We start from the raw sequence: 57,671 nt of genomic DNA, 5'->3' as shown, positions 1-57,671 counted from the left end.
GGTGCGGTCTTCTTTTTTGGTTCCGTTCTGCAGAATGTGCTTCAGCAGGTTTAAATATTGTTGTTCATTTTTCGACATGACAACTCTTTTTTGACTTGATACAGCCCGCTAATGTAAATGCTTTTTCATTGAGCGCAAAATTTTGTTGGCAAAGACAAACTCCTGCAGTTCGGGTACTTCCGCATCGATAATGCTTTCTTTGTTGCCTTCCCACAACTTGTGCCCCCGGTACAGAAACATAATGTAATCGCCAATTTCAAGCACGGAGTTCATGTCGTGCGTTACCACAATGGTGGTGGTGTCATACTCTTCGGTCAGCTCTTTAATCAGGGCATCTATTTTGATGGAGGTGAGGGGGTCAAGCCCCGAGTTGGGCTCGTCGCAAAACAGATATTTGGAATTCATGACGATGGCGCGGGCAATGCCCACGCGTTTTTTCATGCCCCCGCTTATTTCCGAAGGCATCTTATGGGCGGCATCTTCAAGCCCTACACGCCGCAGGCACTCAAACACGCGGTCGCGCTTTTCGCTCAAAGGCATGTTGGTGAGCATATTCAGCGGAAACATGACGTTTTGCTCTACGGTCATGGAGTCAAACAAGGCGCCCCCTTGAAAAAGCATACCTATTTCCTGCCGGATGGCAAGCTTCTCTTCTTTGGAGGCTTCCCAAAAGTTTTTTCCGTTGAAAAGCACTTCGCCTTCATCGGGCTGAATCAGCCCCACAATGCATTTGAGCAGCACACTTTTGCCGGTGCCGCTGGCGCCAATGATGAGGTTGCAGCGCCCTTTCTCGAAGCGCCCGCTGATGCCTTTGAGCACTTCTTTTGAGCCAAAGCTCTTTTTTATATTCCGGATTTCTATCATTAGATTGCGCTTTGTGTTGAAAAAATACGAAATAATCCAAGCTTATGGAAAAGCTTACCGGAAAGGATTTCTGGCGTGACTACTGGTTGCAGCATCCGGTGCTCTACAAAGCCATAGAACAAAACTACATTTTTGGCGACGTGTTTCAAAAAATATACCGTTCAGCGCCGTTTCGTTCTGCTTTGGAGTTGGGCGGGTTCCCCGGTTTCTATGCGCTCTATTTAAAAAAACACATGCAGGTGGCAGAGGTGGCTTTGCTCGACTACTTCATAGATCGCCCGTTGATGCAAGACCTGTGGCAGCGCAATGGTTTATCGCTCGATGATGTAGAGATTATCCACGCCGATTTGTTTGAACATACACCTGCCCGCCTTTATGAGTTGGTGTTTTCGGTGGGCTTGGTGGAGCATTTTTCCGATACGGCTCATATCTTGCAGCAGCATGTCAAGTTTCTTGCACCCGGGGGGCACTTGATGGTAGCCGTCCCCAATTTTCGAGGGCTCAACGGGTGGGTACAAAAGACATTTGACCGTGAAAATTACGATAAGCACTATATCCCGTGCATGTCGAAAGCGCATTTGCGTGCCGCTGCCGAAGCCGTGGGCTTAAGTGTGTTGCATTGCGACTACTATAAGGTGTTTAGCGTGTGGCTCGAAAAACAGCCCCCCAAACCATGGTATGTGCGTGCCATGGTCAAAGGGCTTTGGCTGGGCGGAAAGGTACTCGCCAAGCTCATCCCCATAAAAACCCGGTGGTTTTCACCTTATATTGTACTAATTGCCCGCAAATAATTTGGGATAAACAAAGGTGCCTTCTTAATTTTGTACAAAAAAGCAATGAAAAAACCATTTCGCCTTCTTGTCCTTCTTGCGGTCATTATCCTTAGCGAATATAAGGGCGCACAGGCACAGGAAGACAGTCTCCGCCTTTTTAGCCCGTTTGAAACCATACGCACCCATCTCGAGTATCTGCAGCCCGATAATTACGACCCGGACAAAGCGGCGCAGACGCTCGATGCCGCCGGCTTGTCGCCCGAGCAAAAACGCCGCTTGGTAATTCAGCTTATTCAGATTTACGACGGCCGCGGTTTGTATGTCGATTTAGAGGCTATTCCCAATGATCCGAACTACGCCGATTCGCTGACAGGGGAGCACCGCTATGTGCCCTTTCCCGAAGAGCTGCCCGACGTGTATGTGATAAAGAAGGGGAAGAAGTGGTTGTATTCTGCCAAGACCGTAAAGAAAATACCCCAACTGCATCGCGAAACCTATCCTTTTGGCATAGACCGCTTGCTTGTGTTGATGCCCCGGCAGGCAGGCAGCCGCTTTTTAGGATTGAGCTACTGGCAGTGGTTGGGACTGGCTTTATTGCTTGTTTTGGCTTTTGTCCTGCACAAAATCTTTGTTTTCATCATACGAAAGGTGCTTTTGCGCCTGATTATCCGCTGGCGCAAAAAAACACTTGCACAGCAGTTGTTGCTGCCTACGGCACGTCCGGTAAGTCTTTTTTTGATCTTTCATTTGTTGAAACTGCTTATCCCGATTCTGCAGCTGCCTATTGGATTGAGCAAGTTTTTAATCCTGGGCGTGCGCATATCCATTGCCGTCTTTGTTGGCTTTATACTCATCCGGGCGGTCGATTTTCTGAGCATCTACATGCGCCGTTTTGCAGACAAAACCGAATCGAAGCTGGACGACCAACTGGTGCCTTTGGTAGAGCGCACTTTGAAAGTGCTGGTGTGGGTGGCCATTGGGGTGGCTGTCATGAATGTGCTGCGCTTCAATATAGCGGCGGTGCTCACCGGGCTTTCCATCAGTGGTTTGGCTGTGGCATTGGCTGCCCAAGACACCATCAAAAACCTGTTTGGCTCATTTACCATCTTTGTGGATAAACCCTTCCAGATTGGCGACTGGATTGTAGCCGACAAAATAGACGGCACGGTGGAAGAGGTAGGCTTCCGTTCTACCCGTATTCGCACTTTTTACAACTCGTTGATTACCGTGCCCAATGGTAAACTGGCAGACATGGTTATTGATAACATGGGGGCACGTATTTACCGCCGTTTTGTGATTCGTTTGAGTGTTACTTATGATACACCGCCCGAGCTGCTGGAAGCCTATGTGCAAGGCCTGCGCGACCTGGTAACGGCCCATCCCGATACGCGCAAAGATTATTTTCATGTGTATGTCAATGACCTGAGCAGCAGCGCCATTGAAATTCTTTTCTATGTGTTCTTTAAAGTGCCCGATTGGGGCAATGAGCTGCGGGCACGTCACGAGTTGATTTTGGACATGCTGCGCCTGGCAGCGAGATTGGGCGTACGCTTTGCCTTCCCCACACAAACCATTCATATCGAAGAAGCCCCGGGGCAAGGCAGCTTGGCGCCACAATACGAAACCGACCCCAACGAGTTGCATAAACGCCTACAAGCCTTTTTTGCCGAGCGATACAATGGGGCAGGAAATAAAAAAGGATAAAAAGCATAAAGAAAGAGCAGCTACACAAAAGGGGGTACCGTGCACGGTACCCCCTTCTTTCAATCAAGGCGTGCTTAAGCATTACTGCTTGACACCGGCAATGCGGTCATACACAGCCATTACTTCCGATACTTTCTGGCGCGAGATGTCGAGCAGTTTTTTCTCTTCTTCGTTGAGGCTTACTTCGATGATTTTTTCTACGCCGTTTTTACCCAGCATCACAGGTACACCCAAATAGCAGTTGTCGATGCCATACTCGCCTTCCAGCTTCACGCAGCAGGGGAAAATACGGCGTTGGTCGCGGGCAATGGCTTCTACCATCTGAGCAGCCGCAGCACCCGGGGCATACCATGCCGAAGTGCCCATGAGTTTCACCAATTCGCCACCACCATGGATGGTGCGCTGCACGATGGCGTCGATGGTCTCTTTGTCGAGCAATTCGGTAACGGGAATACCGGCTACGGTAGTGTAGCGAGGCAGGGGCACCATGGTATCGCCATGACCACCCATCAGCAACGCTTGGATGTCTTTGGGCGAGCAGTTCAGGGCATCGGCCAGGAAAGCACGGTAGCGGGCGGTGTCAAGAATGCCGGCCATGCCAATTACACGTGTGCGGGGAAATTTAGAGGTTACATGAGCCGCATAGGTCATGACATCCAGCGGGTTCGATACCACAATGATGATGGCGTTGGGCGAATGCTTAATGACATTCTCGGTAACGCTGCTTACAATCTTGGCGTTCACCTCGATGAGGTCATCGCGGCTCATGCCCGGCTTGCGCGGCATGCCCGAAGTGATGACTACCACATCTGAATTGGCAGTACGGCTATAGTCATTGGTTACACCTATGGTGCGGGTGTCGTAGAGGGTAATAGGCGCTTTTTGCCAGATATCCAGGGCTTTGCCTTCGGCTACCCCTTCTTTAATGTCCAGAAGTACTACCTCGTTGGCGATTTCGCGGTAAGCCAATACGTCGGCGCAGGTAGCACCTACGTTTCCGGCACCTATAACTGTTACTTTCATAGGAACGTGAATTTTAATTGTAAGACATGAACCAAAGGTTGATGTGGTAAATTTAGTAAAATCCTGTTATCTGCCCCGTGACCGCCGTCAAAAGATACCTTTTTTATTGCCATGCCGGTTTCGCCTTTTCCTGCTGCCGTCCATTAAAACAAAAGTCTGTTTTTAAATACTTTTCATACTTGTTTGCCGCCTTCCAAACAATAAAATTTGTGTAAGTTTGCCTATATCCTATACTTATTCTGATATTTTTTGGGATAAAATTTAGTATGCAAGCATAATAATTTATTAAATTTGGGCTATGATTGATACAAAGGTGAAATTACCCCGGGAAGAAACCATCGACTACAACATCAAGACGGCATGGCATGCCATAGCACGCATGTATAATGCCGAGGCGGTGAAATACGGCATTACCACTTCTATAGGCTACATATTGCTGAACATAGACGAAGAGGAGGGAACGCCTGCCACCAAAATAGCGCCGCTGTTCGGTTTGGAAGCCCGTAGCATTACGCGCACACTCAAAAAAATGGAAGACGACGGTTTGATTATGCGTAAGCAAGACGAAGTGGATCGCCGTTATGTGCGCATATGTTTGACACCCAAAGGGCGGGAGAAGAAAGAGGTAGCCCGCCGTGTGGTGCGTCAGTTCAATTTTGCGGTACGGGAACGCGTGCCTGCCGAAAAGCTGCAGGTTTTCTTTGAAGTGATTCGTACCGTTATGCAGGTCGTCGATGAATTTTCGATTCAATCATCATAAAAAAATTTCAACTTGTCTTTTCACAAAAACAAAATAAAACTATGGAAACAGCCTTAGAAAAAAGCAAACAAGCCACTTGGCTGCGCCCTTCTGAGCGCCGCCGCATTCGTAAGGTAGCCGTATTGGGCGCCGGAGTGATGGGCAGTGGCATCGCTTGCCATTTCGCGAATATAGGAGTAGAAGTATTGTTGCTGGATATTGTACCCCGTGAATTGACCGAAGCCGAGAAGGCAAAGGGCTTGACCCTGCAAGACAAAGTGGTGCGCAACCGACAGGTAACCGAGCTCTTCCAAAAAGCGGTACAATCGAAACCTGCCCCCTTGTATGCAAAAAAATATGCCGAGCGCATCACCTTGGGCAATATGGAAGACGATATGGCAAAAATTGCCGATTGCGACTGGGTGATAGAAGTAGTGGTAGAGCGCTTGGACATTAAGAAAAAGGTGTTCGAGCAGGTAGAAAAATACCGCAAGCCCGGCACCTTGGTGACTTCAAACACTTCGGGTATTCCTATCCACCTGATGTTGGAAGGGCGCAGCGATGACTTTGCAGCGCACTTCTGCGGCACGCACTTCTTCAACCCGCCGCGCTATTTGCCCCTCTTGGAAATTATTCCTACTGACCGTACCAAGCCGGAAGTAGTGGAGTTCCTGATGGACTACGGTCGCCGCTTCTTGGGCAAAACCACCGTGTTGTGTAAAGATACGCCTGCCTTCATTGCCAACCGTGTGGGTGTGTTCGCCATTATGGATGCCCTGCATATTATTGAAGAAATGGGCTTGAAGGTAGAAGAAGTAGATAAGCTGACAGGTCCGGTGTTGGGACGCCCCAAGTCGGCTACTTTCCGTACGTTGGATGTTGTGGGCTTGGATACCATGATTTTGGTAGCCAGTAACTTGTATGAGGCTGTGCCGCACGACGAGCGCCGCGAGTCCTTCAAGCTGCCCAAAGTGCTGAAGGCTTTGCAAGAAAAAGGATGGCTGGGCGAAAAGAGCGGACAAGGCTTCTATAAGAAAGTAAAAACAGACAAAGGAAAAGAAATCTTAGCGCTCGACTTTGCTACCTTGGACTACCGTCCGCAAGAAAAAGTGAAGTTCGAAACCTTGGATGCCACCAAAGCTATAGACGACCTCGCCAAGCGCTTCAAAGTATTGGTGAATGGTAAAGACAAAGCCGGCGAGTTCTACCGCAAAACTTTCGCCAGCTTGTTTGCCTATGTGTCGCATCGTATTCCCGAAATTGCCGACGAGCTTTACAAAATAGACGATGCCGTTTGTGCCGGCTTCGGGTGGAAGATGGGTCCCTTTGCCACTTGGGATGCCATAGGAGTAGAGGAAGGTGTGAAGCTCATCGAAGCGCAAGGACTGACGGTAGCCCAGTGGGTAAAAGACATGCTGGCAGCAGGCTTCACCTCATTCTATAAAGTAGAAGGTGGTCGCAAGCTTTATTACGACGTCAACAGCAAGTCTTACCAGCCGATTCCGGGTACCGAGAACTTCATTATTCTCGAAAACTACAGCAGCAATATCATTTGGAACAACCCGGGCACCACGCTCTACGATATTGGCGATGGGGTGTATTGCCTGGAGATGCACACAAAGATGAATGCCATCGGTGCCGAAATCATTCAAGGGTTGAATTATGCCGTGGAACGTGCCGAAAAAGAAGCCCGTGGCTTGGTGATTACTGCCCGTGGCGACAACTTCTCGGCAGGTGCCAACCTGGCTATGTTGTTCATGTATGCCGTGGAGCAAGACTGGGACGAAATCAACATGATGATTGCCCAGTTCCAAAATACCATGATGCGTCTGCGCTATTCGGCCATACCGGTAGTAAGCACCCCCTTTGGCTTGACTTTGGGCGGCGGCTGCGAGCTGAACTTGCATGCTGACCACGTGCAAGCACATGCCGAGACCTACATGGGCTTGGTAGAAGTGGGCGTCGGCTTGATTCCTGCCGGCGGGGGCACCAAAGAAATGGCGCTGCGCTTGTCTGATTCTCTGCAAGAAGGCGACGTGGAACTGAACCGCTTGCAAAACACCCTGATGAACATAGCCATGGCGAAGGTATCTACTTCGGCAGTAGAAGCTTACGACCTGGGCTATTTGCGCCCCTCGGATGCCATCACCACCAGCCGTGCGCATCTGATAGGCGATGCCAAAGCCAAGGTGATAGAGCTGGCAGACCGCGGTTATGTACAGCCTATCCGCCGCAAAGATATTAAGGTGCAAGGACGCACCGGCTTGGCTCTGATTAAAGCCGGCTTGCATGGCATGTGGCGTGGGCACTACATCTCTGACCACGACAAAAAAGTGGTAGATAAGCTGGGATATGTGCTTTGCGGTGGCGACCTGTCGAGCCCGCAGTTGGTATCGGAGCAGTACCTGCTCGACCTGGAGCGTGAAGCTTTCTTGTCGTTGTGTGGTGAGAAGAAGACACTGGAGCGTATTCAGGCAGTTTTGACTACCGGCAGACCCATACGCAACTAAACCGATACCCGTAGGGCGGCGGTGTGGAGCCGGTACCACATGGCCGCACCTTTTACAAAGACTTATTTTTAAAAGTTTTCAAAACCAAAAAGCAAACAATTATGAACGCATATATTGTAGCAGGCTATCGTACCGCTGTAGGTAAAGCCAAAAAAGGCGGGTTCCGCTTCATGCGCCCCGATGACCTGGCAGCCAAGGTCATCAAACACTTGGTAGGCTCGGTGCCTGCCCTTGACCCCAAGCGCATCGACGATGTAATTGTAGGGTGTGCTATTCCCGAAGCCGAACAAGGCATGCAAATGGGGCGTATGATTTCGCTCTTGTCCTTGCCTATTGATGTGCCCGGCTTCGTATTGAACCGCTATTGTGGTTCCGGGCTGGAAGCTATTGCACTGGCAGCCCAGCGCATCCATTCCGGACAAGCCGACTGCATCGTGGCCGGCGGGGCAGAGTCTATGTCTTTGGTGCCTATGATGGGCTGGAAAACCGCCTTGAACTATGAAGTGGCTTCGGCGCATGCCGACTACTATTTGAGCATGGGGCTAACCGCCGAGCAAGTAGCCAAAGACTACAACATTTCGCGCGAAGACCAAGACCGCTTCTCTTATGAGTCGCACCAAAAAGCGATAAAAGCCATTGAAAACGGTTTGTTCAAAGATGAAATCGTGCCCGTAGAGGTAGAAGAGACCTTTGTGGACGAGAACGGCAAAAAACAAAAACGCAGCTGGGTGGTAGATACCGACGAAGGACCGCGCAAAGACACCAATCTGGAAGCTTTGGCAAAACTGCGCCCCGTGTTTGCTGCCGATGGTTGTGTAACGGCCGGCAACTCTTCGCAAACATCTGATGGCGCTGCTTTTGTGCTGGTAATGTCTGAAAAGATGGTGAATGAGCTGGGCTTGAAACCCATTGCGCGCATGGTGTCGTATGCCGCCGCAGGCGTAGAGCCCCGCATCATGGGGATTGGTCCGGTGGCTGCCGTACCCAAAGCATTGGAAAAAGCAGGACTGAAGCTAAGCGATATTGAGCAAATAGAGCTGAACGAAGCCTTTGCCGCTCAGTCTTTGGCTGTTATCCGGGCATTGGACCTGAACCCCGACATTGTGAACGTCAATGGTGGTGCCATTGCTTTGGGACACCCCTTGGGTTGCACCGGTGCCAAATTGACCGTGCAGCTCTTGAACGAGATGCGTCGTCGCAAACAAAAATATGGTATGGTTACTGCCTGTGTGGGCGGTGGGCAAGGGGTTGCCGGCATTTATGAGTTGTTGAATTAGTGCCCGTGAACCTTTTGATATTTCCGGAAACGGCAGTCTTCACCGGCTGCCGTTTTTTTGCTTTAGCTGATTTTTTGCCGTTTGCAAGCTTGTAAGAACAGGTAGGCTTTATTATTTTCTTTCATCTTTGAGTACCAACTAAAAACAATTAAAAAAGATGAAGGCACCCGGAAAAATACAAACCCCTTTGTACTTCCTCTCTTTTTTGGGCACGAGCGATTATGTGCCCTGCCATTATGTGTTCAACAAGGGCAGTGAAGCGGAGTTCTGTTCTTCCTTGGTGAAATATACCCAAGAGGCAGTGTTGGAAGCCAAAGCAAATGAAGTCGATAAAATCGTGATTTTCTTGACCGGCATGGCGCGCAGCAGAAACTGGGAAGGAGAAGGCAAGCTGAAAGAACGCCTGCAAAATATGGGATATGACGAATCGAAGATAAAGGAAGTGGATGTGCCCGATGGCTTTAGCCGCGATCAGCTGCTGGATATTTTTGAAGCCTTTATCCAAGCGGTGGAACCCGGAGCCCGCATCATCATGGATGTGACCCATGCCTTCCGTTCCTTGCCTTTGCTTTCCATTACCTCGCTCAACTACCTGAAATCTTTGCAAAACGTAGCAATAGAAGGCATTTACTATGGAGCCTTTGAAGCACTGGGGGCGCCAAACAATGTGAGGCAGATGAAAGAGGAGGAGCGAAAGGCAGAGATGATCGACCTGCTGGTGTTGAATGCCTTGCAAGAGTGGGCAACAGCGGTGCGTGTCTTGATGCAGTATGGTAATCCGGAGCTGTTGGTGGCGCTTACCGAAAACGAAATCAGGCCTGTATTGGCACGAACCAAAGGCAAAGACCCGGATGCTGCCGCTCTGCGTGAGGTGAATAAATTCATAGAAAAAGCCTTTGCTACGGTGCGTTTTGTGCGTTTGCAGGAGGTTTATGCCATGAAAGGGGCAGACAAAGCCAAAAAAGCATTGGATCAAGTCGTTAGCAATCAGGGCGTATTGCCCCCTTTGCGCCCCTTGCTCGAAGAGCTCAAAAAACTGATTGACGGTTTGCAGGAAAACAGCTTAAACAATGCGTGGGTCGTGTTGGATTGGTGCTTGCGGTATGAGTGGTATGCCATTGGAATCAACATCTTGTGCGAACACCTGCTGTCAGTCATATTGGCGGCGCATGAAAAAGACTATAAAAACAAAGAATTGCGGACCATCTTGTCGAGTGCATTCAGCATACAACACAATGACATTCCGGAAGGGGAGTGGAAGGCGAGCCGTCCGGAACTGGTGAAAGAAATGCTTGAGTGGGATGAACTACAAAACGAGGACTTGGTCCGGTTTTTTGTTGAAAAATTAGCGACGCTGCGCAATGACGTACAACACGCCGGTATGCGCGAAAATCCTGCAAAAGATAGCAAAATACGCGACAACTTCAAGACTCTGTTAGAGGGTGCCAAGCAGTTTTTGCTCGTGTATTTACAAAACTAAAAGTAAATTATTGATAAAAAGCGGATATAAATAACAAAAACAAAACTGCATATATTATGAATAGGGACGGAAGAAGAAGATTAAAAAAAGTAGTGGATTTGCTTTCCCATTGTGAAAGCATTATTCAAGAATTGTATGATGAAGAAGAAGAGAAACTGATGAATTTACCGGAAGGGTTGGAAAACTCACGGTTGGCAGATAGCTTACAAGAGAGTATGGACGAATTGGATGAGCTCTTGCCTGAGTTTGACAACTTAAAAGATTTGGTCAAGCGACTTTGCTAAACGGGTGTATCGAGGGCAGAGGCAAGTAGCATGCCCTGCCCTTGTTTTTTTAGTTCTTAATAAGAAAACAAACGTCTGTTTATGAATGAGCAAGTGTCTAAAAAGTATTTAATTAACCTGAGCAACCATCCTTTTGCAGGTTGGGGCGAAGCGCAAAAACAAGCCGCCATCAAGGAATTTGGCGAAGTGGAAGATATGCCTTTCCCGGAAATTCCGCCGCACTGGAGTATAGAGGAAGTGAGCCGCTTGGCGGAAGAAACAGCACGGCAGCTTGTACAGCGGCAGCCATCGGCAGTCCACCTTGCCGGCGAATTTACCTTTTGCTACCAGCTGGCGAAACGCCTCGAGGCCGCCGGCATACGCTGTGTGGTGGCTACCAGCCGCCGTATGGTGCAGCAGCTGACTGACAATCGCAAAGAAATCCGTTTCGAGTTTGTGCGTTTCCGGGATTACTACTGAGACTTCGTTTGCATCCGGAAGCCGGCAGAAGGCGGCCTTCTTACGCCGGCGGACACAGCTTGCCATTCGAGCGCAGCATGGATGTAGCCTGTCATCTCGTATCTCACGCGACTTGGCATTTCGAACGAGCGCAGCGAAGCATGTCATTTCGAACCGAACGCAGTGAGGTGAGAAATCTCGAGCTCATTAAACCAAATTTATTTTTTTGTTGTGTCGAACGAAGTGAGACGCCTCGTCAAGCCAAGCTTTTCTTTCCAAAAAGAGATTTCTCGCTTGTGCTCGAAATGACAAAGAGGGAATCGAGGTGACAAAGGAAAGGGCGAGATGAAAAAAGGTGGTTGAAAGTGAACGGAGCAAGAAAAACAGCAGAAAAAGACTCAGCTCTATAAGCTTACGGCGTCTTACAGAGCTGAGCAGAGTGCCGGCAAGCCAAACGCTTTTGCAAGGCGCTTACAGGTTATAGAACATATACCGCATTTGTTCGTCGTAAACAATTAAATCCGATTGTGCACGTAGCAGACCGTCAGCCAGTTTAAAAGGAATAGGCTGCTGGTGTCCCATGTAGATAAGAGCACTTTCATACCACCGGTATTTTTTCAGCAATGGGCGAAGCAAACGAATCAGCTCGTAGTTCTCTTCCGACAGATTGAGATGATAAAGCAGTACTTCCTTTCCATGGAGCTTTTGAAGTTGCCGGCGCAAAATCATCTCTTTTTGCAGTTTCTTTTCGTCTTCATCTGCAAAAGGCGCGGGTGTGCTCGGCAGAGAAGTAAGCGGTGCCTGTTTACCGGTGCTGCCTTTCTTTTTTTGTTTCGGAGTACTTTGGGAAGTATCCGGTGAGGGAGTATCAAAAAGGCTTGCTTGCTGTTGCCATGGACTTGCCGTGGTCAAATTGATGCAAATCACTTTTTCAGGCTTGACATCTTCTATCCAATGTGCCAGCCATAGCTGCCCAATGTGACTCAGCAGGTAGTTGTCAATGGCAATAAATAATACTTTGGCTTGGGGCAGCAGGCTGCCCAGTGCTTGCAGGCGTTTGGAATGAAACAGCTCTAAGTTTTGCAGTTGTTCTATGCCTGTCTTTGTGCTGTAGATGCTCGCAGTTTGAGGATAAGAGAGCTGCACATCGCCATAAAGGCCGGCATCGTTTGTTTCCTCTTTTGTAAAATGCAGCAAGTTTACGGTTTTTTCGGGGATAGGCCACTTCTTGGGAGGGAGAGTGTAAAACAGCAGGCTGTTTTCCTGCAGGCTTTTCCATGCCACAGCTATATAGCAATGCCGGAAAAACCAGCTTAAAGCATTGTTTCGTATCAGTAGCACCTGCTTTTGCTTACGCAAACTTTGATTGAGCGCAGCAAGCACCTGTTGCCGTTCTTCTGCCGTTAAGTTTTCCCATGCTTTGTCTTTATTGAGGGTATGCCATAGCTCGTTGAGCCAGGTGGCCCCCCGTTTTTTTAGTAAAGGGTTTAGCCCTTCATAATAAGCCAGCAAGTGAGTGGCAAGGTTTTCTTCCTGTTGTGCCCGAAGCAGCTCTTTGATGGCAGTTGAAAGAAGTGCCTTCTGCTTTCTTTTATCTTGTGTGGTAAGCTGTGCCAGCAACAAAGCTTGATATTCCAGATAGGCAAACACGTGCCGCCCACTCGAAGCGATGAAGTAGTTATCGGCTTGGCGCACAAAAAAGCCTTTGAACAACAGGGCGTATAAGTAAATTTGTTCCAGTTCGTTGTAGGGCAGGCGCCTGTAAGCTTGGCGGAGCTCTTGTTCAAAAATACGGCGTTCGTCTTGGGGCGAGGCAGCATCATAGATACGTAAAAACAGCAAATAGCCCAGAATGATTTTGTACAAGGGCGTAAAAAGCGGTGGAATGTCGTCTTTCTCTATACGATAGGGCGTGCTTTTGAATTGCAAATACCACTGACGATGCGCTTCATCCATCTTGCCTTCTTCATTGAAGAGCTGGTCACGCAGAAACTGCGCAAACCAATACCAGCGCTGTACATGCACTGAGCTGGCTTCAAGCGAGTTGCCGCTAAAAGTAGCAGGTGGGTGAGGGGCTTGTGCCAAAAGGGTAGCCAGTGAGTTGAGCAAAGGCATTTGGGTCAAATGTTCGGCATCCAAGCGCCGGAAAAGTTCTTGGAGGTATTGCTCTGAGTCTTGCTTTTTCAGTTCAGCGTGTTTGTAATGCCACACAAAAGCATAAAGCAAGGCACGTCTGAAACGCCGGAACTGCTGCAAGGGGCGGCTGCTTTCTTCCTGAAAAGAAACAGGGGGCATTTCTTCCGGAGCCCCTTTTTTGGAGGCTTTGCCTTTCGAAGCGTCAATCATGCCGGCCGGAATGCCAAAAATATGCTGCAAAGTGTCGGCTATGGCTTCGCCTTTTACCGTAAATAAGACCACGCTGCTGAGTGGTATTAAGAAAATGCTGTTATCCATTTGATAAACAAACTTGCTTTGCAGCTTTATTTTATGAATGGCTTCGGGGGGAGTGCTTTGAAGACGCTCGCCGGATACGATCCAGAGCTTGTTGTTCAAAAAGTTGTAAAGCTCTTGGGTACTTAGGGCGATGCTTGCGTTTATTTTCGTCTTTGTTGCCGTTGTTTTCTTGCTCGTTGTCATGGTCATTGTTTTTTTAGAAGTCGAACTCATCGGGCGAAGCTTCGGTGCTGAGTGTATAACCTTCTATATCGCGCAATTCGGGAATGCAATCAGGTTCCCGTATGAGATACAGGTTTTCATTGGCACGGGTCAAGGCTACAAATACGTTTTGCATGAGGCGTTGTTCCGCGCGCATGCGCTGCACAGCCGTAAGGCTTTGATTGAAACCAAACACAATGAGTGTTTCGAACTCTAAGCCTTTGAGTGAGTGGGTGGTAATGAGCAATGCTCTTCTTTCATCGTCGAAATTATAGGTGCGCAGCGATGTGTTTTTGGTGGAGAAGAAGGTGCGCGTAGGACCTAAATAATAGTGTAGCCCTTCCAACAGCCGGCGTTCAGGGGCAGCAATGGCAATACGCTGGCGTTTCTGCAAGTTGATGTTCAGTATGTCGCGGATACGCTCGAATGTTTCGCGTTGGCTTCCGGTATCGATGATAAATGGCTTTTGGTCAGAGTTGCGATCGACCATGCTCTCCAGGTCATAGCCGCTTACCGAAAAGCGCATGGCTGTTTGGGCAATACTGCGCCCGAAGCGATAAACTTTGTTCAGGCGAAAATAGCGGAAATCTTTGGGTGGTGTTGACATAACGGCATGTTCGTTTACGGTTCATTCAAATGAAAGGCTACGCATCCGGTATTACTTCCCAGTACATGCGCATGAGGTTGTTCATCTTGATGCGCAGGCGGGTGCCCACGGCAAAGGTCGGGTCGCAGTCGATAGCATAATTGCCACTCACAGCCAAGCCCGCTTCCTTTACCACAAAATCGTTGGCTAAATCGCCGTTCAACAACAGCGAGATGGTATGGGGATTGTTGAGCTTTAACCTTTGCCAAACGCCCGAAGACGTAGCATGTGTTTGTGAGGGTGCCATGCGGAACCTTATATGCCCAGCGGACTCGCCGGTGTATGCCTGTTGTTTTTCTTCTGCGTCCGGCACAAACTCACTGTCGGCAGCATTGTTGAGCGTTTCGGGCGAGCGGCTGCCTACAAACGTTTCCCGGCTAATATCGCCGTCATAAATGCGTTGGTCGAAATCGCCCAATACGATGAAGTACTTGCCACATCGTGACAGAATTTCCCATTCACGCTGGCGAAAGTCCTGAATTTCATCCAGCACAATGATGTCGGCAATATAAGGGACGCGGCCGAGGTGTATGCTACGCAAAAGACTGTTGTAAACGGCTTCGTAGTCTTCGTGGTAGCCACGGCTGTAGTGTATACCCTGACTGCGGGCTATGCTCCAGATAAACTTGTCTTTGGTATGGATAATAACATTGTTTTTAAGCCCCATGGCTTCGAACGATTTGAGCAGAAAGCCATAGAGCGAATGGTTGTACATGATGACAGCCGGGCGTAAAGAAGATTTTTTTACCAGCACGTTGACACGGTGCAGCGCTACCAGCGTTTTGCCACTGCCCGGTGGTCCCTCGATGTATATGTTTTGCTCGTAGGGGGTGCAGGTAACGATGCTTTTTTGCGTAGCATTTAAACTATCGAACGGAATCAGCCAATCTATCATGTCTTTTGGAAATTAGGTTGAGTGCTTTCTTGGCAACGAAGGTGCATGCAGCAGGTTGTTCTCTTCAATATTTTTTGCGCCCTGTTCACCGGATTCGGTGGACAGATTCAGATTTTCACCTACAATTTTTGCAATTTTTTGCATTTTCGAAAGGTCGGCCCCTCCTCCCACTTTTATTTTACCACTCTTTACTTCTTCTACAAGTTGTTGCATGAGCGGGCGGGCTGCTTCGTCGCCTTTGAGCCGGTGCAATAGCAAGGCCCGGCGCATACGCAACGAAGGTTTTTGGCGCAGTGTTTCGGGTAAGTTTTCCAGATAATGCAGAGCTGCTTCGGCACCTTGCCGGCGCTCTATCACCAGCGAATAATTGTGGTGCAGATACTCGGCATTGGGAGCATAGCGGATGGCTTCTTTGAGAAAGTGTTCGGCTTTATCGAAGTAGTTTCTGTGCCAATAGGCAATGTAAAGATAATTGAGCACACTGGGGTCGGTGCCGTCGAATAGTTCACAATAATGTTCGGCCACTTCTGCCAAGCGTTGGTAGTTGCCGATATCGAAGTATTGGCGCATGAGCTCTTTGAGAATGCGCCTTTGCTCGGCTGTTTTGCCTTGCTTGATGGCTTGCTGCAGGTCTTCGAGCAAGGGCGCGTCGGCACTGCCTTGATGCCGTTGCCCTTCCACGCTGATTTTTTTGCGAAAGTTGCCGTCGATGTAAAGGCTGACTTCTATGATTTTTTCTTCATTGACGACCGTATGCAGTTCAATATATGACTGGAGTGAGGGAGGGGTGTCGAACCGCAGATGTATGTTGCCAATGGGGTGTGAGGCACCCTGCAGGCACAGGGGGATGTCTATGGTCGATTGCAGATTGGACTGCAGGCGAAAGCCCCCCACGCGTGCTTCTAAAGGCAGCGGGGTGCCTTGTGCAGCAATAGGGTAAAAGCCTTCGCGGGTGAGCACACCGATTGTGTCGGAAAGCACCGGGCGTATGAGCTCACGCCCTATGGCATGACGGAAGAAAGAAAGCACCGCAGCCCCTTTGGCTACCAGCAGGTCGGGCGTGGGTGGCAGTATCACTTGACTTTTGGGAAACAGGCGCCGCACGCCTTCCACGAAATAGGGGTTTTGCACGCTGCCACCGGCAAGCAATACATGCGTAATTTGGGCTTTGGTCATGGATGCCTTGTCTAAAATGTCATTTACCATGAGGGGCACGGTGTGCAATTCTTTTTCAATGGTGGAAAAATGGTAAGGCTCATGTGTAAACAGCAGTTCGGTGGCTTCGCGCAGCTGACGCGCCGAAAGCGTCAGGCTCAAAGTAACTGCTTCGCCGGTGTTTAGTTCAATATCTTGCAGTTGTTCCTGTTGTTCGTCAAGGCAGGGCAGCACCGAAGCCCAGTCGTCAGCCGGTGCCGTGGCGGTCAGGCGTTGCGAAAGGCGTATTTTAAGCTTTTCCATCAGTGCGCAGAGGCCCTCAACGAGCAGGTGCGCACCGGTAGGCGAAGCGGGCAGCGGCATTTGATCGAGCACGTATTTTTCCACCAGCAGGCGGTCGAGGTCCTGCCCCCCTACATCTTGATAGCGCGAAATGGCTACGTTGCGTATGAGTAAGCCATCGTGGGGGCTGTGGCGTACTTCCAATACCGAGAGGTCGCAGGTGCCGCCCCCAAAGTCAATGATAAGCCAGCGACTTTCTTGTGCAATCAGGGCTTGGCGCCGGGCGGGTTCCATCTCGTTCAAGTAGCCTATCAGGGCGGCGTTGGGTTCATCGGCAAGCAGGCGTTTGCCTTCAGTTTCGATTCGTGCATATTGCGCTGCGGCAAGCACGTCGTTGCGTTGGGCATGCTGAAACGAAGCCGGCACGGTTATGACCACCTGTGTCCATGGCACATCGCTCTGCAGGGTTTGTTTCCGGCAGTAGTTCAATATTTTACCGGCAATCTTGGCGGGGTGGTTGTAGTCCGGGTGAGCAGCCCGCTGATAGTAAAAAACGGACGCACTGATGCCCAAGTCCAGCTTGAAATGATAAAATAAGTTGCGATAGCGCTCAAAACCGGGGCTGCCTTTGAGCTGATACACCTTTCGCCCCACATAAGGGCGCAGTTGGTCATCCAAAGCTAAGGCAGAAGTCAGGTAAATGTCTTCGACGGGGGCATCGAGGGGTAGGGGAGAATATTGGCGGAAACGCAGGAAATCGACTGAAAAGGTACCATTGCCGTGCATGGCTTGTTGCCCGTCGATGCGGGCAACCAACGTATGGGTGGTGCCCAAATCGATTCCGTAGTAATAGGGGTGGTGCTTTTCTATTGAGGTGCCCGGTGGTAAAAGCCAATGTGCCATATGTTTGGGTTTGTGTGGGTAGTGTGCGAGTGCGTAGTTTAAGCTAAGAAAGGTAAAAAGAAAAAACAAGCCTTTGCCCGGGAAAACAAGCTTGTCGTTTCTTTGTAGTGGAGCCATTGTTTTTTAAATTGGAAGAAGTTCAAGAAAAACGCCACAAAAAACCGCTTCTATGACACGTTCATATGTTACACCACAAGATGATTTGATAAAAGAGCTGCAAAATCGTTTGGGGTGGAGTGCCACAGTGAAAAGCAGCAGAGGCAAACTATGGGTTATACCAAGCAAACAAAACTCATCGGAGCGATATGGCAAATATGTGGAACTTGCGCCCAACCTGTATAGTGAATATGAACTTTTAGAGCGCCTGCGCACAATCGGCATTGAAGCAAAAGTTTCTTTGCGTTCAAGAGGCTTTGCCTTGGAGGATGTGCATTGTTTGCCTTATACATACAAAGAGGTCGAAGGTTTTGATGGATATGAAAAAGTGCCGGACTATCCCCGAAGTAAGCTACAACTACACAGTGATGTGCAAACCTTCTTAAGCGTTCCGGAGCGATTGGAACAGCAAAAAGTGCCGATAAGAATAAAAAGGCAGAGCCTGTATTCCTACCATATTGAGCTGAAACGGGGCTTTGATGCTACCACTTACGATGTGGTCAAAGACATGGCTTGGCGCTACCTGAATCCGGGTAAAAAAATACGGCACTTGTATGCATTCCTTAAACACTTGGAGGCAAGCGGCATACCGGGAACGGTTAAGCTGCTAAACAGCTCTGGAATTATGGTAAAATTAATGCTGCCGGAAGAGCAGGAACTGTCTGAAAATCCATCGGCTTTAAGCCTGAGCGAAAACATAACCACTGTTTTTGAGGCATTGCAGCGGATGGAGCAAATGCAGATTCCACTGAATATCGATATTGTAAATTCGAGAACTTATCTATTGGATAGGCCTAAGTTGCCTGTGCAGCAACTTACAAAGAATGTCTTGTTGGAGTGGCACATACTTGTGGGGATGGAGCTGTACGAACGCCTGAAAAAAGTAGGAATAGAGGCAAATGTAATAAAACACTCGGAGCAAGAGTTGGAATTGACGCGGCTGTCTTTGAAAGACAAAGATTCGGTGTATGGGCAAATGGACGACTCTGCCTGGCTCCAAAGAAGGCAAACGCTCATTGCTTTGGCAAAGCGACTGGATGCAGCAGGCGTCAAAGGGCTGCTCGCGTATCGTCGTGGCTATGAGGGGCCGTATTTTCAACTCAGAGACATAGACTATGACCATATGCCGGTCAAGCCCTTTACTTTGCACTACGTGAAGACTGAATCCGATACTACAAGCACAGCAATCAAGGTGTGCCAACAGTACTATATGATGCAACAGTTGCTTGAAAGGGCACGTGTGAGCGCGCATATAAGATGCATTTCATCTGATAAGTTCAAGCTGACTAATGTGAAGATATTGGAGGATCCGCAGGAGTCCGTAAGTGTAGAGCTGCCCGAGTCTGAAAAGCATATTAGACACTTCCTTTTACGTATAGAAGCAGCCCGCTTGCATTGCATGCTTCGGAAGTATGGTTCTACGTGGCAGGTAGACGACCTTTCTATTCCGCCGGAAGCAGAAGAGTGGCTGCCTCAAAGTTTGGAGGAAGAAGCCCGTCAATTGTTGTTTTTGGCAGATCGCCTGGAAAATGCTGCTTGTTCAGCCCGGTTGTCGTTGAAAATGAAGCCGGGTAAAAAGGTGATTTTAATAAGCGAAATAGAGCTGCCGCCGGGGCAGGCAAAAGGGCAGGTGAAACTCGAAGGCAATTTTCAACTGCTCAAAGACTTTTTAGCCTTCATGAAGGCGCAGCGTATTCAAGCCCGCTTGTGGGTGCGTGATTATGGCATACTGTTGAGCGAGCTTATCATAGAAGGGTTGGACACAAGCACTCTTGATGACCAACTGGTGGCACAGGCACTCGTAAAACGCCTGAAGGCTGCCGGCTGGCGTGGCAAGCTGGGCATACAAGGGAAAGGGGTGTTTGTGCTTCAAAACTTGCAGCGCTTACAGGAAGAATAACATCGCGCCGGGCTACTCCTAATAGGGGCGTCTTGTGTCCTAAAAAAAGAAGGTGTTGTTGTTGCCCAGCATGAGGTCTATTTGCAACTCCTTGCCTATGACTTTCATGCTGCGTAGCTCGTCACGGCTAAGCGGAAGCACCAATATGCTGTCTTGGTTTTCATACATTTCATTGACCGCCTGCAGATCTTCGCTTATTTGCTTGTAAGTCTGCGGAGGCAGGTTGCCCAAATACACCGATTTCTGAATGCGCACCATTCCGTGTTCTATGAGATAGCGGGCAATGGCAGTGCGTATGCGGTTGTCTTGTATGTCATACATCACCACGAACAACATACTAAATATTTTGGTGGGTTTTTGAAGAAAGTCAAATATCTTTTCAAGGCGTTGGTCGAGACTTTCGGATAAGGGGGCTTCTTCGTCTGCTTCGCTGTCGTAGGGCGAAACCGAAAGCCCGGACTGCCGCAGCTGCTCTATCAGCTCAGACAAAGAAGGGGGGCGCTCGTCCTGTTCTTTGTCTTTGTCATTATTGTTCATCTTCCAGCTGTTTGAGGTAGTTCAAATACTCAATAATGCCTTCAATGATACGACGTGCTTCGGTCATCAGCCCTTCGTTTTGACTGCTTTGTGGTGAGCCCAGCACACTGTAACCATAATTGCTGTAATACACATTTAAAGCTGCGTGGCGCTGCTGCCCGGCACGTACTTTGATTTTCATGCCGTAGCGTATGCCGGCTGTGCTTTCTATTTCAATGCCATGTTGCCGCAGCTCTTCTTCTATGAACGGAAGCACCTTGCGCAGCGGTTCCATGATATGGGTGCGTTTTTTGCGTTGCCCGCGCACCGGCAAGCCCAAGCGCTGCTTGATGTGCCGGACAGTGGTTTTGGAAGGGGGCACTGCCTGTCTTTTGTATTCGTGCCGGCTCAAATGCTGCACGAGCTCTACAACCTGCCGGTCAATGCCTTGCAAATAGTGTTCGGGCAATATGGCAGGGGCTTGTTCATCATAATGGATGGGCATGCCCGGCATCAAGGGCAAGGGCAGGTAGGGCGGAAGCGGCGGCAGACAAATGCTTTCGTCTTGTTCTATGGAGCGGGCTGTTTCGCAAGCAAGCACATAGCCCAAAAGGGCAGCTTGCCCGGCATTGGAAATGGGCGAAGCCAAACGGAACACCAGCGCCAAATAATGGGCAGGTGGATAGGCATAGAGCAGCACCGGTGGTTGCCGGCTTGCCCGAATGGCTTCATATAACCGCAGCCGGTCGGTGTCTTCGGCAGGGCGAAGCATCGCTACCACATAGTGTTGCAGTAGGTAGTGTTCTTTTTTGGGGTGGGCAGGGTGAAAGAGAGCAGGCATCCACCAAGGTAGGGCAGCCTGCATGTTGGTTTTTTGGGCATAACTCAACACCTGCCCTTCCTGAAAGGGGCGCATGGCTTGCAGCCACTCGCTGCGCGGATGCAAAAGCGCATGGCTTAGTTGGGCTAAAGGAATCGCCTGCCATGCTGCTTGTGCACCGGCTTTCCATAATACAGGCTTCGACATACGCTCACAGGTCTGCGTCGAGAAGATACTGCGCCAGCCGCCGGGCATATAAGAGCAAGTGTTGTGAGCGGCTGCGGCTCAGCCCTTCCCACTCAATCACTTCTTCAAGATAGTCATTCATGCTCTGAATCACAATTCTTCTGCCCAAGTCTTCCAGCCAAAAGCTGCCGTCTTCTTTCTTCAAGAAACACTCATCGATGAAGGCCTGTTGGCGGCAAAGATACAGACACACATAGTCGGCCCACACACGAAACAACTCGATGACGTCGAACACCAGGACCGGGCGGTTGTAGTTTTCTCTATGAAATACGCCAACGTAAGGGTCCAAGCCGGCGCGTATGAGTGCAGACTCTATTTTGCCGTATAACATGCCGTAGGCGTAGTTGAGCACGGCATTGAAGCGGTCCTTGGCAGGGTGCTGACTGCGGCTCTCAAAGCGGTACGCTTCGGGCAACAAAAGCGACAGCACTTTGAAATAGGCTTTGGTTGCTGCCCCTTCCCAGCCGCGTAATGCCGGAGCTATATCGCTGACACACAAGGCTTGCAGTTGGGCTATTTTGTTCAGGTAGTCGTTGCTTTTGCGCAAAGCAGCCTGCAGCTCGCGCTGCAAACCGGGGGTGCCGTGGCAAAGCGCTTGCAACAAGCTTTGTTGGTTCTTAATCTTTTGTGTAATAACGTTCTTTATCCATTCTACGGCAAGTGGACTGAAAGCAAAGCTGATTTGCTTTTGCCTGATGGTGGAAATGCTGCCAAACTTCACACTCCAGAGGCGGGCAGTAGGCATGCCGTGTGCATCGCAAAAGACAATATCTATATCGTGGGATACAGCCAGCTGAGCGGCTTCGTTGCTGAGGGTGGCTCCTTTCATAAGTACAATTTGACGGATGCCTTCGGGTGGTATCTGCTGCCTGCCTTCTGTGTTTTCTACAACGAACTGCCCATTTTTGGCAGTGAGCAGGCAACCGAAGCTGTTTAAAATTATTTCCATTTTTTTGCTTTTTAAAAAAAAAGTTTCTAAAATCAATGCAGCACTACATCGTTACCTGAGCTTTATTTTATGAAAAATCTGAGAGTCAGTAAAATATTTTTTGAAGGCGAAGTACCTTTCGGCAAGTTGCGCGAATTTCGCGCGGCGCTCTCTTCGCATGTGCGCGATCGTGTGCTTTTTCACCACCACTTGGATGACAACCGCTTCGTTTACCGCTATCCGCTTATTCAATACAAGCAGGTGAAAGGGCAGGTAACCATGCTGTGCCTTGAACATGGCATCGAAGACTTTGTGCACTTTTTAGACCACCAGCCCGAGGAAGTGAACCTGAACGGATACAAACTGCCGTTGAAGATAGCACGCGTACAGATGCGCTACCATCCCTTGCGTATCGAAGCCGACAAGCGCTATACCTACCGCTTGTCGCGTTGGGTAGGGCTGAACCGCAACAACCACGACGACTACCATGCCGCCACGGACGATGCCGCCCGCTTCCGCCTGCTTGAACGCATGCTTACCGGCAATATACTAAGCTTTGCCAAGGGCGTGCAGTGGGGCGTGGAACAGCCCATTCAGGTGGAAATACACAACATAGAGCGCACCAAAAAACGATACTATAAAAAACAAGCCTATCATACATTTGACCTGATATTCAGTTCGAACGTGTTTTTGCCGCATTACATAGGTCTTGGACGTCATGCCAGCGTGGGTTTCGGCGTGGTGAGTGCTTACAAGCTTGCAGAAAACGGAACGCTTGGCATGGATTCTTTACATTCATGGCAGGAAGAAGAGTAGAACAAGCGTGCTCCGGCACCTTCATTACATAACCTACAACATAAACAACGCCTATGGCTTCTGTTTCAAAAGAATACCTGCATCTTCTTTGGCAGGGCATCTACGATGTCTTGCGCATAGAAAAAAGTCCGGAAGAGGCGCAAGCCCTGCTGAGCGAGTCCGTTAAAGGCTGTGGCTTGCAGCCCCCCGAAACGCTTGAAGTCCGGCGGCACGAATGGAAGACCGCTAAGTGTTTGACGCCCATCTTCGAACATGTGAAGCTCAACAATGACAGCATAGCCAAGCCCATGGGCTATGTGCCCATGCCGCTTCAAGACTGGCAGGAGCTTAAAAAACAGCATGGGCAAAACTGCCCCTTCCCTGACGGCGAAGCGCTCGACGCACTCGAAGCCCCGTACTTTCCCATGGATCTGCAGGAAGCCGGGCAGCAGGCACCGCAGTACTATAAAAAGTTGGTGGGGGCGCTTGCCGGTGAGCTGAAAAGGTTGGGACGCTGGACGGACGCACAGGCTTATGCCACCGTCTTGTTCGAGCTGTGCAAAAAATACATGCTTCGCCTGCCGGCACGGACTCAAGCGTCTTTCATTAGTCTTTACGACGAAGTGCGTATTGCCGCCGCCAAACAGGTCATTGCCACACAACAAGGCACCACACCCGATGAAGCCCGTTACGTATTGCTGAAGGGCGATTTTAAAGGCATTCAAGGATTTATTTACGATGGAGTGTCGCAAGAAGAAGCCGGCGAAGGCAAAGGCACGGCACGCAACCTGCGCGCCCGCTCTTTCTTGGTGAGTTTCCTGACCGACTACTTCGCCGACTACCTGATAGACAAACTGCACTTGCAAACAGCCAACCTGCTGTATGCCGGTGGCGGGCACTTCTTACTTTTGGCTTCACCTTTGTCCGGCGACTTGTCCATAGATGCCATAGAACAGGAAGTAAACCGCTTGTTGAAGCAGTTTGGCAGTGCTACCTTCTTGCTGGCTGCCACCGAACCGGCCACCGGCCAAGACCTCGACCAAAACTTCAGCGTCTTGATGCAGCAACTGGGCTTTGCCCTGCAGCGCAAAAAGGCACAGGCGCATTTGTCTTACCTGAGCGACATGCTGCAGCCCCTGAATACACACTTGGGAAGCTACAACAGTTTTTTAAAAAGGTTGGGCAGCGAGCTGCCTTATCTGGATGCGCTCATAGAGCTGCGCTTCAACAAAGAGGTACTCAGCGAAGAGGAAACAAAAGCCTTAAAAAAAGAAGCGCTTTTCCGTTTGGATACCGGCAGCGACATACGCTATTTTATGCCCTATTCCGTCGAGCGCAAAGACGTAAACAAACCGCCCGCATGGGAGAAAAAGCAGTTTTACAAGGTCATTTACCTGAATTATCTTAAGCCTACGGCTTATATTCCCTATGATACCGACTACCGGGGCGCTTATGTGTGCAAGCTCTTTGGTACCTATGCGCCCGCTACGGAAGAATCCATTGGCAAAAACAAACAAGAGGCACCGGCAGACAAGCCGGGCAAAACCTATGTGCGCACGCTGAGCTTTGAAGAGCTGGCAAAAAGCAGCTATAACGAAGACGAGGGGCTCTCTTATCCTCTTTTGGGCGTGCTGCGTATGGATGTGGACAACCTCGGTGCCCTTTTTGAAATAGGTTTGGGCGAGAAAGCCTCGGTATTGCATACGGCTGCCCTGAGTCGTGAGCTGGCACTCTTTTTCAGCCATTATATCAATTACTTGGCAGAAAAGTTCGATGTGTACGTATTGTATGCCGGGGGCGATGATGCTTTTGTGGTAGGTTCATGGTACAATATCCTGCATTTTACCTGCCGCTTGCGCCGGCGTTTTGCCTCTTTCTGCTGCGAAAACCGTGATTTGACTTTCAGTGCCGGCATTTTCTTTTGCCATGACCGCTTCCCCGTGCCCAAGTTTGCCGAACTGGCAGCCCAAGCCGAAGAAGCAGCCAAAAGCGAGCCGGCACTCGGTGCGTCTGCTTCCGACGCGGCGGTTAAAAATGCGGTGTCGGTCTTTGGTGTGGTGATGAAGTGGGAGCTTTACGCGCAAATGCTGTCGTTTGCCCAAACGCTGCTCGAGCATACCGCCACACAAGAAGAGACCGGTGCCAAGGAAGGCAAGTTAAGTCGCTCGATGGTGCACCGCATCCTGCAAATCATCAAATCTTCTTTTACAAACACCTACGAGGTCAATGTGATGGCATTGCAACGCAACATGACCGGCTTGCACTATTGGTTTGCCCGCAAAGGCTACACCCACGACGTCATAGAAAAAGCCGAAGCCGATGTGGTAAAAGAAGTGATAAAGGTAATACTGTCGGCTTTCCGGGAGCGTGAGCTGTTGCGTGCCTATGTGTTGCCCACTTCCTATGTGGTGCTTAAAACCCGCAAGATAAAGAACTAACCCCTCAGCATGAATCACCCCAAACAAGCAAGACTATGAGTGCAATTCACGAAAATCAAGAATCACTGTCTGTGAAGCTGCCCCAAGCTCCCATTGACCAATGGCAAGAAGAAGACATCATCGGCTGCGCCGAAGCCTTGGCCAAGAGCATTAGCAAAGATGTAAAAACCAACCAAGTGCGCAATTTTTTCAGTGGCGTGCTGCGCATTAAAGCAGACTTTGCGCGCAGCAAAAGCTACGAAAGCGTGCGTCTGGCAGTGCTCATGCTCAAGCCCAAGCTCGCCTATGCTGCCGGCAGGCAAAACAAAGTGAAGTTTTTTGCCGAAAAGATGACAGAAGTAGTAGAGGCAACCCTGCAAGCCGGCAATACCCAAGCCTTGGAGCGCTTCTTCTTGTTTGTGGAGTCGGTAGTGGCTTACCACAAATACTATGGTGGAAAAGACAACTAAATTGTTTTGAAAAACAAAAGTATTAAACCCGTAACCGCCTAAAATACAACTGAACCATGAGCAATAACCAATATCCGCAGTTTGTTGCCAACGTGATTTTGCGTGGCAAAATAGAAGCCGTGACCGGTTTGCACATCGGTGGCTCGAAAGATAAACTCGAAATTGGTGGCGTGGACTCGCCCGTCATTCGCGACCCCCGCACACGCTACCCTTACCTACCCGGCAGTTCCATCAAAGGCAAGATGCGCAGCCTGCTGGAGTACTTCCTGGGCGTAGTGCACGAAGAGGGCAAAGTATCTGCCGCAACCGAAATTGTGCGCATCTTTGGTAAAAGTGCCGACGACGACAGCGAAACAGGACCTACCCGCCTGGTGGTGCGCGACGCCATGCCCGATACCGAAACCGTGCAAATGTGGGAAACCCTCGACAGCGAATTGCTCTATACCGAATACAAGTCGGAAAATACGCTCAACCGCTTGACTTCGGCAGCCAACCCCCGTTTCATTGAGCGTGTGGTAGCCGGTTCCATGTTCGACTTCGAAATGGTCTTTTCGGTCATTCGAATGAAAGAAAGCGACACGCTCGATGCCATCAAGGACGAAGACCTGAAAAACCTGACCATTGCCATCAAGCTGCTGGAAAGCAACTACCTGGGCAAGTCCGGTAGCCGTGGTTATGGCAAGGTGAAGTTCCATTTTGCCCAACCCATCGTCTTGAAAAGAGAAGACTATGAGCAGGGCGCGGAAGAAAAATTTGCGCGATTGCAGGCGCCGCTGACCAAAGACCAATGCTCACTCTCTACCAAAGACATTTACAACCTCATAAAAGAACAACTATCTTAAAACCACCGCTTCGATGACAACACTAAAAGTGATACGTCTGCGACCGGAAGGCGCCTTCCGTACCGACCTGCGGTCCGATACGCTGTGGGGCTTGATTTGCTGGGGCATACGGGCGGTGTATGGCAACGAGCGTCTCGAAGCTTTCCTGCGTGCCTACACACAAGACAAGCAGCCCCCTTTGCTGCTGAGCTCGGCTTTCCCTTATGTGCAGGACGGCGAACAGCTCGAATACTTTTTGCCCAACCCTTTGTTCTTGCCCCAAGCGGCGGCATCCCGGCAAAGTCGCAGTTTAGAAGAGCGCAAAGCCGAAGCCACCGGCCGCAAAAAACTGAAAAAACTCAAATGGCTGACCAAGTCGCAATTCGAACGCCTGCTGGCAGCCGGCGACAAACGCCGGGCGCTGCTGCAGATAGTGCAGGAAATGGAAAATGCCGAATCCTTGCTTTCGGTGCGTATCTTATCCGAAGAACGCGTGCACATAGGCGTGAACCGCCTGACCGGTGGCACCAAAATGGAGTCAGGTGCCGGCTTGGTGTTTCATGCCGAGGAAAAATATGTGATAGGGCAGAAGCGGCGCAAGCAAGGCAAGAAAAAAAACGAACAGCTGCCGGAAGCCGGCCTGTATTTCCTCTACCATGCCGAGCCCGAAACCGAAGCCATGATGCTGGGCGCCCTGCGTTTCATGTCGCATATAGGCTTGGGGGGCAACCGCAGCATAGGCAAGGGCAAATTTACGGTGCAGCAGCCCGAACCCTTCGAACTACAGCTGCCTGCCCAAACCAACGTGCAAGTGAGTGTGAGCCTGTGTAGCCCCACCGAAGAAGACATACGCCACATGCAAGCCCATGCGGCGCTTACGGCTTATGAGCTGGAAACAAGACAAGGCGAAACCGGCTTTTTGTACAACGCCACCAAGCAGGGCGTCCCTTGCCTGAAAGAAGGCAGTGTGCTGCCCGGCAAGCCGGACAACCCCTATTACGGCAAGCTTACGAAAGTGAGTATCTTGGCAAAGTCCCAAGTGCCCGTTGATATCCCCCATGACCTTTACCACTATGGCTTTGCCCTGAGCATTCCTGCCTACTATCCACAACCCGACTAAAGTCCATTGCCATGAAAGTAGAACTGCGTGTATTGACCCCCGTGCATATCGGTTCCCACAATGACTATCAGCCCTTCGATTATTTTGTGTACAATCAAAAGGTATATTTTCAGCCCGAAGCACTCGTGCAGCGCTTTTTAAGCGAGCAAGAGCCTGCTTTGGTAGAAGAGTACGTAGCCCACGTAGATGCCTACGCCAAAAAACTGGCAGACGCCCATCATAACCGGGAGCAGAACAAACTGCGCAACGACAGCTCTTTTGCTGCTTTTTTACAGAAAAAGGATCCGGCTTTAAAAGAAAAATTTGCCGCGTGTCTTGAACGCTGGGGGCGGCAGCCCGTGCCCCTGCACAGCGAAGGTTATCCCGGGCAGCAAATCAGAGCGCATCAAAAAGTCAACGGTCAGCCCTATATCCCCGCTTCCTCTTTAAAAGGCGCCATCCGCACAGCGCTTTTTTACGATTACCTCACTCGCCGTGCCGATAAAAAGGCTTTGGAAGAAAGCATCAGCCGGGCTTTGCGGCAGGCAAAAGAAAAGGGCACGGAAAAAGAAAAAATAGATGCGGGCATAGAGCACACGGCTTTTTATGCAGGTGTAGAAAAAAATAAAACCATCAAATATACAGACGAAAAGTTCGACGTGCTCAAGTTCTTGCGCCTGAGCGATGCCATGCCCGCCGGGCAAGCACCACGGCTGGTCATCAACAAAGTGCAAATTTGCATCTTGAAAGATGGCAGCATCAATACCCAGGGGCAGGCGCCTTGGGCAGAAGTGATTGCCGAAGACAGCCGCTTTGTTTTCGACTTGGACATAGACCTGCCGGCAATGGCTGCCCTGCGTAAGCTGTGGGATGCCGGCAACGACCAAATCCGAACCAAAGAAGGCATTATCTGGAAAGACATTGCCAAGAAGATGCGCCATGCCTTCGATTTCGACTGGCAAAACTTCGACCCCCATTCGACCGAAAGCCTGCAGGCAGCCCGTAAAAAAATATTGACCCATTTGTGGAATGCCATTCGCCGTTTTTCGGCTGCCCAGCTCGAACACGACTACCGGTGGCTCGAAACCCTCAAGCCTCATGTCCGTTCGAACCCCATGCTGTTCAACGGCTTGAAAAATACCTATCAAAACCTTCTCAAACAGCTGCAAGAGCATTGCCTGTTGCACGTAGGCTATGCCACCGGATTCCATGGCACCACCTTCTTTCTGGCACTGCAAGACATCAAAGACTACATCTACCTGCTCGAAAACTATAAAATAGGCTTGCCACCCAAAGTAACCGCAGAAGGCAGCTACATGAATACGGCGCGCTTCCCGAAAAGCCGCCGCATTTTAAGCACCCCCCAAGCCGATGCCCCCATGGGATGGATTGAGTTGCTGCCCGAAGAAACCATAGACCTGCAGCCGCTGGCATTGCAGGGCGGGCAGGAAGCAGAAGCCCAAAGCAAAGTGGAAGTCTTCACCGGCAAAATAAAACAGAACGCAGTGGTGCCGGCAGTGGTAGAAGAGCCCGGTAGCCCCAACAAGGTGCGCCTGCTCATTCAATACGAGCACTATGACAACGAGCTTATCCCTATGACCGGCTACAGCAGCGCACTCGAAAAGGGCACCTATTGTGAAGTAATCATCAATCAGTTGAAGAAGAAAAAACAAATTCTTCAAGTAGGATTTAAAAAAATCATTAACTAACCCATCACACAAGCATGAGCCGGCTGCAGCAAATACATCCGGATAGCATCTTGGTTACTTTGGTTTCCGAGCAGACCATACCCAACGTGATGCTTATCAAACAACTGAAGGCAAAACTGCAAAACTACCTTTTCATTTACACCGAGCGCACCCGCCTGCACCTGCAATGGATACTCCAAGCCACCGGTCTGCAGGCAGGCAACTACCGCATTTTTAGCATGCAAACCTTCCCGGAAGGCTATAGCGCCATTTTCAACGACTTGCAGACCTTCGTTGACGGAAAGATACAGCTGCCGCCCCACACCCCTTTTCTGGTGAACCTGACCGGCGGCACCAAAATCATGAGCCTTGCCGTTTTCAACTACTTCAAACAACACTTCGACCTCAGCACCTTTTTTTACCTGCCCTTTGGGCGCAATCAGGTCAACGAAGTGTATCCGTCCACGGCAGTGCACCCCTTGACCATCAAGCTGAGCCTCGAAGAGTACTTTACCGCCCACGGCATGCACATAAAAGCCAGCGGGGCAAGCGTGCCAAAAGGATTGAGCACCCCGGAGGGGATGATGCAGGGGCTCAAAAAAGCCAAATGGCAGCTGCCCGACAACAAAGCCATACAGGAAAACCCCCTCATGAACGAAGCCGAAAAAAAATACCTTACCGGCGAGTGGTTCGAGCTCTATTGCATGCAGCTGATTAAGAAAAGCCTCGGGCTGCCCGCGAAGGCAATTGCCTGCGGCATCAAAGTGCAAAATATGGAGTTAAGCCCCGCCGAACGCTATGCCGCCAACAGCGACAACGAAATAGACATTGCCTTTGTGTATGACAACCGCCTTTATCTGGCCGAGTGCAAAGTGCTGCGGGGCAAGAGCGCAGCCGGCAAAGTGCACAACGACGCTTTCTATCGCCTGATTTCGGTGGCGCAGCGCCTGGGCATTGCCTGCCGGAAAATTGTCTTTGCCCTGGTCGATTTGTCGGCACAGCGCGAGTTTGTCGAACGAAAAGCCCGCCTGCTGGGCATCGACTACGTCATAGACCTCAACGACTTTCACAAAGACCTGCAGCTCAAAGCTTGGTTTAAGCAACTCACCCAATAAGCCGGCGGTCTTTTATGTTATGCCTGCCCGAAAATATTCTAAAAAAGCCGCCCCTCATTTGCATCTTTCAAAATTATTGATTAAAATGCCCTCACTTTGCAAGCGGCTTTCCGCATGGGCGGCAGCCAAAGAAACATGACAGCCACGTACTGACATTTTGGACGAACGGCTGTTTTTACACGACGAATGCCTGCGCATTTTTCGACCCGCCCGACGAACGGAAGCCCGGCAAAGCACGATCTTTGACATATTGTTTGGTGAATTCTTGATTTTCTTTAATAAAATTCTGTTTAAAATTCCAATCAAATTGGAAAAATCATCATTTTGCGCAATTTTAAATGTGTAAAATATTGAAAATAAGCGACTTGTGTAACTATCTCACACAGCGCATCTACCATCAAAAGAAGGATTGCGACGACCCGTCAGGCCTACGGATGCCGGCGTAGAGCACACAGCGCATCTACCATCAAAAGAAGGATTGCGACTCGACGAGGCGACTTGCAGGGCTACGCCGCACACAGCGCATCTACCATCAAAAGAAGGATTGCGACTCACTCTTCAGTGAGCTTGAGCAGCCTCCTGAGCACACAGCGCATCTACCATCAAAAGAAGGATTGCGACGCTGAGACCTTGTCTGCTGAGTGTTCAAATCACACAGCGCATCTACCATCAAAAGAAGGATTGCGACCGGATGCCGCATCTTCATTCGCGCCTCCCACACAGCGCATCTACCATCAAAAGAAGGATTGCGACCTCGCTAAGCGTTGCCAGCTCTCGAGCTCACACAGCGCATCTACCATCAAAAGAAGGATTGCGACGCGAAGCGGCCAGTGTCATGCGTAGCCAGGTCGCACACAGCGCATCTACCATCAAAAGAAGGATTGCGACTGTGCCTTATCGACAACTCTTCCGATCTCACACAGCGCATCTACCATCAAAAGAAGGATTGCGACGTGCGATCTGCAAGACCCTGTCTTGACTCGCACACAGCGCATCTACCATCAAAAGAAGGATTGCGACCTGGTGCTACACGTCACTCGAGGTCGTTCCCACACAGCGCATCTACCATCAAAAGAAGGATTGCGACTCAATCCTGAGTGCTAACCCTGTCAGCACACAGCGCATCTACCATCAAAAGAAGGATTGCGACGATGTCAGCCGGGGTTTGCAGCCACTGCCACACAGCGCATCTACCATCAAAAGAAGGATTGCGACGCTCATGCTCAAGCGCTCGTTTCGTGCGCACACAGCGCATCTACCATCAAAAGAAGGATTGCGACCTTCGGTCAGACGTGCCTTCGGGTGCTCACTTTCACACAGCGCATCTACCATCAAAAGAAGGATTGCGACTCTGCATTTCAGTTGTTAACCTCTAGATCTCACACACAGCGCATCTACCATCAAAAGAAGGATTGCGACAGCTGCAGCGTCAGCCGTCTGCCGGCGAGCCTCACACAGCGCATCTACCATCAAAAGAAGGATTGCGACATGCCGGCTGCCTTCGGCAGCCGCTTTAGCGCACACAGCGCATCTACCATCAAAAGAAGGATTGCGACTGCCATGTGCTGCACGTAGGTACCGACGAGGCACACAGCGCATCTACCATCAAAAGAAGGATTGCGACGCTGGCTGCGTTATTGACCGCCGCGAGCGTCACACAGCGCATCTACCATCAAAAGAAGGATTGCGACTGACAATGCCTGTGGCTCGCCAATTTCTCACACAGCGCATCTACCATCAAAAGAAGGATTGCGACGACATTCGCTCGAGTTAAGCCGACTTCAGTCACACAGCGCATCTACCATCAAAAGAAGGATTGCGACTCTTAACGAGGCTATGCTAGACCCTTTTCACACACAGCGCATCTACCATCAAAAGAAGGATTGCGACCATACCGGGCTTCTTAGCCGTTCGCACACAGCGCATCTACCATCAAAAGAAGGATTGCGACTCCGAGGTTATGTAGCAGCTTCTGGCTCACACAGCGCATCTACCATCAAAAGAAGGATTGCGACCGGGGCTCATACTGGCGCTCACCGAATCGGCACACAGCGCATCTACCATCAAAAGAAGGATTGCGACACCTGTCCGAGTGGTCATTCCGTAGGCGTGCACACAGCGCATCTACCATCAAAAGAAGGATTGCGACGACCTTGGTTGCTCAAGCTTTCGCATACTCACACAGCGCATCTACCATCAAAAGAAGGATTGCGACTCCATGCCTCGTTACGAGGGTTCAAGCTCTCCACACAGCGCATCTACCATCAAAAGAAGGATTGCGACGCCGTCAACTGCTCAAGTCATTGTCAGCCACACAGCGCATCTACCATCAAAAGAAGGATTGCGACCGACTTGGGCGCCACTCGGCAAGCCCGTCACACAGCGCATCTACCATCAAAAGAAGGATTGCGACGCGCTCGCAGCTTCGCACGCCAGCTTCGGCCACACAGCGCATCTACCATCAAAAGAAGGATTGCGACTGTGCCTGTCCTTGGTTACCCCACACAGCGCATCTACCATCAAAAGAAGGATTGCGACGCACGTTGACTTCGAGCGTGATCCACACAGCGCATCTACCATCAAAAGAAGGATTGCGACTCTTGAGCAGTTCACACAGCGCATCTACCATCAAAAGAAGGATTGCGACGCAACAGTCAGTGTTGACCACACAGCGCATCTACCATCAAAAGAAGGATTGCGACGGTTTACGGTGGCAGCCAACTTCTCACACAGCGCATCTACCATCAAAAGAAGGATTGCGACCTCAACGCCCTCTGTGGCTTCAAGGTCTCCACACAGCGCATCTACCATCAAAAGAAGGATTGCGACGAGGATCCCGACGGGCTTCAGAGCCTCGTCAGACACACAGCGCATCTACCATCAAAAGAAGGATTGCGACCAATCCTCTCATGCGATCAGGCTGATCCCACACAGCGCATCTACCATCAAAAGAAGGATTGCGACATCTTGGCGTTACGCTAGAGGCTGTGCACACAGCGCATCTACCATCAAAAGAAGGATTGCGACAGCTTGTTGCCCGTATTCGCAGTATCACACAGCGCATCTACCATCAAAAGAAGGATTGCGACAGTTGTCTAGCATTTAGCGTTGTTCACACAGCGCATCTACCATCAAAAGAAGGATTGCGACCTTCTATGCTACTCTCGATCGCACACAGCGCATCTACCATCAAAAGAAGGATTGCGACTCTAAGTCGAACCGTTATCGGTTCCGATGAATTCGGGCACACAGCGCATCTACCATCAAAAGAAGGATTGCGACTGGTGCCCTCTTGGGTGCTCTTGGGGCCTCGGCACACAGCGCATCTACCATCAAAAGAAGGATTGCGACCGTTCGGTGATTCATGACGGCTACTCACACAGCGCATCTACCATCAAAAGAAGGATTGCGACGTGCCGTGTTGCGGGCACACAGCGCATCTACCATCAAAAGAAGGATTGCGACTGTGATACATTGCTGCTATCTCACACAGCGCATCTACCATCAAAAGAAGGATTGCGACTAATGATCCCTATAGACATAACTGTTTTTATTTTCACACAGCGCATCTACCATCAAAAGAAGGATTGCGACGGGGCAAGGCATTGTGCCTTGTCTTTTTCGTTTTGTTGCCCGGTGCTTATCATCTGGCATAAGCACGGCCTGTCATCTCGAACGAAGCGCAGCGAGTGAGAGATTTCAAGCCCACCAAGTAACCAAAGGCAAAGAGATTTCTCGCTACGCTCGAAAAGACAAAGGAGAAATGCTCAAGATGTGAAGAGGGAAAGGCTCAATAACGAAGCACAGAAGGCGACTTACACGAACGCAGCCTGTCCTTGCTCACCTCCTGCGTCTTGTCATCTTGAAACTTGCGAAGCGAGTGAGCCTTTTGCTATGGATACTCTGCCTTAAGCTGTTTGCATGCAAGAGAATTTAGCGGCTTCGTTGCCGGCTATGTACAGAGCACCGGTAAAATTTTTTTGTAATTTCTTGCATGTTTAAAAAATGTTTCTTATTATTGCATATAGAGAATGCAGGAGATGCAGGTCAGGAGTGGGAGGCCTCAACAGCCTCAGGCCACCGGACTGTATCTCCTCGTTCTTTTTTTCAGCGCTCTTCCTGAATAGTCATCCCCTCCCTTCTTTCGTAAAAATCTTGTTTTGTATCGTTGTTTCCCTGCACAAGCCCGGTCTGTCATTTTGAACCTTCTGCGGTTTGTCTTTTCGAGCGGGCAAAGCATGGTCTGTCATTTCGAACCTCACACAGCTTGTCATCTCGAACGAGAGAAACGAGTGAGAGATCTCAAACAAAACAAACGGCAAGAAGCAAAATAGATTTCTCGCTATCGCTCGAAATGACAAAGGAAGATGCTTGAAATGACAAAAGAAGGGCGAAAAGGCAAGGAGAGATGCTCAAGGTTTGAAGGGGGAGAGGCTCGATAAACAAAGTACAGAAGGTGATTACACGAACACAACCTGTCATCTCGAGCGCGCGCAGCAAGTGAGAGGTCTCAAGCCCACCAAGCCACGGGAACTAAAAAGGGATTTCCCGCTATGCGAGAAATAGAACAACGGCTTGCCCGCCTGCGGGTGGTGGGTTTTTCGTCGTCCCTGCTACGCTCAATGCGCCAAAGCATAGAAGGGCATTATCTGTTGTTTGAGATAGAACTTGAAACGAGCTATACCTTTCAACAACCCACCGAAAGAAGCATCATAGACGAAATTTCAATAGACGTATGAGACCTAAAACTCAAGCAAGCAGCAGCCCCACAGCCGGTACCCAAGACGGCGTATGTCTGCTGGTACACAATGCCCCGGCGGCTTACAGCTATTCGGAACAGGTGTTCACTTCGCTAAAGCAGGCACAGGACGCCGGCTTAAGCGAGAGTGCCGACGCCACGTACGGCTATTTGCTCTATGAGCATATACGTGATTTCTATAGCGAAAACCCCAACGGAGAAATCCATTTGCTTCGCTTGCCGGAAGCGGCTACCTACAACTCTTTGTTTACGCCCGGCAGTGCCGGCTACACAACCCTTTCGAACTACTTGTCGTCGCAAAACGGGCACATCAGCATCGTGGGCTTTTGCTTACGCCCGGCGGTGGAAAACCACAGCGGCTCATTGAGTGACGACCTGCTTTCTGCCATACCCATGGCGCATAGCTTTGCCATGCAGGAGTTTGCGAAGCTGCGCCCGGTCGTATTCATTTTTGAGGGGCGTAAATTCAGCGGTACGGCAGCGGCAGCGGCGGACCTGCGTGCTTTGGAGGCGGGCAGCTGTGCGGTAGTGATTGGGCGTGACCGCCTGCGGGCAAGCGCATTGTCAAGCATAGACCCCAACTACGCGGCTATAGGGCTATTTTTGGGCAGTTTGTCAAAAGTGCATGTGGGGCGCAACGTGGGCAGAATCCGTAACGGACGCGTATTTGGCGTGCAGCGCCCGGAGCTGTCGGGCGGGCAGGCGCTTCTGCGCGGTAGCTTCAGCGATGATGATTTCGACATCATCCACGACAAAGGGTATATCTTTCTTGACAAGTACCCCGGGCAGTCCGGTTTTTTCTGGTCTGATGACCCTACCTGTACGTCTTCTTACAGCTCTGATGCGTATATATCGTCGGTGCGTGTGCGCAACAAAGCTGCTAAGATTGCGGCGGCTACGTATGTTTCGCGTCTGAAAGATGGGTTTGAAATAGCCCCTTCGACCGGCCGGCTGAGCCCCATTGTGGTGAAGACCCTGCAAAACGAACTGGAGCGCGCCATTGTGCAGGAGATGGTGACGCCCGCTGATCCCGGCCGTGAACGCGAGATATCGGGGGTGAGTGTGCGCATAGACCCCGAACAAAACATCTTGGCCACCGGCAAAATAGTTGTAAACTTGACGGTTTACCCCTTAGGAGTTGCCCGTACCATAGAAACCAACATTGTTATTGAGAACCCTACAAATAACTGATGACTATGAGAGAATACAGCGGAAAAGATTGTAAAGTGGCGATGCTGGGCAGGGAGGTGGCTGCTATCAGCATTAAGTATAGCGCTAAACAGGAGAAAAAGAGCACGTATGTGTTGGGCAAAGCAGAGCCTTATGCAGAGATAGTGGGGCGCAAGGAGTTTGACCCACAGCGCATCTACCATTAAAAGAAAGATTACGACGGGGCAAGGCATTGTGTCTTGCCTTTTTTGTTTTGTTGTCCGGTGCTTATCACCCGGCACAAGCACAGCCTGTCATCTCGAACGAAGCGCAGCGAGAGCGAGTGAGAGATCTCAAGCCCACCAAGTAACCAAAGGGAAGGAGATTTCTCGCTACGCTCGAAAAGACAAAGGAGGGGGCTCGAGATGGCAAGAGGGGGCGAAAAGGCAAGGAGAGATGCTCAAGGTTTGAAGGGGGAGAGGCTCGATAAACAAAGTACAGAAGGTGATTACACGAACACAACCTGTCATCTCGAGCGCGCGCAGCAAGTGAGAGATCTCAAACAAAACAAACGGCAAGAAGGAAATAGATTTCTCGCTATCGCTCGAAATGACAAAGGGGAGGAGATGCTTGAAATGACAAAGGAGGACAAAAAGACAAGGAGCAAGGACAAAAGAAAGCAAGCAGGCCGGCGGCATTGAGGGAGCATTCCCCCGGAAAAAGGGCGGTGCACACAGGCGTCCATAAAAAAAGGCATGTCTTGCGACATGCCTTTTTTGCTTAGAGAAGGGTAATTACTTCTTACTTGCCCTGCTTGAACTCATCGAACTTCGAACCTTCGGCTTTCTCTTCACGCGGAAAGACGTTGTCCGTGGTGTCGATATCGGCGGTTTCTTCGTTCGGGTCCAGCACGATGGCCACCACCGGTTTGTCGGTGACGAACACCTTCGAAATCTCTTGGTCGTTGTAGCGCCAGATTTCGGCGGGCAGACGTTCGATGCGGGAGGTGCCGTCGGTAAATTTCAATTCCACGATGACGGGCATGATTAAGCCCCCTTCGTTTTTGAATTTCACGCTGTAGAAATGCAGGTTTTCGTCGTTATAGATGCGCTTTTCGGCTGCGGTAAAACGAACGCCCGAAGTGGCTTCTATTCGTTCCATCATCTGTTGGTATTTCTCTTTAGGAAACACCTTTGTTTCGAAGGGGCTCTTGTCGCTGTCTTTTTGGGCGGTATAGTGCACCACCGAGGCAATGGCTATGTCGCAAGGCTCGGTGCTGTAGAACCAGCCGCGCCAGAACCAATCCAAATCCACGCCCGAGGCGTCTTCCATGGTGCGGAAGAAGTCGGCCGGCTGCGGATGCTTGAATTTCCAGCGTTGGGCATAGGTCTTGAAGGCGTAGTCGAAGAGCTCATGCCCCAAGATGGTTTCACGCAAGATATTCAGGGCGGTAGCCGGTTTGCCGTAGGCGTTGTTGCCAAACTGAAGGATTTGTTCCGAGTTGGTCATGATGGGCACCATTTGGTCGGGGGCGCTCTTCATGTAGGGCACTATGTTTTTGGCAGGTCCGCGCCGCGAAGGATAAGGCGATACCACATCTTTTGCCCAAGCCTGCTTGGGTACTTCCTGTTCGGTGAGGTATTGTAAGAAAGAGTTGAAGCCTTCGTCCATCCAGGTCCATTGGCGTTCGTCGGAGTTCACAATCATGGGGAAGAAGTTGTGCCCCACTTCGTGAATGATAACCGAAATCATGGCGTATTTGGTGCGGTCGGGCACGCTGCCGTCCGGGTTGGGGCGCCCGCCGTTGAAGCAAATCATGGGGTATTCCATGCCAAACACGGGACCATGCACCGAGATGGCGACGGGGTAGGGGTAGTCAAAAGTATAGCGCGAATAGGTTTTGAGCGTAAGCGCCACCACGTTGGTCGATTTTTCGCCCCACAGCGGGTTGCCTTCTTTGGGGTAAAAAGACATAGCCCACACTTTGCGCCCGTTCACATCGACCTGCATGGCATCCCAGATAAACTTGCGCGAGCTTGCCCAGGCGAAGTCACGTACGTTTTCAGCTTTGAACACCCATGTTTTGGTGTTTTTGGCACGCGACTTTTCATTTTCGCGGGCTTCTTCTTCCGTCACTATCAAAACGGGCTTATCGGATTTCTTGGCTTCTTCCAGCCGCTTGAGCTGCGTTTTGCTCAATACTTCTTTGGCATTTTGCAGCTCGCCGGTGGCTGCCACAATATGGTCGGCGGGCACGGTGATGGCTACTTCGTAGTTGCCGAACGGAAGGGCAAACTCGCCGCGTCCCAAGAATTGTTTGTTTTGCCAGCCGTTCACGTCGTCATACACGCACATGCGGGGGAACCACTGCGCAATTTCGTAGAGGTAGTTGCCGTCTTCGGGGAAGTACTCATAGCCGCCGCGTCCGCCCATTTTGTTGGCATCGATGATTTTGTGTTCCCAATCGAGCGAGAAGGTAAAGGTGCCGCCTTTGGGGGCAATGGGTTGGGGCAGGTCAATGCGCATCATGGTGCCCACGATGGTGTAGGGCAGGGGCTTGCCGTTGGCATCGCGCACATTGCTGATTTTATAGCCGTGTTCGGAATTGACGCCCGCCCACCACATCATGGTTTGGTAGGAGGGGTTGTCGTCCATTTCAAAGGTCATGCTTTTGTAGGTGTTCGACTCTTTGTGGAAGCGGTTTTGGTCGAGCTGCACCCACAAGTAGCTGATGGCATTGGGCGAATGGTTGTAATAGGTGATGGTTTCGCTGCCTTTGAGCGTTTGGTTTTCGTCGTTCAGGCTCACCTGAATTTTGTAGTCGGCACGCTGTTGCCAGTATTCGTGTCCGGGCGAGCCGTCGGCTGCGCGGTACACATTGGGTGTGGGCAGCAGTTCGTCCAGCTGCTCGAATTTGGTGGCGGGGTACTTGCGGTATTCGGGCTTTTGCTGTTGTGCGTACGCCTGCATGCTCACCCCCCACAGGAGCAGCAAACCAAGCGTATAGCGGATTTTCTTTAACATAAATGAGTTTGTTTTGAATGAAACATAAAATAAACGACTATCAGACAGGTATGCGTTGAATGAGCATCCACAAGGCAGGCACCAGGGCACTGCCGGTAAGCAGGGCGGCCCAGTCGCGCGGGCTGCGCCAGTAAACAAAGATACTGCCAATGATTAAGATACACAAAACGATGAGCAACTGTCCGGCTTCCAGTCCCAAATTAAATGCTAACAATGGTTGAAAAATAGACTGCGACTGCAGCAGCAACGAACGCAAATAATTGGAGAAGCCCATGCCGTGGATGAAACCGAAAAAGAGCGCACCGGCATAGCGCATGGCAGGGGCGCTGTTTCGCTGCGAAAGCCGCGGCAGTGCCCACAGGTTTAGCATACAAGTTAGCGCGATGGTCAGCGGAATGAGAAACTCGACCCATGCCCCCGGCAGACTGAATACGTTGAAGGTAGCCAGCGCCAAAGTGACCGAATGCCCAATGGTGAAGGCAGTAACCAAAATGAGCACTTCGCGCCAGCGGGCTAAGGTGTAGGTGGCACACAAAGCAGCCAGAAAAAGCATGTGGTCGAAACCATTGAAATCGGTAATGTGGCGTAAGCCCAACTTAAAAAACGATTCGAACATTTGTTTTTGTATTTTTACCCTGGAAAGAAAACGCAAGAAATCGCTAAATTCATATACTTGCCATCTTATTTTTTGAAAATGCCATGAGTAGAATTTTTACTTTGTTATTGATAAGCAGTGTCTTTTTTTTCAATATACAGACAGCCGGCGGGCAGTCTGTTTTTAAAAAAGGAGTTCGTGCTTTGGCAAAAGGCGACTATGAGCAGCTGGAGGCGGTTTTGCAGCGCGCTGCCAAGCGGCACGCCCGCCACCCTTTGCGTTTTTGGTTGTGGGCTCGCTACCGGGGCATCGATTCCCTGCCCCATCATAACTATGAAGAAGCCCATTTTTTGCTCGACCGGGCGGTGCAGGCATGGCAGGAAGGCAGTGTGCGTGAGCAAAGCCGTTGGCTGAAGATAGCCCGCTTGGCTTCTTTCGATTCTTTGTATCGCTACCGTGATTATCTCGACCGGCGTTTGCTTGATCAAATCAAAGCCGGCAGCGACCTGCAGGCTGTGGAGCACTACCTGCAGGAGCACGCCCATTCGCCTTACAAGGTGGAAGCCATCACTTGGCGCGACAGCCTTGCTTTTGCGCAAGCCCAAGCCGCCGACACCTACGATGCCTACGAAGAGTTCATTGCGCGCTACCCGGGAGCGCCACAGGTAGAACAAGCCCGCCGCCGCCGCGATATGCTGCTTTTCGAAGAATGGACCACTGAAGGCAAGCTGCAGGATTATCTCGACTTTTTGGCACGCTTTCCCGATTCCTATGCCCGGGACGAAGCCGAACGGCGCATCTTTTATTTGAGTACGGCCACCTTCCGCCCGGAAGATTTCCTGCACTTTCTGGAGAACTACCCGCAAAGTTCCATGCGGCGTCATGCACTGCAATTGGCTGCCTGCCTGGCCATGTTTCACGACCGGTGGGCGCCGCTTGCAGCTTATGCCCACGAGCCGGAAGTGCTCTATTGGAAAGAATACGCCCCCTTGCGCAAGCAGTGGTTGTTCCCTTATTTTCAGGATGGATGGTGGGGCGTGGCCGGGCCCGATGGCAACATATTGATTCCGCCCCATTTGGAACGACTGTGGAAAGAATACGGTTGCGCGCCCATCACCGACGACTTCATTGTCGTGGAAGACCGGCACGGGCGCTTGGGCATTTACGACAGGCGCGGCAAGAAGCTTTTCGGGGCTTTGTTTGAAGACTTGGAGTGGCTCGGCGATGGCTTGGCGTGGGTGGCTACGGCTGCCGGTGAAGGCTTGGTGCATGTTACCGGCATGTGGTTGATTGATGCCGTTTATGAGCGCTTGGAGCCTTTTGTCAATCATACTTTTCTTGCCCGTAGGGGGGGCGTCTGGGGGCTGCTCGATGTGTACGGGCGTGTGTTGCTTCCTTTCGAATACGACAAAATAGAGCTTTGGAGAGAGGAGGCGCTGCTGGTATTGCATAAGGCCGGCAGCGCAGAATTGCTGCCGCTGCAGCAACTGGAAAGCCTGCAGCAAGGCGAGGTGTATTACCCCCTGGCCATTTTCGACGAAGTGGCACCACTGGAAGCCCATCACTTAAAGGTGAGGGCAGGAGATGCCTATGGGGCACTCGATGCCTCGTTACAGGTGGCTTTAGATGTGACTTACAAGGAAGTAGATTTGAAGAAAAACACTTGGATAGTGCACACCGGCCGGGGCGTGTGTTTGTTGCGCATGAGCGGGCGCCCTTTGGTGGCCGACACCTTCCACTATGCCCGGGCAGGTACGCACTATATCGTGGCACGCCGCGACAGCCTGTGGCATATTTACGACTATCTGGGGCAAGCTCTTTTCCGCCAGCCTGCCGATACTGCCTACTTCTTAGGCTCGGCGGTGCTTGTGCAGGCAGGCAAAAAAACAATGCTTTTGCTCGAAAACAGGGCATGGCAAGACAGAAGCGACTACTATGACTTTCAGCTGCTGCGCACTTCCCATGATGCCGGCCGCTATTTTATACAAATGCGCGACCGGCGCGATAAAATAGGTGTAATTGACCGCTACGGACAAGAGCGCCTGCCTTTCCGTTATGAGGCTGCATATATGTTGGACAACTACCTTATAAAAGTGCATGTCAAGCGGCGTGTGGGCTTGGTAGATACCAGCGGTCAGGTGGTTTTGCCCATCGAATACGAAGGCATCGGCGATTTGATTGAAGGCACCATTCCTTTGATGAAACGGGGGCGTTTTGGAGTGTTTGTGCCCGGGCAGGTGCTTATAGAACCACAATTTGAAGCTTTGCTTCACCCCGAGGGGCGCTATTGGCGTGCGCGCCTTCAAGGCAATTGGGGGCTCATAGATGCCGAAGGCAAAAAACTGCTGCCTTTTCGTTATGAACGCATAGAGGCTGTTCATGACAGCTTGTTTCTGGTGAAGGCAGGCTTGCAATGGCAGCTTGTCAATCCGTTGAGCGGGCAGGTATTTTGGGAAGGTAGCAGAGTGGAAAGCTTCGATTGCGAAAACTCGCGACTGCTGTTATTGTATCAAGGCAAACAAATCCGGATATGGAAAGATGGCGCATGGATGGCTTGTGCGGAAGATTACGTACAGCCCTATTGTGTGCAAGGCAAGTGGGTGCTTCGGAGTGAACAGGCAACCGATGCGCAGGAAACACGGTGGCGCATTGCATGGAAAGACCTTGACGGGCAAGTGTTTTTTGAGACCTTGATGCGGGAAGAGGAGCTTTTCGAGTGGGATTGCGATTGATGCCGCGTGTGCACGGTCGAATATTTTTCTTAAATTCATTCAAGGAAACAACTATTTTCTTATATTGCTTGTAATTATTGTACCGGGTTCAAAAAATGAAAAAAATATGAATCGTCAGTGGAAAATACTTTTATTGGGAGTTTCTATGGCCTCTATGTTTGCCTGCCAAAGCAATCAGGAGGAAGGCAAGGTGGAAGAAGCCGATACCGTAGCTGTTGAACAAACAGCCGAAGACAGCGTGACGGTTGAAGATATTCAAAAAGTAACGGCGCACTTTCCTTCGCCCGTAGATTTCGTTTCTTATATCAATCATGCCGACTTGGCATACCAAGCCACTTGGCTCAACCCCATTGACCGGGTGAATCAATACCTGGGCCGTCCTGAAAAGGCTGCTTTGAACTTGGGTGTTTATCTGTCCGATTTAGGGTATCAGTCTATTTACATGAAAAGCGAAGCAGCCCTGCAGTACCTGAAAACAGCCAAGCAGCTTTCGGACCAGCTCAACATACTGAACGAAGAAACCAACACCTACCTCAAACGTTTTGAAGCCAACCTGAGCAACCGTGACTCGCTGCTGACCATCACGCGCGAGGCTTACTATTCCATTGATGAGTACTTGCGCGAAAACGAAAAAACCGACTTGGCCGCTCTTATCGTTACGGGCGCTTGGATTGAAGGGCTTTATGGCGGTGGCAACATCTTGACTTCTTTGCCCGCTTACTTCGAAAACGAAAAATACCGTCCTCTGATTTATCGCATTGGCGCGCAAAAAAGCTCTTTGGAAAACATCATTGCCATGCTCGAGAAAATCGACGACGTGGAGGAGGTAAAAGCCATCACTGCCGAGCTGAAAAAGCTGCTTGAACTCTATGCCCCGGTGGAAGTGGTGGAAGCAAGCAGCGAAGAAGAAGCCATCGTGGACATAGCCGAGGTGCAGAACATAGAACAACTGACCGAAGAGGTGGTGATTAACAGCGTGAAGGAGGTGAAAATAGACAAAGCTACCTTCGAAGCCATCTATAAGCAGATAAGCAAAATACGCGAGATGATTGTAAAGCCCTAAGCGATAAAATATGGAGTATCTGACAACCACCCGCCCAAACAGCAGGGTGGTTGTTTTGTTTATATACCTTACCGGGCTGCTGAAGCTTGGTTTTTCTTTGTGTGGACATTATCTTGAGAAACAAATCTTGTCTTTATGAGTGAAGAAGTACTGAAAGCTTTGATGCAACTATTCGGCATCACTGCCCGCCTGGACGGTGTGACCGAAGTAGAGCGCGAGTTGGTGTATGATTTCTTGAATCAACAGCTGAACCAACAAGACGTGCCCAAGTACTTCGAGATATTTGAACAATATGCCACTCAGCAGACATCCAGTATCTATGAAGAAGGAGTGAAGCTTACGCCGGTGCGCCTTTCGTCGCGCATGTTGCGTTTGGCTACGCAAATTATCAAAGAGCTTACCCAACAGCAGAAGGTCATTGTATTGATTCGCCTGCTTGAACTGGTGAATGTAGATCATCGCATCAGCCCGCAGGAGGAAGACTTCGTGGATACGGTGGCTACGGTGTTCAATATAGAACCCGGTGAATATCAGGCCATCAAGCGCTTTGTGATGGAGGAAAGCCTTTTGCCCTACTTGCAAGAACCACTCTTATTGTGCCTGCAAGCACCACCGCTGCCGCCGCTTGTCTTTGAGCATGCCATGGCAGTGCCACAGCTGCAGGGCACAATCTTGATTTTGCGGGTGCCCAGCGTGGAGTCTTATTTTGTGAAATACATTGGCGACAAGGAGTATTACCTGAACGGCGTGCTCATGCACCCGCTGCATATTTACCCCTTGCCACCGGGCAGCAGCATACGCGGGGGGCGCATTGAGCCCATCTATTATAGCGACGTGGTGCGTTTCTTTTTGAAAGAGCAGCACCGCCAACCCATTGTTTTGCATGCCCGCAATATCAGCTACCGTTTTCCGTCGGGCGTGGATGCCGTCAAACCTTTGTCCATGAAAGAATACGGGGGCAACCTGGTGGGCATCATGGGGGCAAGTGGCAGCGGCAAATCTACTTTGATTGAACTGCTGGCAGGAATCAAAAAGCCTTCGAAAGGAACGGTCACCATCAATGGTGTGGACGTGCATGCCGAAGAGATGGCGGGCATTGTTGGTTTCGTGCCACAACAAGACCTGCTCATTGAAGAGCTGACGGTGTATGAAAACCTTTACTATGCTGCCCGTTTGTGTTTTGGCAACCTGCCGGAAGAAGACATCAAACAAAAAGTGGAAAAGACGCTGCAAGACTTGGGCTTGTACGAAGTGCGCCACCTGGCTGTGGGCAATGAAATAGACCGCATATTGAGTGGGGGGCAGCGCAAGCGCCTGAACATAGCCTTGGAGCTGTTGCGTGAGCCTTCCGTGCTTTTTGTAGATGAACCCACCTCGGGGCTCTCGTCGCGCGATTCGGAAAACGTGATGGACCTGCTCAAAGAATTGGCACTGAAAGGCAAGCTGGTGATTACGGTTCTGCATCAGCCTTCGTCCGATATATTCAAGATGCTCGACAGCCTCTATATCCTTGACTTGGGCGGCTATTTGATTTATTCGGGCAAGCCGGCCGATGCCTTGATTTATTTTAAGAAAGCAGCCAATCAGGTCAACAGCGAGCGCATCGAATGCCATGAATGTGGCAATATCGACGTAGAGCAGATTTTCGACATTATCGAAATGCGGGTGGTTGATGAATATGGGCGTTTTACCAACAGACGAAAGCGCACCCCCCGGCAGTGGCATACGCTTTTTCAGAAGTACCTCGAAGAAAACAACACCACGGCGGAAGACGAGGGTGGCTTAAAGCCTCTTGAGAGCCACCTGGTGCGCCCTTCATTCCTGAAGCAGTGGTTTTTGTTTGCGCTGCGCGATGCACGCATCAAACTAAGCTCGCCTTCCTACATTACCCTTGCGCTGCTTCAGGCGCCTGCTTTGGCTTTTCTGCTGGCTTATATCAACCGCTATTATCCTTTGGAAGAAGGGCATAGCCATTACACACTGTATCACAACAGCAACTTGCCGGCTTATATCTTTGTGGCGGTCATTATTGCGTTGTTCATGGGCATGACCATCGGGGCGGAAGAAATACTCAAAGACAGGCGCATTTTGTTTCGCGAGCGTTTTTTGGCGCTGAACCGCCATAGTTATCTGCTGGCAAAAACAGCCGTGCTGTTCGCTATATCGGCCGTGCAAACCACCCTGCTGGTCTTGGTAGGCAACCTGACCATGCGCATCGAATGGGCTTTGTTCGATGAGTATTGGCTGGTGCTGTTTTCGACGGCTTGCTTTGCCAACCTGTTGGCACTGAACCTGTCTTCTGCCTTCAAGAAGTCGGCGGTGATTTACATAGCCATTCCCGTTTTGCTTATTCCTCAACTGATATTGGGTGGTGTGGTGGTACGTTTCGACCGCATGAACCCCTCTTTGGTGGCACATACTACCACCCATATTCCCGCCATCAGCCATTGGATGGCATCCCGTTGGGCTTTTGAAGCCCTGATGCTTGAGCAGTTTCGTGACAACAGCTTCATGCGTCCGCAATATGAATGGAAGAAACAAATTGCCGAAGGTGAGTACAAAGCCATCTTCTTGTATGAGCGTCTGCGGGCAGCCCATGATTCCATAGCTATGGGGCAGCGCCCGGCTTATTGGGCATCGATGATTGGTAAAACCATCGAAAACGATCATTTCCTGCGGCAGCACCCCCGCTATGTGCCTGTGGTCAACATGTTGAAAGAGAGCGGGGGAGAGCGTTTGTCTGCCATTACCCCCATGCTTGATTCCCTCTTGCACCACTTGCGTGCCTATTACATGGAGCGGGGTGAGCTGGCGCGTTTGAGTCTGCGCCGTTGGACCGGGCAGCAAAGCCGTACCGACTCTGCCAAGCAAGCCTATCAAGCCCTGCACCTGCAAACACACAACGAAGCGGTAGAGCGTTTTGTGAACAATATCGACATGGGCAACTTTGTGCGCCTGACCACCGAAGGTTTCCGCCCCAATGTATATTTGGCTTATTTGGATAGTGAAGGCTTCTTTTCGCACTTTTTTGCCCCCAACAAATGGCAGTGGGGCAGGGCATGGGATACCTTTTATGTCAATCTGCTGGTCATATGGTTGATGAGCCTGCTGCTTTACTGGGCACTTTATGTGCGCTTGCTGGAAAGAAGTATGCTATGGCTGGAACAATGGCAGATGCGTCGCAGGCGTCCTACGGACAATATGTGAAGCCGTGTTTTTTGTTTTTCTCTTGCATTGTCCTTAGATTTGGAGCTTGCGAAAATGCTTGAATGTTAGAATAATTCAAGTTGTTTGTGTTTGCTCCCAAAACAATATTTTATGTTTGCCTATATACGCGGTGTTTTAGTTCAGAAAGAGCCTACCCATGTAGTGCTTGATGTGCAGGGCGTCGGCTATTTTATCAAAATATCATTGCACACTTATGCACAGATAAGTGCCAAAAAGGGCGAAGAACAGCAACTATACGTGCATTTTCACGTACAAGAAAACGCTCATAGCTTGTATGGTTTTGCCTCGGTGGTGGAAAAAGAGCTTTTTTTGATGCTTATGAGTGTGTCGGGTATCGGTGCCAATACCGCTTTGATGATGCTTTCGGCAATGAACCCGCAAGAGCTGACAACAGCCATTGCGCAGGAAGACGTGAAGCGTCTGAAAGCCATCAAAGGGATAGGCGAAAAGACAGCCATGCGGGCAGTGGTAGAGCTGAAAGACAAAGTGCGCAAACAAATGCCGGAAGCTGTTTTGGACGATGCACACGCACAGCCTTACTACCGCTTGCAGGAAGAAGCCGTGCAGGCCTTGGTGGTGCTGGGCTTGCCCAAAGCCACTGCCGAGAAGAATGTGCGTTCGGTGCTCAAAAATCTGAAGGGCGAAGAAGTAGCCTTGGAAGAGCTGATAAAACGGGCACTCAACGTGTAGCTGCGGTGTCGTTTTTGATAAAAAAAACAGGTAGTGAAATAAAGTCAAAAAAGAAACAGCCTTGACGCTCGGAAATATAACTTTATCTCTGATTCTTTGGTTTGGTATCACCGCTTTGGCGTTGCAGCAAAAAACATTTGTGCGGCAGGAGCCCATGCCTGATGCGGCACTAACCCCCGCAGTGGTGCTGCCCAAAGACACCCTCGACACATTGAAGAAGTACAAGCCGGAGCGTTTTCCCGCTTTTCGTCCGCGCTATCGCTGGGCAGACCCTTTTTCTTACCGCCCCAGCCGCTCGTTGTTTGACCTGCAGCCCTCTGCCCTGCAGCGCGAAGTGCGCCTCGATACCAGCTTGCGCTATTTCTACATAGATGAACGCATTGGCAATGTGCCTTACCGTTATCCCACACTCTTGCCTTACGACACCCTCTTCCGCATAGAAGAACGGCGGGCAGCAGAAGACTTTTGGCGGAGCGAAGGCGCCGGCGTAAGCGAAGAGTCCACCACAACGACCACCAAAGGTTTTCGCCCCCGTATTCCGGTTACCAACCGTTTGTTCGGGCGAATCTTTGGCGGTGATTACATAGAATTTCGCCCCACCGGCTATGTGAACTTGGATTTTGCCTACCGCTCGCAGCGTATTGCCAACCCGGCTATTCCGGCGGCACGCCAGCGCACCGGCACCTTTGACTTCGACCCGCAAGCCAACTTGAACCTGACCGGGCAGGTGGGCGACAAATTGCGCATTACGACCAACTTCAACACACAAGCCAGCTTCGATTTCGAAAACAACTTCAAAGTAGAGTACACCGGATACCCCGAAGAAATCATTCGCAAGATAGAGTTTGGTAATGTCAATTTTGCCCTGCCTACCTCATTGATTCAAGGCAGCCAGAGCCTGTTCGGGGTAAAAACCGAATTGCAATTCGGGCGCTTGCGTGTGCAAGGTATCTTTTCGCAAAAGCGCTCTACGGCGGATCAGATATCCATACAGGGCGGGGCGCAGGTGCGCAAGTACGAGATACGCGCCAGCAACTACGACGAAAACCGCCACTTTTTTCTTTCGCACTTTCACCGCAACCGTTATGAGCCGGCTTTGCGCACCTTGCCGCTTATCAATTCGGGCGTACTCATCACCCGCGTGGAAGTGTATGTAACCAACCGGGCAAATACGGCTACGGGGCTGCGCAATATAGTGGCTTTCACCGACCTGGGCGAAGGCAGCCCCTACCGCAGCGGCAACCCCTTCATAGGCAGTGGCAACCCGCAGCAACCGGCAAACAACGATGCCAACCAGCTCTTTGCCAACCTTACGTCCAATGCCGTTTATAGAGATGTGGAGCAGGTCATTGGTGCGCTGCAGGCGCAAGGACTAAGCAATGGCGATGACTTTACCGTTTTGCGTTCGGCACGCAAGCTGGAGCCTACCGAATACAGCTTCCATCCCCAACTGGGCTATATTACGCTCAATACCCCTTTGCGCAACGACGAAGTGTTGGCAGTGGCTTTTGAATATACCTACAACGGGCGCACCTACCGCGTGGGCGAGCTTTCGGATGACTACCTGAACCGCCCCGAAAGTGAAGCTATTTTCCTGAAAATGCTGCGCCCGGCGGCTATTCGCACCGACCTGCCCACTTGGGACCTGATGATGAAGAACATTTATTCGCTCAATGCTTCGCAAATCAAGCAGGAAAACTTCCGCTTGCGCGTCATCTATCGCGATGACCTGACCGGCCTCGACAACCCCGCCTTGCACGAAGGCGCTCAAACCAAGAATGTGCCTTTACTCAAGCTGTTGGGCTTGGACGAGCTGAACCCGCGCGGCGACCGGCAAATAGATGCACAAGGCAATTCCATAGGCGATGGTAATTTCGACTTTGTGGAAGGCATCACCATCAACACCAATCAGGGGCTGATTATTTTCCCCGTGCTGGAGCCTTTTGGGCAGCACCTGAAGCAATACTTCGACCCGGCCACAGAAGCCCAACTCATCGACAAGTATGTCTTTGAAGAGCTGTATGAAACTACCCGCAACGACGCCGAAAACAACTACGCCAATAAAAACAAATTCTTTCTGGTGGGGCAGTATGAAGGCAGCTCGGGCAGCAGTGTGTTCCTGCCCGGCATCAATGTGGCGCAAGGCTCGGTGATTGTGAAAGCCGGCGGCATACAACTTACCGAAGGCACCGACTACATTGTGAATTACAGCACCGGGCAAGTAACCATCATCAACGAAGCCATTTTGGCATCGGGCAAAGAAATTACCATCGATTACGAAAAAGCCGACTTCTTTAACCTGCAGACCCGCACCTACATGGGCGCCCGCTTCGACTATGCCCTCGACCGCGACGTGAACATAGGTGCTACCATTGTAAACCTGCGCGAGCGTCCTATTCTGACCCGTGTGGCGATGGGCTCAGAAGCCATCAACAACACCATGATAGGCGCCGACGTGTCGCTCAAGAAAGAAGCCCGCTTCCTGACCCGCCTTACCGATGCCTTGCCGCTGGTGCAAACCAAAGAGAAATCGAGCATTACTTTTCAGGCCGAAGTGGCACAGCTGCGCCCCGGGGCTGCCCGTCTCAGTGGCGCCGTCTCTTATATCGATGACTTCGAAGGCACCCGTACCCCCTTTGACCTGGGGCGCACCGCCAATTTGCGTTGGAAGCTGGGCGCCACCCCGCCGCAGTTCATAGACCCGGCAAACCCCGACCCCCTGAAAGCCAACTACCGCCGTGCATTGCTGGCTTGGTACAACATAGACAACACCTTCTTCCGTAGTGGTGCCAACGGGCGCCCTTCGAATATCAGCGACCAAGACCTGCAAAACCACTATATGCGCCCGGTGGTGCCGCAGGAGATTTTCCCCAACCGTCAGTTCAACAACATCGTTACCAACGAAACAACCTTTGACCTCGCTTTCTTCCCCGATGAGCGTGGTCCTTACAACTTCAACCCCAACCTGACCCCCGACGGCAAGCTGCCCAACCCCACGCAGAACTTTGGAGCTATCACCCATGCCATCACCAACCAAGTGGACTTCGACAATGCCAATGTAGAGTATATCGAATTCTGGTTGCTCGACCCCTTTATTTCCGGTGAACGGGGGCGCGTGATTGTGGACGGCACCAATGGCACGAACAACACCACCGGCGGCGAGCTGTATTTCAACCTGGGCACCATCAGTGAAGACGTGATTCCCGACAGCCGCCATTTCTTTGAAAACGGCTTGCCCGTAACGACTGACGGAAGCAAAGACCAAACCACTTGGGGCTATGTGCCCAACCAGCCTTTCCTTATCAATGCCTTCAGCAATGAGCCGGGCGCACGTGCCCTGCAAGATGTGGGCTTAGACGGCGTGCGCAACGATGAAGAACCGGATTTTTATCAAGGCTTTTTGAACAGCTTGCCCCCGGCTTTGCGTGCCGTGATAGCCGAAGACCCCTCAGCCGACAACTTCCGTTTTTATTTCGACAGCCGCTGGGATGCCAAAAATGCCAAAATCATTGAGCGTTACAAGTATTACAACAACACGGAAGGCAACTCGCCGGAAAATGCAGGCAGCGGCTTGATTACGCCTGCCGGTACCAACCTGCCCGACAACGAAGACCTGAACCAAGACAATACGCTCAACGACCTCGACGCTTATTATGAGTACCGTATTTCGCTGCGCCCGCAAGATTTGGTAGTGGGCAAAAACTACATTGTGGATAAAGTGGAAGTGTCTGACCCCGACATTACCCAAGGCGACAAGGTCACGTGGTATCAGTTCCGTATTCCCATCCGCGAGCCCGACGGCAAAGTAGGCAATATTGAAGGATTTAAATCCATCCGTTTCATGCGTTTGTATCTGACCGGCTTTGCGCAGCCGGTAGTGCTGCGCATGGCGCAGTTTCAATTGGTAGCCAATCAGTGGCGCCGTTATTTGGGCGACCTGAGTCAGAAGGGCTACCAGTTGCCTTCCGAGCCCTACGACCCCTCTTTCGTGCTTTCTACGGTGAACTTGGAAGAAAACGCAGCCATCGACGGCGAAAGCATGCCCTATGATTTGCCGCCCGGCGCCATTCGCGACCGCGATGTAACCAGTATCAACAACCGCGAGTTGAACGAACAATCGATTCAGCTGTGTGTGGAAGACTTGCAAGACGGCGACGCACGGGCTGCTTTCAAGAATGTGAGCTTCAACTTTTTGTTCTACAAGCGCTTGCAAATGTATATTCACGCCCACGACCTGACGGGCGTGACACAAGACGGCGAGGTGTCAGCCATCATACGTGTAGGCACCGACTTCACACAGAACTATTATGAAATAGAAGTGCCGCTGGAACTGACCACCCTGCAGGAAGTGTTGAGTGCCCCTTCGCGCCAAGCACGCCAAGAACTCATTTGGAAGAGTGCCAACGAACTCGACATAGCCTTGGATGAACTGGTGGCAACCAAAGTGGCAAGAAACAACGAACGTGGCTTCCGCAAAGACGTTTTCATTCCCTACACCCGTCAAGTGGGCAAATACCGCATCACGGTAGTAGGGAACCCCGACTTGAGCGCAGTAACCACCTTGATGCTGGGCATCAAAAACCCCAAGTTGGCAAGCGGCGACGACGGACAGGCCAAGTCCGTGTGTGTGTGGTTCGATGAGTTCAGAGCCACGGGCTATGACCAAACCAAGGGCGTGGCGGCTACTTCGCGCCTCAATGTGCAGATGGCTGATTTTGCCAATATTACCGCCAATGCCAAGCTGGAAACCTTCGGCTTTGGTGGCTTGAACCAGCGTATTTATCAGCGCACCTTGAACAACACCAAGAGCTTCGATGTGCAGGCAACCATTGCCTTGGATAAGTTTTTCCCTGCCAAAGCCGGCTTGCGCATCCCGCTGTTTGTGAGCTATCAACGTACCAATATTTCACCCGAATATGACCCCCTGGACCCCGATGTGAAGCTTGATGCTTCGGTTCAGAAGTTCGACAGCGACGCCGAGCGGCGCCGGTACCGTCAGTTGGTAGAAACCAACGAAACGCGCCGCAGTATCAATTTCACCAATGTGCGCAAGCTGAAAACCAATCCCGATGCGAAACCTCATTTGTGGGATATTTCCAATTTCGCCTATAGCTGGGCTTACAGCGAAATAGAGCGCAGCGACATGACTACCGCTTCGTATAAACAACAGCGCTGGCGCAATGCCCTGAGCTATAACTTCAGCTTTCAACCCAAGCCGTGGGAGCCGTTCAAGAATGTGGCATGGTTGCAATCGCCTTGGCTGCGTCTGGTGCGCGATTTCAACCTCATCATGCAGCCTACGTCCATCAATTTGCGCGGTGAGCTGGACCGCACTTTCACACGCACGCAGTTCCGCGATGCCGACTTTTCGACTTTTCAGTTTGCCCCCTTTTATGAAAAATACTACACTTTCAATCGCTTCTACAGCCTGCAGTTTGCCATTACCAAAAGCTTGAACCTGAACTATAATGCCGATGCTTTTGCCATCATCGACGAGCCCGCAGGCGAAATAGACACCCAAGCCAACCGCGACTCGGTGTGGGCAAACATCAAGCGTTTGGGGCGTATGAAAAACTTCAAACAGACAGTATCGGCAAACTATAAGCTGCCACTCGACAAGCTGCCTCTGACCGATTGGCTGAGTGCCGATGCCGCCTATACGGTCAACTACCAATGGCAGGCAGCTTCTTTGGGCTTGGAAGACAGCGTGGGCAACGTGGTGATGAATGCGCGCGAGCAGAGTGTGCGCACACGTGCCGACCTGTTGAAGCTGTACAACAAAGTGAAGATTCTCAATGAAATCAATCAGCCCCGGCGCCCCGGCACACAAGTGAAAAAAGACACCACCGTGGGCAAAGGGCGCGAAATACTGAAAGCCATTTTGCGGCCGCTCATGATGGTGCGCAATGTGAACGTGAATTACTCGAAACAGGAAGGGACGACCCTGCCCGGTTTCTTGCCGCGTCCCAAATACCTGGGCATGGATGAAGCATGGCAAGCCCCCGGTTGGGAGTTCGTTTTGGGCAGCCAAAACCCGGATATTCGCCGCATCGCTGCCGAAAATGGCTGGCTGGTAAAAAAAGAAGACACCACAGGGCTATTGATTAACCAGCCTTTTCAACAAACCGTAACCGAAAACCTGACGGCACAGGCAAACCTGGAACCTTTCCGGGATTTTAAAATACAACTCGACGCCAAGCGTTCGCGTACGGTGGGCTACAATGAAATTTACCGCTATGACCCTGCCACCAACAGCTTCCGTTCGTTGTCGCCGGTGCGCACGGGCAGCTACACGGTGTCCACCATTCTTATCAATACCGCCTTTGAAAGAAGCGACAAAGGTTTGGTTTCCAATACCTTTGAGCGGTTTGTAGCCAACCGGCAGGTGGTCCGGCAGCGCTTGGAGAGCCTGAACCCCAACGCCGGCAGCTATGACCTGAACGGGCAGGATGTATTGGTGCCGGCTTTCATGGCCGCTTACAGCGGGCAGTCGCCCCAGTCGGTGGACCTGTCAGCCTTCCCTGCCTTGCCTTTGCCCAACTGGCGCATTACCTATAACGGATTGAGCCGCTTGTCGTTCTTGAAGCAGTGGTTTAGCAACATCTCTTTGTCGCACAACTATACGGCAGAATACCAAATCAACAACTATACTTCTTCTTTGCGCTACCAAGACGAAGAGCTGATTGGCGCACAGGTGTTTGAATACAACTACCTGCTGCCTTCGGCACTCAACGACCAAGGCTTTTATGTGCCGGTATATGTGCTCAATGGCGTGCGCTTGTCGGAGCGTTTCAATCCTTTGATTGGTGTGAACCTGCGCACCAACAGCAACCTAAGCCTGCGCGTAGATTACAACAAAGGGCGCGAAATGATTCTTAACCTTTCAAACACGCAGGTGACCGAATCACGCAACGAGGACTTCATCATAGGGCTGGGCTACACAGCCCGCAACATGAAACTGCCCTTCCGCAATAGCGACCGGGAACGCATCGTGCTGAAAAACGACGTGGTTTTCAGAGTGGACTTTGCTATTCGCGACACGCGCACCATACAGCGGCGCATAGGTGAAGAAAACGTATTTACGGCAGGTAACCGCAATTTCCAGCTGCGCCCCAACATTACCTACAATGTGGATCAGCGCTTGACTTGCCAGGTTTATTTCGAGCGCCTTATCAATACGCCGCGCGTGTCGAATGCTTTCGTACGTAAAGACACTGCCTTTGGCTTTCAATTGCGCTACAACTTCACGCAATGATGCCCGGATACTCAGGCAGTAGTGCCCGAAGGGCTGGTTTTCAGGTTTTGCCCGTCGCGCTCGTGTAATTGACTGAATACCCAAGCCGACAACATGGTAAGGCAACCAATAATCAAGAAAGTATAGCGGAAAGCCGCATGCGTGTCGTTGCCGGTAAGCCATGTTTGTTGTTCCATGCTTTTGAGCACCACCAAGCCGAAAGCCACCCCAAAGCCTATAGCCAGCTGCTGATTGACAGACACCAAAGAGTTGCCACTGCTTGTGTGGTAGGGGCGCAGGTCGGCTACCGAAATGGTGTTCATGGAAGTGAACTGAATAGAGTTGAAAAAGCCCAACAAGGCAATCAAAGGCAGATGCCAGTAAATGGAGGCTTGTGCGCCGGGCAGGGCAAAGCTGCAAATAAGCAAACCTATGATGAGCGTATTGACCACCAGCACACGACGATAGCCCCAGCGGTTGAGAATACGCACGACCATCGACTTGCTAAGCATGGCAGTGAGTGCCATGGGGGCTACCATCCAGCCCGACACGACCGCCGACTGCTTGTAAGCCAGTTGAATCATCAGTGGCAGGAGCAAAGGCACCGAGCTGATACCCAAGCGCGTAGCCAAGCCACCAAGGATACCGATGCGGAAAGTGCGCACCTGAAATAAATTGAGCGGAAAAAGGGCATACGCTTGGCGGCGGGCATGCCGGTAATAGGCATAAAGCAATGCCAAACCCACCAGCAGCGTCAGCAAGATGGGCGTGAGCCGCAAGCTGTTGCTGAGCAGTTCCAGCGAAGCAGAGAGCAAAAAAGAGGCAGTCCCAAACAATAGGAAGCCTTTGAAGTCGAACTTGGCAAAGGTGGCGCGGTAGTCGGGCAGGTAATACAGGCTCAGTACGATGCCCCCCAATGCAATGGGCAGGTTGATGAGGAATATCCAGTGCCATGAAAGATAATCGACCATGTAGCCGCCTACCAGCGGACCTAAAATAGGACCTATCAAAGCCGGTATGATGGCATAGTTGATGGCTTTTAAAAATTCATGTTTGGGGAACGCTTTGATGAGCGCCAGTTTTCCGACCGGTATCATCAAGCTGCCGCCCATGCCTTGCAACACGCGTGCCAGCACCAGCTGTGTGAGGTTCTGCGCCATGGAGCATGCCAGCGAACCCAGTGCAAACAAAGCCAATGCTGCTATGAACACACGCCGTGTGCCATAGCGGTCGGCCAGAAAACCGCTGACCGGCATCAGCAGAGCCACCGTCAACACATAGCTGACAATGGCCATGTGCATATCCACAACGGCTTCGTTCAGGTCGCGCGCAATGGCAGGAAGCGAAGTGTTGAGTATGGTGGAGTCCAGCATCTGCATAAAGATGGCAGTGGCCAAAATAAAGGGAAGAACGCGCTTGACTTTTCCGGAGTCTTGATAACTTTTCATGAAGGCAAAAGGCAGTTAGTGAAGATAAAAACGATGGGGCTGCTTTTTACTAATCAATCAACAAACGGAGGCGCTGAATAGTGCCATGCCGGCAGAAGGGGCAGGCGGTACATAAAAGGGCATGGCGCTCTTCAGCTCAATCCTTTGCCACGCCTTTTGGCTTGTGCTGTGTGGCAGCGCTTGTCTGCTTGGCTATTGAGGGCTTTTTTCCTAAATTGAGGGCAAAATATAGCATGCATGTTAGACTCTTTGCGTAAGCACATTGAAACATCACTCGAAGCAATACCTTACCCCGAAGCCCCCGCCAACCTTTATGAACCCATACGCTATATTCTTTCATTGGGCGGTAAGCGCATTCGTCCGGTGCTTGCTTTGATAGGCTGTGGTCTGTTCGATGAGCAGTGGCAAAAAGCCACCCCCGCCGCTTTGGCTATAGAGCTGTTTCACAACTTCACCCTGATGCACGATGACATCATGGATAAAGCCCCCATACGCAGGGGTAAGCCTACCGTGCATCACCGCTGGAATGAGAGTGTCGCCATCTTGTCGGGCGATGCCATGCTGGTCAAAGCATATGAGCAGTTGATTCAAACCCCTACTGCCGAACTGGTGCGTTTGTTGTCTTTGTTCAATACCTGCGCACTGCAAGTGTGTGAGGGGCAGCAGTATGACATGGATTTCGAGCAAAGGGCAACGGTCAGCCGCCAAGAATACCTTAAGATGATACGCCTTAAGACGGCCGTCCTGTTGGGATTCAGTCTGCAAGCCGGAGCTTTGGTGGGCGGAGCCGGCTTGGCCGAGCAGCAGGGGCTGTATGAGCTGGGCGTCAATATGGGCTTGGCTTTTCAGTTGCAAGACGACCTGTTGGACGTATATGCCGAGAAGGACTTCGGCAAACGCATCGGAGGCGATATTGTCGCCAACAAAAAAACCTTGCTGTTGATTGAGGCTTTGGAGCGCGCCGATGAGCATCAACAAAAACAGTTGTTCTTTTGGCTGAATACAGAAAATTTCGACCCCAACGAAAAGGTGAAGGCAGTCAAAGAAATATACGACGCCATTGGCGTGCGTGCTTTGGTGGAAGAGCAGATGCAGCTGTATCACCGGAAAGCCGAAAAGGCACTCAATACCTTGCGTTCGCACTGCCGCC

Annotated in this window: 38 protein-coding genes and 1 CRISPR repeat array (2 of these 39 cut by a window edge); of the genes, 25 read left to right on the top strand and 13 right to left on the bottom strand. The window is 50.8% G+C overall.

Annotated elements, in window-relative coordinates:
* Together QVE43_RS05975 and QVE43_RS05970 are read right to left on the bottom strand one after the other, a co-directional pair.
* Positions 1 to 78, bottom strand: the start of a protein-coding gene (locus QVE43_RS05975) for a thymidylate synthase (RefSeq protein WP_288005140.1). The gene continues 729 nt to the left of window position 1, outside the view; only the first 78 of its 807 coding nucleotides appear in the window; it begins with the start codon at positions 76 to 78; its stop codon lies off the left edge, out of view.
* 30 nt (positions 79 to 108) lie between these two features.
* Complete coding sequence (locus QVE43_RS05970) at positions 109 to 864, bottom strand: ABC transporter ATP-binding protein (protein WP_288005138.1); 756 nt, start codon at positions 862 to 864, stop codon at positions 109 to 111.
* Between the two features lie 44 nt (positions 865 to 908).
* On the opposite strand from QVE43_RS05970, the gene QVE43_RS05965 reads away from it, so the two are divergent.
* Together QVE43_RS05965 and QVE43_RS05960 are read left to right on the top strand one after the other, a co-directional pair.
* Positions 909 to 1,655 carry a trans-aconitate 2-methyltransferase gene (locus tag QVE43_RS05965; protein ID WP_038028856.1) on the top strand — a complete coding sequence of 249 codons (747 nt, stop codon included), beginning with the start codon at positions 909 to 911 and terminating at the stop codon, positions 1,653 to 1,655.
* A gap of 45 nt (positions 1,656 to 1,700) precedes the next feature.
* Positions 1,701 to 3,341 carry a mechanosensitive ion channel family protein gene (locus tag QVE43_RS05960; protein ID WP_288005135.1) on the top strand — a complete coding sequence of 547 codons (1,641 nt, stop codon included), beginning with the start codon at positions 1,701 to 1,703 and terminating at the stop codon, positions 3,339 to 3,341.
* Positions 3,342 to 3,422: 81 nt separating this feature from the next.
* Here QVE43_RS05960 and mdh read toward each other — a convergent pair whose 3' ends face one another.
* Positions 3,423 to 4,364, bottom strand: a complete 942-nt coding sequence (gene mdh, locus QVE43_RS05955; RefSeq protein ID WP_038028859.1) for a malate dehydrogenase — start codon at positions 4,362 to 4,364, stop codon at positions 3,423 to 3,425.
* A 298-nt stretch (positions 4,365 to 4,662) separates the two neighbouring features.
* Between mdh and QVE43_RS05950 the strand changes: the two genes are divergently transcribed.
* The 6 genes from QVE43_RS05950 (at position 4,663) to QVE43_RS05925 (ending at position 11,113) form a co-directional block, all read left to right on the top strand.
* Positions 4,663 to 5,124: a MarR family winged helix-turn-helix transcriptional regulator gene (locus tag QVE43_RS05950; RefSeq protein ID WP_288005132.1), complete on the top strand. Its 462-nt coding sequence runs from the start codon at positions 4,663 to 4,665 to the stop codon at positions 5,122 to 5,124.
* A gap of 41 nt (positions 5,125 to 5,165) precedes the next feature.
* On the top strand, positions 5,166 to 7,613 hold the full coding sequence (locus QVE43_RS05945) for a 3-hydroxyacyl-CoA dehydrogenase/enoyl-CoA hydratase family protein (RefSeq protein WP_051633028.1): 2,448 nt from the start codon (positions 5,166 to 5,168) through the stop codon (positions 7,611 to 7,613).
* Between the two features lie 101 nt (positions 7,614 to 7,714).
* Positions 7,715 to 8,890, top strand: a complete 1,176-nt coding sequence (locus tag QVE43_RS05940) for an acetyl-CoA C-acyltransferase (RefSeq protein ID WP_211245209.1) — start codon at positions 7,715 to 7,717, stop codon at positions 8,888 to 8,890.
* 157 nt (positions 8,891 to 9,047) lie between these two features.
* Positions 9,048 to 10,370, top strand: coding sequence for a TM1812 family CRISPR-associated protein (locus tag QVE43_RS05935; RefSeq protein WP_288005128.1), 1,323 nt, complete (start codon positions 9,048 to 9,050; stop codon positions 10,368 to 10,370).
* 56 nt (positions 10,371 to 10,426) lie between these two features.
* The gene (locus QVE43_RS05930) at positions 10,427 to 10,654 is read left to right on the top strand and encodes a hypothetical protein (protein WP_288005126.1); all 228 of its coding nucleotides are present in this window, start codon (positions 10,427 to 10,429) and stop codon (positions 10,652 to 10,654) included.
* A gap of 81 nt (positions 10,655 to 10,735) precedes the next feature.
* Complete coding sequence (locus tag QVE43_RS05925) at positions 10,736 to 11,113, top strand: hypothetical protein (protein ID WP_288005124.1); 378 nt, start codon at positions 10,736 to 10,738, stop codon at positions 11,111 to 11,113.
* 450 nt (positions 11,114 to 11,563) lie between these two features.
* Here QVE43_RS05925 and QVE43_RS05920 read toward each other — a convergent pair whose 3' ends face one another.
* The 4 genes from QVE43_RS05920 to QVE43_RS05905 are packed head-to-tail and all read right to left on the bottom strand — an operon-like array spanning position 11,564 to position 17,628.
* A complete protein-coding gene (locus QVE43_RS05920; protein WP_288005122.1) occupies positions 11,564 to 13,729 on the bottom strand; it encodes a hypothetical protein in 2,166 nt (721 codons plus the stop codon).
* Between the two features lie 13 nt (positions 13,730 to 13,742).
* Positions 13,743 to 14,354: a 3'-5' exonuclease gene (locus tag QVE43_RS05915; protein ID WP_288005120.1), complete on the bottom strand. Its 612-nt coding sequence runs from the start codon at positions 14,352 to 14,354 to the stop codon at positions 13,743 to 13,745.
* 37 nt (positions 14,355 to 14,391) lie between these two features.
* Positions 14,392 to 15,288: an AAA family ATPase gene (locus tag QVE43_RS05910; protein ID WP_288005118.1), complete on the bottom strand. Its 897-nt coding sequence runs from the start codon at positions 15,286 to 15,288 to the stop codon at positions 14,392 to 14,394.
* Positions 15,289 to 15,300: 12 nt separating this feature from the next.
* A complete protein-coding gene (locus tag QVE43_RS05905; RefSeq protein WP_288005117.1) occupies positions 15,301 to 17,628 on the bottom strand; it encodes an Hsp70 family protein in 2,328 nt (775 codons plus the stop codon).
* A gap of 169 nt (positions 17,629 to 17,797) precedes the next feature.
* On the opposite strand from QVE43_RS05905, the gene QVE43_RS05900 reads away from it, so the two are divergent.
* On the top strand, positions 17,798 to 19,684 hold the full coding sequence (locus QVE43_RS05900) for a hypothetical protein (RefSeq protein WP_288005115.1): 1,887 nt from the start codon (positions 17,798 to 17,800) through the stop codon (positions 19,682 to 19,684).
* Positions 19,685 to 19,723: 39 nt separating this feature from the next.
* On the opposite strand, the gene cas2 is transcribed toward QVE43_RS05900, so the two are convergent.
* From cas2 to cas1, 3 genes are read right to left on the bottom strand one after another with little or no spacing between them, the layout of a single operon-like run.
* The gene (cas2, locus tag QVE43_RS05895; RefSeq protein ID WP_288005113.1) at positions 19,724 to 20,221 is read right to left on the bottom strand and encodes a CRISPR-associated endonuclease Cas2; all 498 of its coding nucleotides are present in this window, start codon (positions 20,219 to 20,221) and stop codon (positions 19,724 to 19,726) included.
* Positions 20,211 to 21,227: a hypothetical protein gene (locus QVE43_RS05890; RefSeq protein WP_288005111.1), complete on the bottom strand. Its 1,017-nt coding sequence runs from the start codon at positions 21,225 to 21,227 to the stop codon at positions 20,211 to 20,213. Before QVE43_RS05890 ends, cas2 begins: the two co-directional genes overlap by 11 nt.
* A 4-nt stretch (positions 21,228 to 21,231) precedes the next feature.
* Positions 21,232 to 22,215 (bottom strand): CRISPR-associated endonuclease Cas1, encoded by a 984-nt coding sequence (gene cas1 / locus QVE43_RS05885; RefSeq protein WP_288005109.1) that lies wholly within the window; start codon positions 22,213 to 22,215, stop codon positions 21,232 to 21,234.
* A 69-nt stretch (positions 22,216 to 22,284) separates the two neighbouring features.
* Between cas1 and QVE43_RS05880 the strand changes: the two genes are divergently transcribed.
* The 10 genes from QVE43_RS05880 (at position 22,285) to QVE43_RS05835 (ending at position 36,734) form a co-directional block, all read left to right on the top strand.
* Entirely contained in the window at positions 22,285 to 23,010 is a 726-nt protein-coding gene (locus tag QVE43_RS05880; protein WP_288005108.1) for a CRISPR-associated endonuclease Cas6, read from the top strand.
* A 53-nt stretch (positions 23,011 to 23,063) separates the two neighbouring features.
* Positions 23,064 to 25,427, top strand: a complete 2,364-nt coding sequence (locus tag QVE43_RS05875; protein WP_288005107.1) for a hypothetical protein — start codon at positions 23,064 to 23,066, stop codon at positions 25,425 to 25,427.
* A 35-nt stretch (positions 25,428 to 25,462) separates the two neighbouring features.
* Positions 25,463 to 25,876: a type III-A CRISPR-associated protein Csm2 gene (gene csm2, locus QVE43_RS05870; RefSeq protein ID WP_288005106.1), complete on the top strand. Its 414-nt coding sequence runs from the start codon at positions 25,463 to 25,465 to the stop codon at positions 25,874 to 25,876.
* A gap of 56 nt (positions 25,877 to 25,932) precedes the next feature.
* Positions 25,933 to 26,718: a type III-A CRISPR-associated RAMP protein Csm3 gene (gene csm3, locus QVE43_RS05865; protein ID WP_288005104.1), complete on the top strand. Its 786-nt coding sequence runs from the start codon at positions 25,933 to 25,935 to the stop codon at positions 26,716 to 26,718.
* A 13-nt stretch (positions 26,719 to 26,731) separates the two neighbouring features.
* Positions 26,732 to 27,817: a type III-A CRISPR-associated RAMP protein Csm4 gene (gene csm4 / locus QVE43_RS05860; RefSeq protein WP_288005102.1), complete on the top strand. Its 1,086-nt coding sequence runs from the start codon at positions 26,732 to 26,734 to the stop codon at positions 27,815 to 27,817.
* Between the two features lie 11 nt (positions 27,818 to 27,828).
* On the top strand, positions 27,829 to 29,505 hold the full coding sequence (csm5, locus tag QVE43_RS05855) for a type III-A CRISPR-associated RAMP protein Csm5 (RefSeq protein ID WP_288005101.1): 1,677 nt from the start codon (positions 27,829 to 27,831) through the stop codon (positions 29,503 to 29,505).
* 14 nt (positions 29,506 to 29,519) lie between these two features.
* Positions 29,520 to 30,599 carry a Card1-like endonuclease domain-containing protein gene (locus QVE43_RS05850; protein ID WP_288005099.1) on the top strand — a complete coding sequence of 360 codons (1,080 nt, stop codon included), beginning with the start codon at positions 29,520 to 29,522 and terminating at the stop codon, positions 30,597 to 30,599.
* Between the two features lie 379 nt (positions 30,600 to 30,978).
* Positions 30,979 to 34,190: direct repeats of the CRISPR family, unit length 30 nt; unit sequence CAGCGCATCTACCATCAAAAGAAGGATTGC.
* 962 nt (positions 34,191 to 35,152) lie between these two features.
* Positions 35,153 to 35,338 carry a hypothetical protein gene (locus tag QVE43_RS05845; protein ID WP_038032108.1) on the top strand — a complete coding sequence of 62 codons (186 nt, stop codon included), beginning with the start codon at positions 35,153 to 35,155 and terminating at the stop codon, positions 35,336 to 35,338.
* Positions 35,335 to 36,549: a DUF2586 family protein gene (locus QVE43_RS05840; RefSeq protein WP_288005097.1), complete on the top strand. Its 1,215-nt coding sequence runs from the start codon at positions 35,335 to 35,337 to the stop codon at positions 36,547 to 36,549. The genes QVE43_RS05845 and QVE43_RS05840 overlap by 4 nt, the downstream gene beginning before the upstream one ends.
* A 5-nt stretch (positions 36,550 to 36,554) precedes the next feature.
* Positions 36,555 to 36,734 (top strand): hypothetical protein, encoded by a 180-nt coding sequence (locus QVE43_RS05835; protein ID WP_157630132.1) that lies wholly within the window; start codon positions 36,555 to 36,557, stop codon positions 36,732 to 36,734.
* Positions 36,735 to 37,308: 574 nt separating this feature from the next.
* Here the strand turns inward: QVE43_RS05835 and QVE43_RS05830 are convergent.
* Both QVE43_RS05830 and QVE43_RS05825 read right to left on the bottom strand, forming a co-directional pair.
* Positions 37,309 to 39,477: a M1 family metallopeptidase gene (locus QVE43_RS05830; protein WP_374758346.1), complete on the bottom strand. Its 2,169-nt coding sequence runs from the start codon at positions 39,475 to 39,477 to the stop codon at positions 37,309 to 37,311.
* A gap of 94 nt (positions 39,478 to 39,571) precedes the next feature.
* Complete coding sequence (locus QVE43_RS05825) at positions 39,572 to 40,147, bottom strand: HupE/UreJ family protein (RefSeq protein WP_288005093.1); 576 nt, start codon at positions 40,145 to 40,147, stop codon at positions 39,572 to 39,574.
* A gap of 83 nt (positions 40,148 to 40,230) precedes the next feature.
* Here QVE43_RS05825 and QVE43_RS05820 point away from each other — a divergent pair, with 83 nt between their 5' ends.
* The 5 genes from QVE43_RS05820 (at position 40,231) to sprA (ending at position 55,094) form a co-directional block, all read left to right on the top strand.
* Entirely contained in the window at positions 40,231 to 42,858 is a 2,628-nt protein-coding gene (locus QVE43_RS05820; protein ID WP_288005091.1) for a WG repeat-containing protein, read from the top strand.
* Between the two features lie 106 nt (positions 42,859 to 42,964).
* Positions 42,965 to 43,921, top strand: coding sequence for a hypothetical protein (locus QVE43_RS05815; RefSeq protein ID WP_038032096.1), 957 nt, complete (start codon positions 42,965 to 42,967; stop codon positions 43,919 to 43,921).
* A gap of 135 nt (positions 43,922 to 44,056) precedes the next feature.
* Positions 44,057 to 47,128 (top strand): ATP-binding cassette domain-containing protein, encoded by a 3,072-nt coding sequence (locus tag QVE43_RS05810; RefSeq protein ID WP_288005089.1) that lies wholly within the window; start codon positions 44,057 to 44,059, stop codon positions 47,126 to 47,128.
* Between the two features lie 111 nt (positions 47,129 to 47,239).
* Positions 47,240 to 47,839, top strand: coding sequence for a Holliday junction branch migration protein RuvA (ruvA, locus tag QVE43_RS05805; RefSeq protein WP_038032094.1), 600 nt, complete (start codon positions 47,240 to 47,242; stop codon positions 47,837 to 47,839).
* 61 nt (positions 47,840 to 47,900) lie between these two features.
* Entirely contained in the window at positions 47,901 to 55,094 is a 7,194-nt protein-coding gene (gene sprA / locus QVE43_RS05800; protein WP_288005086.1) for a cell surface protein SprA, read from the top strand.
* 11 nt (positions 55,095 to 55,105) lie between these two features.
* Here sprA and QVE43_RS05795 read toward each other — a convergent pair whose 3' ends face one another.
* Complete coding sequence (locus QVE43_RS05795) at positions 55,106 to 56,521, bottom strand: MFS transporter (RefSeq protein ID WP_288005084.1); 1,416 nt, start codon at positions 56,519 to 56,521, stop codon at positions 55,106 to 55,108.
* A gap of 237 nt (positions 56,522 to 56,758) precedes the next feature.
* Here QVE43_RS05795 and QVE43_RS05790 point away from each other — a divergent pair, with 237 nt between their 5' ends.
* Positions 56,759 to 57,671, top strand: partial view of a polyprenyl synthetase family protein gene (locus tag QVE43_RS05790; protein ID WP_288005083.1) — the 5' portion only. 59 nt of this gene lie beyond the right edge of the window; the window shows 913 of its 972 coding nt (coding positions 1–913); the start codon lies at positions 56,759 to 56,761; its stop codon lies off the right edge, out of view.

It is taken from the genome of Thermonema sp. (assembly GCF_026003375.1).
Lineage (GTDB): Bacteria > Bacteroidota > Bacteroidia > Cytophagales > Thermonemataceae > Thermonema > Thermonema rossianum.
The sequence above is the reverse complement of the archived record's forward strand: the minus strand, read 5'-3'. Positions and strand labels throughout refer to the sequence as shown.

Excerpts from the sequence above, each read along its gene's own strand:
- QVE43_RS05970 (WP_288005138.1), bottom strand. The coding sequence starts at position 864 with ATGATAGAAATCCGGAATATAAAAAAGAGCTTTGGCTCAAAAGAAGTG.
- QVE43_RS05965 (WP_038028856.1), top strand. The coding sequence starts at position 909 with ATGGAAAAGCTTACCGGAAAGGATTTCTGGCGTGACTACTGGTTGCAG.
- QVE43_RS05960 (WP_288005135.1), top strand. The coding sequence starts at position 1,701 with ATGAAAAAACCATTTCGCCTTCTTGTCCTTCTTGCGGTCATTATCCTT.
- mdh (WP_038028859.1), bottom strand. The coding sequence starts at position 4,364 with ATGAAAGTAACAGTTATAGGTGCCGGAAACGTAGGTGCTACCTGCGCC.
- QVE43_RS05950 (WP_288005132.1), top strand. The coding sequence starts at position 4,663 with ATGATTGATACAAAGGTGAAATTACCCCGGGAAGAAACCATCGACTAC.
- QVE43_RS05945 (WP_051633028.1), top strand. The coding sequence starts at position 5,166 with ATGGAAACAGCCTTAGAAAAAAGCAAACAAGCCACTTGGCTGCGCCCT.
- QVE43_RS05940 (WP_211245209.1), top strand. The coding sequence starts at position 7,715 with ATGAACGCATATATTGTAGCAGGCTATCGTACCGCTGTAGGTAAAGCC.
- QVE43_RS05935 (WP_288005128.1), top strand. The coding sequence starts at position 9,048 with ATGAAGGCACCCGGAAAAATACAAACCCCTTTGTACTTCCTCTCTTTT.
- QVE43_RS05930 (WP_288005126.1), top strand. The coding sequence starts at position 10,427 with ATGAATAGGGACGGAAGAAGAAGATTAAAAAAAGTAGTGGATTTGCTT.
- QVE43_RS05925 (WP_288005124.1), top strand. The coding sequence starts at position 10,736 with ATGAATGAGCAAGTGTCTAAAAAGTATTTAATTAACCTGAGCAACCAT.
- QVE43_RS05920 (WP_288005122.1), bottom strand. The coding sequence starts at position 13,729 with ATGACAACGAGCAAGAAAACAACGGCAACAAAGACGAAAATAAACGCA.
- QVE43_RS05915 (WP_288005120.1), bottom strand. The coding sequence starts at position 14,354 with ATGTCAACACCACCCAAAGATTTCCGCTATTTTCGCCTGAACAAAGTT.
- QVE43_RS05910 (WP_288005118.1), bottom strand. The coding sequence starts at position 15,288 with ATGATAGATTGGCTGATTCCGTTCGATAGTTTAAATGCTACGCAAAAA.
- QVE43_RS05905 (WP_288005117.1), bottom strand. The coding sequence starts at position 17,628 with ATGGCACATTGGCTTTTACCACCGGGCACCTCAATAGAAAAGCACCAC.
- QVE43_RS05900 (WP_288005115.1), top strand. The coding sequence starts at position 17,798 with ATGACACGTTCATATGTTACACCACAAGATGATTTGATAAAAGAGCTG.
- cas2 (WP_288005113.1), bottom strand. The coding sequence starts at position 20,221 with ATGAACAATAATGACAAAGACAAAGAACAGGACGAGCGCCCCCCTTCT.
- QVE43_RS05890 (WP_288005111.1), bottom strand. The coding sequence starts at position 21,227 with ATGTCGAAGCCTGTATTATGGAAAGCCGGTGCACAAGCAGCATGGCAG.
- cas1 (WP_288005109.1), bottom strand. The coding sequence starts at position 22,215 with ATGGAAATAATTTTAAACAGCTTCGGTTGCCTGCTCACTGCCAAAAAT.
- QVE43_RS05880 (WP_288005108.1), top strand. The coding sequence starts at position 22,285 with ATGAAAAATCTGAGAGTCAGTAAAATATTTTTTGAAGGCGAAGTACCT.
- QVE43_RS05875 (WP_288005107.1), top strand. The coding sequence starts at position 23,064 with ATGGCTTCTGTTTCAAAAGAATACCTGCATCTTCTTTGGCAGGGCATC.
- csm2 (WP_288005106.1), top strand. The coding sequence starts at position 25,463 with ATGAGTGCAATTCACGAAAATCAAGAATCACTGTCTGTGAAGCTGCCC.
- csm3 (WP_288005104.1), top strand. The coding sequence starts at position 25,933 with ATGAGCAATAACCAATATCCGCAGTTTGTTGCCAACGTGATTTTGCGT.
- csm4 (WP_288005102.1), top strand. The coding sequence starts at position 26,732 with ATGACAACACTAAAAGTGATACGTCTGCGACCGGAAGGCGCCTTCCGT.
- csm5 (WP_288005101.1), top strand. The coding sequence starts at position 27,829 with ATGAAAGTAGAACTGCGTGTATTGACCCCCGTGCATATCGGTTCCCAC.
- QVE43_RS05850 (WP_288005099.1), top strand. The coding sequence starts at position 29,520 with ATGAGCCGGCTGCAGCAAATACATCCGGATAGCATCTTGGTTACTTTG.
- QVE43_RS05845 (WP_038032108.1), top strand. The coding sequence starts at position 35,153 with ATGCGAGAAATAGAACAACGGCTTGCCCGCCTGCGGGTGGTGGGTTTT.
- QVE43_RS05840 (WP_288005097.1), top strand. The coding sequence starts at position 35,335 with ATGAGACCTAAAACTCAAGCAAGCAGCAGCCCCACAGCCGGTACCCAA.
- QVE43_RS05835 (WP_157630132.1), top strand. The coding sequence starts at position 36,555 with ATGAGAGAATACAGCGGAAAAGATTGTAAAGTGGCGATGCTGGGCAGG.
- QVE43_RS05830 (WP_374758346.1), bottom strand. The coding sequence starts at position 39,477 with ATGCAGGCGTACGCACAACAGCAAAAGCCCGAATACCGCAAGTACCCC.
- QVE43_RS05825 (WP_288005093.1), bottom strand. The coding sequence starts at position 40,147 with ATGTTCGAATCGTTTTTTAAGTTGGGCTTACGCCACATTACCGATTTC.
- QVE43_RS05820 (WP_288005091.1), top strand. The coding sequence starts at position 40,231 with ATGAGTAGAATTTTTACTTTGTTATTGATAAGCAGTGTCTTTTTTTTC.
- QVE43_RS05815 (WP_038032096.1), top strand. The coding sequence starts at position 42,965 with ATGAATCGTCAGTGGAAAATACTTTTATTGGGAGTTTCTATGGCCTCT.
- QVE43_RS05810 (WP_288005089.1), top strand. The coding sequence starts at position 44,057 with ATGAGTGAAGAAGTACTGAAAGCTTTGATGCAACTATTCGGCATCACT.
- ruvA (WP_038032094.1), top strand. The coding sequence starts at position 47,240 with ATGTTTGCCTATATACGCGGTGTTTTAGTTCAGAAAGAGCCTACCCAT.
- QVE43_RS05795 (WP_288005084.1), bottom strand. The coding sequence starts at position 56,521 with ATGAAAAGTTATCAAGACTCCGGAAAAGTCAAGCGCGTTCTTCCCTTT.